32 protein-coding genes and 1 pseudogene (1 of these 33 running past the window's edge) are annotated in these 57,671 nt (G+C 35.8%); 25 read left to right on the top strand and 8 right to left on the bottom strand.

Annotation, left to right across the window (positions count from 1 at the left end; translation table 11 throughout):
- Together ACHRVL_RS17080 and ACHRVL_RS17075 are read right to left on the bottom strand one after the other, a co-directional pair.
- On the bottom strand, window positions 1–1,855 hold the 5' portion of the coding sequence (locus ACHRVL_RS17080) for an efflux RND transporter permease subunit (RefSeq protein WP_395414690.1). Its footprint begins 1,436 nt before the window's first position; 1,855 of the gene's 3,291 nt are visible here — the first part of the coding sequence; the start codon lies at window positions 1,853–1,855; its stop codon lies off the left edge, out of view.
- Between the two features lie 12 nt (window positions 1,856–1,867).
- The gene (locus ACHRVL_RS17075; protein ID WP_395414689.1) at window positions 1,868–3,253 is read right to left on the bottom strand and encodes a TolC family protein; all 1,386 of its coding nucleotides are present in this window, start codon (window positions 3,251–3,253) and stop codon (window positions 1,868–1,870) included.
- Window positions 3,254–3,415: 162 nt separating this feature from the next.
- Between ACHRVL_RS17075 and ACHRVL_RS17070 the strand changes: the two genes are divergently transcribed.
- The 3 genes from ACHRVL_RS17070 to ACHRVL_RS17060 all read left to right on the top strand — a co-directional run bounded on the left by ACHRVL_RS17070 (window position 3,416) and on the right by ACHRVL_RS17060 (window position 5,717).
- Complete coding sequence (locus ACHRVL_RS17070) at window positions 3,416–4,453, top strand: sensor histidine kinase (RefSeq protein WP_395414688.1); 1,038 nt, start codon at window positions 3,416–3,418, stop codon at window positions 4,451–4,453.
- Window positions 4,453–5,151, top strand: a complete 699-nt coding sequence (locus ACHRVL_RS17065) for a LytR/AlgR family response regulator transcription factor (protein ID WP_395414687.1) — start codon at window positions 4,453–4,455, stop codon at window positions 5,149–5,151. The genes ACHRVL_RS17070 and ACHRVL_RS17065 overlap by 1 nt, the downstream gene beginning before the upstream one ends.
- Window positions 5,152–5,243: 92 nt before the next feature.
- A complete protein-coding gene (locus tag ACHRVL_RS17060) occupies window positions 5,244–5,717 on the top strand; it encodes a hypothetical protein (protein WP_395414686.1) in 474 nt (157 codons plus the stop codon).
- 132 nt (window positions 5,718–5,849) lie between these two features.
- Here ACHRVL_RS17060 and ACHRVL_RS17055 read toward each other — a convergent pair whose 3' ends face one another.
- From ACHRVL_RS17055 to ACHRVL_RS17035, 5 genes are all read right to left on the bottom strand, one after another.
- Window positions 5,850–6,614: an SDR family NAD(P)-dependent oxidoreductase gene (locus tag ACHRVL_RS17055; protein WP_395414685.1), complete on the bottom strand. Its 765-nt coding sequence runs from the start codon at window positions 6,612–6,614 to the stop codon at window positions 5,850–5,852.
- Window positions 6,615–6,813: 199 nt separating this feature from the next.
- A complete protein-coding gene (locus ACHRVL_RS17050) occupies window positions 6,814–7,737 on the bottom strand; it encodes a helix-turn-helix domain-containing protein (RefSeq protein WP_395414684.1) in 924 nt (307 codons plus the stop codon).
- Window positions 7,738–7,843: 106 nt separating this feature from the next.
- Complete coding sequence (locus ACHRVL_RS17045) at window positions 7,844–8,404, bottom strand: 2'-5' RNA ligase family protein (RefSeq protein WP_395414683.1); 561 nt, start codon at window positions 8,402–8,404, stop codon at window positions 7,844–7,846.
- A gap of 24 nt (window positions 8,405–8,428) precedes the next feature.
- Window positions 8,429–8,743, bottom strand: coding sequence for a hypothetical protein (locus ACHRVL_RS17040; protein ID WP_395414682.1), 315 nt, complete (start codon window positions 8,741–8,743; stop codon window positions 8,429–8,431).
- Between the two features lie 433 nt (window positions 8,744–9,176).
- Window positions 9,177–10,073 (bottom strand): alpha/beta hydrolase, encoded by an 897-nt coding sequence (locus ACHRVL_RS17035; RefSeq protein ID WP_395414681.1) that lies wholly within the window; start codon window positions 10,071–10,073, stop codon window positions 9,177–9,179.
- Window positions 10,074–10,518: 445 nt separating this feature from the next.
- On the opposite strand from ACHRVL_RS17035, the gene ACHRVL_RS17030 reads away from it, so the two are divergent.
- From ACHRVL_RS17030 to ACHRVL_RS16995, 8 genes are all read left to right on the top strand, one after another.
- Complete coding sequence (locus tag ACHRVL_RS17030) at window positions 10,519–11,988, top strand: MFS transporter (RefSeq protein ID WP_089054069.1); 1,470 nt, start codon at window positions 10,519–10,521, stop codon at window positions 11,986–11,988.
- Window positions 11,989–12,087: 99 nt separating this feature from the next.
- Entirely contained in the window at window positions 12,088–12,927 is an 840-nt protein-coding gene (gene kduI, locus ACHRVL_RS17025) for a 5-dehydro-4-deoxy-D-glucuronate isomerase (protein WP_395414680.1), read from the top strand.
- Between the two features lie 4 nt (window positions 12,928–12,931).
- Window positions 12,932–13,723, top strand: coding sequence for a gluconate 5-dehydrogenase (locus ACHRVL_RS17020; RefSeq protein ID WP_395414679.1), 792 nt, complete (start codon window positions 12,932–12,934; stop codon window positions 13,721–13,723).
- A 24-nt stretch (window positions 13,724–13,747) separates the two neighbouring features.
- Window positions 13,748–15,151, top strand: a complete 1,404-nt coding sequence (uxaC, locus tag ACHRVL_RS17015) for a glucuronate isomerase (protein ID WP_395414678.1) — start codon at window positions 13,748–13,750, stop codon at window positions 15,149–15,151.
- 174 nt (window positions 15,152–15,325) lie between these two features.
- Window positions 15,326–16,348 (top strand): PfkB family carbohydrate kinase, encoded by a 1,023-nt coding sequence (locus ACHRVL_RS17010; RefSeq protein WP_395414677.1) that lies wholly within the window; start codon window positions 15,326–15,328, stop codon window positions 16,346–16,348.
- 11 nt (window positions 16,349–16,359) lie between these two features.
- Window positions 16,360–17,028 carry a bifunctional 4-hydroxy-2-oxoglutarate aldolase/2-dehydro-3-deoxy-phosphogluconate aldolase gene (locus ACHRVL_RS17005; protein WP_395414676.1) on the top strand — a complete coding sequence of 223 codons (669 nt, stop codon included), beginning with the start codon at window positions 16,360–16,362 and terminating at the stop codon, window positions 17,026–17,028.
- 215 nt (window positions 17,029–17,243) lie between these two features.
- Window positions 17,244–18,689, top strand: coding sequence for a tagaturonate reductase (locus ACHRVL_RS17000; RefSeq protein ID WP_395414675.1), 1,446 nt, complete (start codon window positions 17,244–17,246; stop codon window positions 18,687–18,689).
- Between the two features lie 35 nt (window positions 18,690–18,724).
- Entirely contained in the window at window positions 18,725–20,347 is a 1,623-nt protein-coding gene (locus ACHRVL_RS16995; RefSeq protein ID WP_395414674.1) for a UxaA family hydrolase, read from the top strand.
- Between the two features lie 182 nt (window positions 20,348–20,529).
- On the opposite strand, the gene ACHRVL_RS16990 is transcribed toward ACHRVL_RS16995, so the two are convergent.
- Window positions 20,530–21,558 carry a LacI family DNA-binding transcriptional regulator gene (locus tag ACHRVL_RS16990; protein ID WP_395414673.1) on the bottom strand — a complete coding sequence of 343 codons (1,029 nt, stop codon included), beginning with the start codon at window positions 21,556–21,558 and terminating at the stop codon, window positions 20,530–20,532.
- Window positions 21,559–21,847: 289 nt separating this feature from the next.
- On the opposite strand from ACHRVL_RS16990, the gene ACHRVL_RS16985 reads away from it, so the two are divergent.
- The 14 genes and pseudogenes from ACHRVL_RS16985 to ACHRVL_RS16920 form a co-directional block, all read left to right on the top strand.
- Window positions 21,848–23,278 (top strand): glycoside hydrolase family 28 protein, encoded by a 1,431-nt coding sequence (locus ACHRVL_RS16985; protein ID WP_395414672.1) that lies wholly within the window; start codon window positions 21,848–21,850, stop codon window positions 23,276–23,278.
- 44 nt (window positions 23,279–23,322) lie between these two features.
- The gene (locus ACHRVL_RS16980; RefSeq protein ID WP_395414671.1) at window positions 23,323–26,454 is read left to right on the top strand and encodes a SusC/RagA family TonB-linked outer membrane protein; all 3,132 of its coding nucleotides are present in this window, start codon (window positions 23,323–23,325) and stop codon (window positions 26,452–26,454) included.
- A gap of 12 nt (window positions 26,455–26,466) precedes the next feature.
- Window positions 26,467–28,140, top strand: coding sequence for a RagB/SusD family nutrient uptake outer membrane protein (locus tag ACHRVL_RS16975; protein ID WP_395414670.1), 1,674 nt, complete (start codon window positions 26,467–26,469; stop codon window positions 28,138–28,140).
- Between the two features lie 103 nt (window positions 28,141–28,243).
- Window positions 28,244–29,179, top strand: coding sequence for an alpha/beta hydrolase fold domain-containing protein (locus ACHRVL_RS16970; protein WP_395414669.1), 936 nt, complete (start codon window positions 28,244–28,246; stop codon window positions 29,177–29,179).
- 10 nt (window positions 29,180–29,189) lie between these two features.
- On the top strand, window positions 29,190–30,155 hold the full coding sequence (locus ACHRVL_RS16965) for a DUF4861 family protein (protein ID WP_089054083.1): 966 nt from the start codon (window positions 29,190–29,192) through the stop codon (window positions 30,153–30,155).
- Window positions 30,156–30,494: 339 nt separating this feature from the next.
- Window positions 30,495–31,694: a glycoside hydrolase family 105 protein gene (locus ACHRVL_RS16960; RefSeq protein ID WP_395414668.1), complete on the top strand. Its 1,200-nt coding sequence runs from the start codon at window positions 30,495–30,497 to the stop codon at window positions 31,692–31,694.
- Between the two features lie 9 nt (window positions 31,695–31,703).
- Window positions 31,704–32,909: a glycoside hydrolase family 105 protein gene (locus ACHRVL_RS16955; RefSeq protein WP_395414667.1), complete on the top strand. Its 1,206-nt coding sequence runs from the start codon at window positions 31,704–31,706 to the stop codon at window positions 32,907–32,909.
- A gap of 24 nt (window positions 32,910–32,933) precedes the next feature.
- Window positions 32,934–34,154 carry a glycoside hydrolase family 105 protein gene (locus ACHRVL_RS16950; RefSeq protein ID WP_395414666.1) on the top strand — a complete coding sequence of 407 codons (1,221 nt, stop codon included), beginning with the start codon at window positions 32,934–32,936 and terminating at the stop codon, window positions 34,152–34,154.
- A gap of 330 nt (window positions 34,155–34,484) precedes the next feature.
- A complete protein-coding gene (locus tag ACHRVL_RS16945; RefSeq protein ID WP_395414665.1) occupies window positions 34,485–36,083 on the top strand; it encodes a glycoside hydrolase 43 family protein in 1,599 nt (532 codons plus the stop codon).
- A gap of 8 nt (window positions 36,084–36,091) precedes the next feature.
- The gene (gene pelA, locus ACHRVL_RS16940; protein ID WP_395414664.1) at window positions 36,092–38,095 is read left to right on the top strand and encodes a pectate lyase; all 2,004 of its coding nucleotides are present in this window, start codon (window positions 36,092–36,094) and stop codon (window positions 38,093–38,095) included.
- A gap of 141 nt (window positions 38,096–38,236) precedes the next feature.
- The gene (locus ACHRVL_RS16935) at window positions 38,237–39,583 is read left to right on the top strand and encodes a glycoside hydrolase family 28 protein (protein WP_395414663.1); all 1,347 of its coding nucleotides are present in this window, start codon (window positions 38,237–38,239) and stop codon (window positions 39,581–39,583) included.
- A 655-nt stretch (window positions 39,584–40,238) separates the two neighbouring features.
- Complete coding sequence (locus ACHRVL_RS16930; RefSeq protein WP_395414662.1) at window positions 40,239–40,985, top strand: rhamnogalacturonan acetylesterase; 747 nt, start codon at window positions 40,239–40,241, stop codon at window positions 40,983–40,985.
- A 1,486-nt stretch (window positions 40,986–42,471) separates the two neighbouring features.
- Window positions 42,472–52,770 (top strand): gliding motility-associated C-terminal domain-containing protein, encoded by a 10,299-nt coding sequence (locus ACHRVL_RS16925; protein ID WP_395414661.1) that lies wholly within the window; start codon window positions 42,472–42,474, stop codon window positions 52,768–52,770.
- Between the two features lie 511 nt (window positions 52,771–53,281).
- A pseudogene (locus ACHRVL_RS16920) lies at window positions 53,282–57,671 on the top strand (hypothetical protein); the annotation flags it as partial.

Raw genomic sequence — 57,671 nt, 5'->3', positions numbered from 1 at the left:
AAACAATTACGGCTTGTTCTTCCGTTCTTTCCAAACGCGTTCCATCTGGAGCACGAAGTCTTAACTGAAACTGACTTGAATTTACTTTCGGGAAAACATCTTTTCCAATAAAAGTAAGTAACACAATAGCTAAAACTGTTGCAGAAACCAGATAAACAATACTCGTGGCTTTTTTATGAACAAACAATCGATCTAGAGTTCTCATAAAGCGAACTCTGAAACGCTCAAAAGCACTTATTTTTCCGTCTTGATTGGTATCTTCTCTTTCAACCATTACTTTTTTCTGGCTGATTAAGTCTTTTTCAGATTCTGGTGTTAAACCGCAGGCATTAAATTCGGCTTCATCGTCTGTAATTTCTGGTGCATGCTCATGTTTTGGATGTGCTTTCATTAACCAGTTTGCCATTACGGGCACAAATGTCTGCGAAAGCAAAAATGAAATTACCATCGAGAATCCAATTGCTAAAGCCAAAGGCAAAAATAATGCTCCCGGAATGCCAACCATTGTAAATGCCGGCGCAAACACGGCAAGAATACAAAGTAAGATCAATAATTTGGGTAATGCGATTTCTTGACAGGCATCCCAAATGGCAAGTGCTTTTGGTTTTCCCATATCGAGATGCTGGTGAATATTTTCGATTGTTACCGTACTTTCATCCACCAAAATTCCAATTGCCAGTGCCAATCCGCTTAAAGACATTAAGTTGATAGTCTGTCCGAATAATTTCAAGAATAAAACTCCCGAAATAATCGAAATAGGAATGGTTAGGATTACGATTAATGCGGCACGTTTATCTCCAAGGAATAATAAAACCATTAAACCCGTTAGAACAGCTCCAATAATCCCTTCGGTAATTAAACTTTTAACCGAATTGATTACATAGACAGATTGGTCAAATTCATAAGATAATTTTACATCTTCAGGTAATGTACTTTGAATTTTAGGCAGTTCGGCTTTTAGTTTCTGAACCACATCCCAAGTCGAAGCATCTCCCGCTTTTGCAATACTAATATAAACCGAACGTTTTCCGTTTACTAATGCATAACCTTGTGTAATATCTGCTCCGTCTTTTACGGTTGCAACATCGCCTAATTTTAAGTTTTGAACGCTTCCTTTAAATAACGGAATGTTTTCAAAATCTTTAACTTCTTTAATCGTATTATTAGTTGGTGTAATATAGTTTTTATCACCCATTCTCACGTTTCCAGAAGGAGCCGTTTGATTGTTTACACGAATTGCTTCTACAATTTGATCGGGTGTCATATTGTGCGAACGCAATAAATCTGGATCAACGTTTACCTCAATTGTTCTTGGGCTTCCGCCGAATGGTGCCGGCGATAATAAACCAGGAATAGAAGTAAACGAAGCACGAACATAAACGTTGGCTAAATCCTGTAATTCATTATTTGATCTGATTTTACTGCTCAATACCAATTGACCAATTGGCAGAGAAGAAGCATCAAAACGAATGATAAACGGAGGCTGTGTTCCGGGAGGAAATGCCGCCTGAATCCTGTTCGAAAGCGAACTTAATTCGGCTGCAGCCTGCGCCATATTTGTGTTTTCATAATAGGTTAATTTCATAATCATTAACCCTTGAATATTTTTGGTTTCTACTGATTTTACACCATTGGCAAAAGGCAGAATGTTGACATAAGTCTTAGCAAAATAAGCTTCCATTTGGTCTGGAGTATAACCTCCAAATGGATGCGCAATATAAATAACCGGCAAATTCATTTTGGGCAGAATATCTACCTTAATGTCTTTGATGGCACCAATTCCGAAGAAAAATAGACTCGCAACCAATACTAATATGGAGATGGGTTTGCGGAGTGCAAAACGTATTAAATTCATTAGGATCTATAATTAAAATTCATTTATAAATAAGTCAAAATTGCCCGTTGCAGCCACTTTTAATAAATACGACTGCCATACATTATTGTTGACAATATCGCGATCAATTTCGGCACGGTTTAAAGTGTAAATTGTTTGAGTCAAATCTGTTAAATCTGTTAAGCCGTTTTTGTATAAAGTCGATTTTTGAATGTAAGCTCTTTTTGCCGCATCAACCTGAATAGGAGCTTCGGCATAATTATCCATGGTAATTTTGATCTTATCTTCGGCAAAAGTCAATTGCGATTTCAATTCTCTGTCTGCCTGATTGTATTCTTCCTGTAACGCTTGCGAAACAAATTTTTGAGCGCTCACTTGTTTGCTTGATCTAAAAGGAGTTGTTAAATTCCATGTAATTCCAATTCCAATCAAATAATTGCTTCGATCCGGATTTACGCCATCCCAATAATTTCTGCTAAAAGCATGTTGATCTGTTGCATAACTATTCTCAAATCCTGAAGCTCTGGTTTGCAAAACACCAAAAGCACTCATAGTTGGATAGTAAAAGCGTTTGTACAATTTTACCTGTTGATTGCTGTAATCGATTTTGGTTTTATAAAATTGCAATAAAGGGTGAAGACTGTCTGTGGCAGTGTTTTCTTTTACAAGTTCTTTTGGTATTTGAGTTACAAAAAGTGTATCTGCAGCAAAATCCTGAGGAGCAACGCCCATTAAATCAACCAATTTATTGTTTTGTTCTTTCACGAAATTCTGTGCAAGATTCAAAGCAATTTTAGCTTTTGAAACTTCGGCAGTTGCCAATGTTGAATCTACGCCGGCTAATAATCCGTTTTTAACCCTTGCAACAGCTGTTTTTTTGAAAACCTCTGCACGGCTTAAATTCTTTTGCTGAGAGATCAACAATCTTTGGCTTGCCAATAGATTTAAATAAGCGGCCGAAATCTTGATTTCTTGTTGGAATTTTTCCTGCTCTAAATCTTTTTCTTTGGCCTGAACATCAATTTTAGATAAATTGATTTTTTCCTGCGTTTTTCCAAAAGTGAAAAAATCCCAGTTCATGTTTACCAAATAAAGTGCTCCAAATGCTGAATTCCAGTTTTGTTGCGGAAGCGGAAGTCCAGACGAAGCAACTCCAAGTCCGCCAAAACCATAAAGCGGTCCGTTTTGCCCGTTTACAGTTCCGTAATCTTGCTGTGCCGATAAATTTAAGTTAGGCAGATAATCACGACGAGATTGTTTTAAAGTCTCTTTTGAAGCATTCGTGTAATTGTTTTTTGCTCGAATCGAACCGTAGTTTTCAAGCCCTGTTTTTATCGCTTCTTTTAAAGACAAGGTTTGAGAGTAACCGATCGAGGCAAAAATCAAGAAAAATAATAAAGTAATTTTTTTGAAATACATAAACTCAAGTGTGAAATTATAGAACAAATTTATTTAGCTTAAACTGATAAAAGTCAGGTTAAGTGATGTACTGCAATTATAAATGACAAATTCAATTGGTCATTTTTACGAAATAATAATTAAAATTTTGTCCGTACTTTGTACCCTATTTAAGTTTTAAAAATGAACGAGAAGTTTGACAGCATAGTAGATAATAAATGGTGGCAGGAAATTGCGGTCGTCGCTTTTTCTTTTACTATTTATACGTTAAAAAACGATTGGATGTTGTTTAGTTCTATGGCATCCATTTTAATGGGTATTTTTTTCTACCTGATTCTTTATCTTCACGCTCAGTTTAATCGTTTTTTTCTTCTTCCAATATTATTTAAAACACGTCGTCCTGTTACTTATATATTATTAACGCTTTTTGGAGTTGTCGTTTTCTCAATCGTTTTGTACGAGATTACAACCTTAGATATGTTTAATAACTGCCGCTTGTATCAAAATTCGCATCAACGAAGTTATGTTTATCAGCTTGCGAGTGTTTTGGGAACATTAGTTTGTATTTTGAGTCCAATTATTGTTTTTAAATTTTACCGAATCCATAAAAGAAGAACAGACGAAGCGCTGCTTTTTAATCAAATGCAGTTGAACTCTTTAAAAGGACAATTGAATCCGCATTTTTTGTTTAATACCTTCAATACGCTTTACGGAATTAGTTTGAAGTTTCCAGACAGAACGCCGGATTTGATTATGAAGGTCTCGCAGTTAATGCGCTATCAGCTTGAAAGCAACAGCAAACAATGCGTATCTTTAGAAGATGAACTGGAATTTATAAACAGTTATGTGCAACTGGAAAAAGAACGAGTAGGTTATCGTTGTGATGTTACTTATGATTGCAAAATCGATAACGAGAATGCTTATAAAATCTCACCAATGCTTTTAATTGCTTTTATCGAAAATGCTTTTAAACATGGCACCTGTGCAATTGAAAAGTGTTTCGTAAGAATTTTTATTACGGTCGAAAAAGGAGATCTTCATCTGCATGTGGTAAATTCTATTCCAACGAAGAAAACTGATGTTGTTTCAACCAAAATTGGTTTAAAAAACACAATTGAAAGGCTGAATTTGATTTATGGTAAAAACTATAAACTCGATATTCAGGAAGAAAAGAATACGTATATAGTCGATTTGAAACTGCAGCTGAAAAAGTTTGTGTAATGAAAGATCCAAAAAAGTGTATAATTGTTGATGATGAGCCGGCAGCACATTATGTTTTGGCGAATTATATTAAGCAGAATCCGCAATTAGAATTGGTTTTTCAAGGTTATAACGGCATTGAAGCGATGGACTTTTTAAGAGAAAACAAAGTCGATTTGATGTTTTTAGATATCAATATGCCAGAGATTTCTGGAATGGAACTGCTCAAAATAATTCCGAATCATCCTAAAACTATTTTAACAACCGCTTATTCTGAATTTGCGCTGGAAAGTTATGATTATGGAGTAATTGATTATTTGCTGAAGCCTATTTACTTTCCGAGATTTTTAAAGGCTGTTGAGCGTTTTTTCTCCACAGAAAATATAAAAGGAAAAGAAGAAGAGATTGTTATTGATACTTTAAATGTAAAAGTTGACGGTTATTTTATTGACATAGAATTGGATCAGCTTTTGTTTGCGCAGAGTTTTGGAAATTACGTAAAACTGCATACGCTAAAGCGAACTTATTTAGCTTCAATCACCACAACTGAACTTGAAAAATGTCTGCCGGAAAAGAATTTTATACGCATACATAAATCTTACATTGTGGCTTTGGATAAAGTTGACAGTACCGAAAAGGATTTTGTTACGATTAAAAATGAAAGGCTTCCAATAGGCATTACTTATAAGAGAGAACTTTCAGATCGTTTAAAAAAGTAAAAATTGTTAATAATATTTTGTTTAAAGTTTAATAAAAAGTAGTAATTTTAATACGGTTAGATTATGGCTTTTTAATTTGAAACTGAGGAAGTATGAAGAATATTTTGCTTGTAATGCTCTTTTTGTACAGCGGTTTATTGATTGCTCAGAATGGATTGTCTGAAAACAAGATTATTACGCCGCCAGAAAAAGTGCTGTTTACTTTTCAAAAAGAATATCCGAATAAAGAAGCAGTTTGGTCACTCAATTATGTTGGAGATGACGATGATGAAATAAGGTATGAAGCTAAATTCAATGCAGACAAGAATGTTAAAGCTCTTGCAGTTTATGATAATTTAGGAATACTAAGAGCATTTGAACAGCAAATTCCATTAAGCCAATTGCCGTTGAAGGCACAAAACTATCTGAAGAAAAATTATCAGCCAAAAGCAATAAGAGAAATTGCGGTAGTTGTAGACTATAAAAGTATAACAACCTATGAAGTTGGAGTAGAGAAAAACGGGAAGTTTTATGATCTTGTTTTTGATAAAAATGGCGGCTTTGATGTCAGCATCGAGAAAAATTAGAATGCTTACTTACTAATTCAATTATATTTAGAACGACAAACCCGATAAGATTTTAAAGCTTATCGGGTTTTGTTTTTTAGGTTAATTAAAAGACTGAACAGTTTTATAATTAATCTAGAGTTGTGAGTTAAACTATAAATTCATACCGCCGGAAACCTCAATTCGCTGTGCGTTTACCCAGCGTGCCTCTTCGGTGCATAAAAAAGCAACTACTGCACCAATATCGTCTGGCAGCCCAACTCTTCCTAAAGCCGTTACGCTCGCTATATTTTTATTCAATTGCTCGTTATCACGAACCGCGCCGCCGCCAAAATCGGTTTCAATAGCACCAGGAGCGACCACATTTACTTTAATTTTTCTTTCGCCTAATTCTTTCGCCTGATACTTAGTTAAGGTTTCAACAGCCCCTTTCATAGATGCGTAAGCGGCATAACCTGGAAATGAAAATCGTGTTAAACCAGTTGAAATATTTACGATTCCGCCTCCGTCGTTCATTACATTCAACGCTTTTTGAGTTAAAAAAAATGGACCTTTAAATTGAATATTGGTCAATTGATCAAATTCGGCTTCTGTTGTGCCAATAAATGAATTGTGAATTCCGATTCCGGCATTATTTACCAAGAAATCAAATTTATCAGTTTTAAAAGTACTTTTTAAAGTGGTCTGCACTTCTTTAAAAAAAGTATCAAAACTTGCAGTATCTGCCACGTTTAGTTGAAGAGAAGCTGCTTTTTGACCTAAATTTTCGATTTCTTTTACAACCAAATCAGCTTCCTCTTTTTTGCTGTTGTAAGTTATAATTACGTCGATTCCTTTTTTTGCAATTGCAATTGCCATGTTTTTTCCTAAACCTCTGCTTCCGCCTGTAACCAGAGCTATTTTTGTTTGTATTGCCATTTTTATATTTGTTTTAAATTGATACTGCAAAGATAGGAGCGGGGCAGATTTGGAGAATTGTAAATATCAAATCGATGTTTGCAAAATTCAAATCAGTTGTTGAAATTTCAAAACTTTGTCAAAGTTTTAAACTTTGACAAAGTTCACTGAAACTTGATCGCGAAGCTTCGCGAGAAATCTGAAATCTAAAATAAAACCACTAACTCCTAAAAGCCAAAGGTGTTAAAGAAGTTTGTTTTTTAAAGAAATTAGAAAAATGAGCTAATTCTTCAAAACCAAGCGAATAGGCGATTTCAGAAACATTCCAGTCCGTTTGTTTTAAAAGGATTTTGGCTTCGTTTGTTAATCGCGTACTGATTAATTCGGTTGTAGTTTTTCCTGTATTTTCTTTTAAAACCTTATTTAAATGATTTACATGTACAGATAATCGCGCGGCAAAGTCTTTTGCGGTTCTTAATTCTAATCGCTGATGCGGAGATTCTATGGGGAATTGTCTTTCTAGTAATTCAGCAAATAATGACGACACTCGTGCAGCAGAATTGTGCTTAGAATAAAGAGCAGAAATGGGCTGTAATTTTTGACCAAAATGAATCAATTCTGCAACATAATTTCGGATTAAATCATATTTGTAGATATAATCAGAGTTGATTTCTTTTTGTATTTTATTGAAAATCAATTCTGCTTCTGAAACTTCTTCATCTGAAAGCTGAAAAATAGGGTAACCGTCTGAAGCAAAAATTGGAAGTGCATCAAGATCAATTCCGCTTTTGTTTTTAGATAGAAACTCACTGGTAAAAACACAAAATTGGCCTGATTGATTAGTGTCTTGCGGAACGTAATTGTATGGAATTTTGGGTGTTGCAAATAATAAACCCTGTTTTTCAATTTCAATTATTTTATCAGCATATTCAGCCCTGTTATTCCCTTTTATCAAACTTATTTTGTAATAAGCTCTTCTGTCATAAGGCATAACCGATTTTCCCTGCAAACGTTCTAAAAGTTCTTTAATATCAAAAATATTAAAATGTCCAATCTCTTTTTGAATATCATTTGGCAGTAATGAAGCAGGTTCAATGGCTGAACCTTCGGTAATATCTTGATAAAATGAATCTAGAGATTTCATATCGTGATGAATTGCGAAATTCAAATATACGAAAAATAAATGTCGTGAGCTTAACCGCAAAGAACGCTAAGATTTACGCAAAGCACGCTATTTTACTTCTTTATGGTTAAAAAAGACTTCCCTGTACAAACTCAGGTTCTGGATTGCTTCCAAAAGGAAAAGCATCAATTACAAAAAACTGCTTTACTTTGGGGGCAAATTCTCTAAGAACAATTTCAGTGCATTCAAATTGAAGATCAATTTCTGTAAACAGCTCAGAAGCAATTTTAAGATTTTCTGGAGTTAATCTTCTTCCAATTGATAAATGCGGATTATCGCTTTTCTTAAGATTTAAAGACTTTAGTGTTTCATGAATTTTTTTCATAATTGGCACAAGATTATTTTTTGAATCTTTGGTTACGCCAATAAAAAAAGCACCACTATTTGGGAAAGAATCAAAATGATCTAAAGATACTTTAAAAGGCGTAAAAGTATCAGAAATTTTAGAAAGCTTTTGTTTGATCGAATCCAATTGAGATTCGTCAATTTTGAATTCGCAAATCGTAATGTGAGCTTCAGAATTACAGCTGTTATACCATTCGATTTTGCTTCTTAAAAAGTCTTTTAGCTTTTTAACGGGTTCAACTACTGATTTAGAATAAAATACAACTGAATATGTTTTTTCCATTTTGAGGCTTTAAATTATACAAATTTATAGCTTTCCTTTTAAATGTAATCGATGGAGAATTTCAGATTTTAATAAACCGCTTCCTCCTCCAAAATGCTCAATTACTTCAACTTCGGGTTGTTTTTTTAAGCAAAAAGAAGTGAATTCTTTCTCGATATGGTTTTCGATTCCAGAACTTAAAAGAACAATGTCGATTTTGTGCTTTAAAAAGTATTCCTGAGCCTCTTTTTCATTATTGAAAGCAATAGCATTCCAATTTTCATCAGCATTTACAAGACGAAGCAAAATGGCTAGAATTTCTTCGTTTTTACCCAGAAGCAAGAATTCGAGAGTTTTCATAATCTTTTTATTTAGATAACAAATTTACGAGTATAAAGGTAATGGTAACTTAATCTAGGATAAGAAATCAGCTTGTTTATTAGTTTATTACGTGATTTTTATTTAGAATTTGTACTTATTTTTAAGTACAACATTTTGAGACACAATGTCCTAGGGTTTGTTAACATAAAAATAACGTAAAATAGTACAAAAATGAGGAAACCCGTAATGAAATCTGAAAAGACGGCTGTAGATTTGTCTTATAGAAATACCAAGATTATTTTTTATTTTTCTATGATTAAACTGTTTTTGGAGAAACTTTTTAAAGGAAAATTAAGCACATTCATTTGTGTGGACTGCATTGTATAAATTTGCAATAATACAATAAGGTATAATTTTCTTAAGGTTTTTAGATTTGGTTATTTAGTTAATCATATCTAAAAACCTTTTTTTATTAAAGCAGTCCGTTGCTTTTAAGCCATTCTGCACAGTCTTTCGTCCAATATTTACTTGTGTCTTGTACACCTAATCCAAAACCATGTCCGCCTTTTTCGTACAAATGTAACTCTGCTGCAACATTATTCTTTTTAAGGGCTAAATAATAATTAATGCTGTTTTCTGGTAATACTGATTTGTCATCTGTAGCATGAATTAAGAAAGCTGGAGGTGTTTGAGGTGTAATCTTTTTATCACTAGAGAAAGCGTCAATAAGTACTTGCGGTGGATTGTTTCCTAATAAATTGGTTTGTGAGCCTTTGTGAGTTGTTTGATTTTCCATTGAAATTACGGGATAAATAAGAAGCGAAAAATCAGGACGTGCACTTGTTTTAAAAGACGATTCATATACTTTGTCATCATAATGGGTTGATAAGGTTGAAGCCAAATGACCGCCTGCAGAAAAGCCCATTATTCCAATTTTTTTCGGATCAATATTCCATTTGGCAGCATTTTGTCGTACATAACGCATTGCTTCTTGTGCATCTTGAAGCGGACCTATATTTTTATTTTTCATTATCAAATCGCTCGGAAGGCGATATTTTAGTACAAAAGCTGTAATTCCTAAACTGTTGAGCCAAGCTGCAACTTTGGTTCCTTCTTTGTCAATCGCCAAATGCGAATAACCGCCGCCGGGAAGAATAATTACAGCGGTATGATCGGGATTGCTTGCAGCGGGGAAAAAAGCTGTAAGAGTAGGTGTCGAAACTAAACTCGTACTTTGAATAATTCCGTTTTTAAAATCTGGTTTTTCTTTATAATCAGAAGATTTTATTTCGTCAGGAATTTGCTCCCAAAGATTTATAGTTTGATTTTGAGCGGATGTGGAAGCTAAGTTTCCGAGTATTAAAATCATAAAAAATGCAGCTTTTTTGAAGTATTGTTTTTTTGTGCTTTTCACAGTAAATAAAGTTGTTTAGGATTAATTTTAAGAGAACAGACAGATTAAGAATGTTAAATTTCATCAAAACTTAAATAATTAAAGCCAAAATTGAAACATTCTGTTTTTTTGGGGACAATTTTGACGCCGAAAACAGATTATTTTTGTATGCTCGCAATTAACAAATATATTGTTTAATATTTAATTTAGAAGTCATTTTTTTAAGTGATGTGTTTATTTATGCGACAAATATAAATTTTTATATAATTTATTTGGAATATAAAGATTTAAAACTATATTTGTGCAATCGATTACATTATTTTTGTTTATTTGTTTTGGATTCTTGATTTTGATCTTTCGAATTTTACTTAATAGTGTGTTGATTTTCCAAAAAACTTTATAACTATAATAAGCTGTTACCATGAATCAAACCGATGCCGTTACCGTAAATCAAACCGTCAAATCCTCAGGAAAATATCGTTGGAGTATCTGTGCGCTGCTATTTTTTGCAACGACCATTAACTATTTAGATCGTCAAGTTCTATCGTTAACATGGAGCGATTTTATAGCTCCTGAATTTCATTGGACAAATAATGATTACGGAAATATTACAGCATTGTTTTCTATATTTTACGCTGTTTCTCTTTTGTTTGCAGGACGATTTGTAGATTGGCTTGATACAAAAAAAGGATTCCTTTGGGCAATTGGTATTTGGTCTGTAGGAGCTTGTTTACATGCATTTTGCGGTATAGCAACTTCAGGAATCATAACTGGTAATTGGTTCGTAGGATTTCATGGTTCAAAAGAAATAATCAGTACAATAAATGATACTGCGCTGGTAATCAATGTGAGTGTCGCTTTGTTTATTTTTGCCCGCTTTGTCTTGGCAGTTGGTGAGGCAGGAAATTTTCCTGCAGCGATTAAAACTACAGCAGAATACTTTCCTAAAAAAGACCGAGCATTTTCAACAAGTATTTTTAATGCAGGTGCAACTGTAGGTGCTTTAGCAGCTCCAATTACTATTCCGTTTATTGCAAAATCATTTGGCTGGGAAATGTCTTTTATCATTATAGGTGCTTTGGGATTTGTTTGGATGGGTTTTTGGGTTTTTATGTATGATAAGCCGGAAAGACATCCTAGAGTAAGTGCAGAGGAATTGGCTTATATTCAACAAGATGATATTGCAGACAGTAAGCTAGAAGGTTATGTGCCGGAAACAACTTCAAAAGTTTCTTTTGTAGACTGCTTTAAATACAAACAAACTTGGGCTTTTGCTTTTGGTAAATTTATGACAGATGGTGTTTGGTGGTTTTTCTTGTTCTGGACCCCTGCTTATTTGAGCTCTGTTTACGGAATGGATTCTACAGAAGCAGCATTGCCATTATTTGTATTGTACATGATTACTTTGTTGTCAATTATTGGCGGATGGCTTCCAACTTATTTTGTTGAAAAGAAAGGTATGAATCCTTATGAAGGAAGAATGAGAGCAATGTTGATTTTTGCTTTCTTTCCTCTATTAGCGTTGATTGCACAGCCATTAGGATATATCAGCTACTGGGTCCCAGTTGTAATTATCGGAATTGCAGGTGCGGCGCATCAATCTTGGTCGGCTAATATTTTTACTACAGTAGGAGATATGTTTCCTAAAAAAGCGATTGCAACTATTACAGGAATTGGAGGTTTAGCAGGTGGAGTTGGATCGACTTTGATTAATAAAGGTTCAGGAGTTTTATTTGATCACGCTAAAGAAACGAACATGGTTTTTATGGGCTTTAAAGGTATTGAAGCAGGATATTTTATAATCTTCTCCATTTGTGCAGTTTGCTATTTAACAGGCTGGATTGTAATGAAATCTCTTGTTCCAAAATACAGTCCAATTACAAACTTGTAAAAGATAATTTGTCTAAACAGCATAATTTTTCCATTTCAATTATGCTATTTCAATATAAAAAATTAATTTTGTGCAATCGATTACATTAAAATATAAATTATGACAAAATATAGTTCAAGATACGCGTCAAGCCCTGAAGCTGTTAAAAAATATGATACGCAACAGTTAAGAGAAGAATTCTTAATTGATGATTTAATGCAGGAGGATGAAGTTGTATTGGTTTACTCTCATTACGACAGATACATTGCAGGTTCTGCGGTTCCAGTAAAAGGTGATTTAGCTTTGGAAACAATCGATCCGCTTAAAGCACCGTATTTTTTAGAAAGAAGAGAGCTTGGAATTATTAATGTAGGCGGAAGAGGTTCTGTAGTTGTAGAAGGAACTTCTTATGAGTTAGGTTTCAAAGACGCTTTGTATATCGGCAGCGGGAATAAAGAAGTTGTTTTTAAAAGTAACGACAGCAAAAATCCAGCAAAATTTTACCTAAACTCTGCGCCGGCTCATACGACTTACCCAACGGTAAAAGTAAGTTTGGCAGAAGCAAATAAATTAGAATTGGGAACTATGGAAACGGCTAATCACCGTACAGTAAACCAAATGATTATTGGAAGCGTTGTAACAACCTGCCAGTTGCAAATGGGTATGACGGAGCTAAGACCAGGAAGTGTTTGGAACACCATGCCGGCACACGTACACGATCGCAGAATGGAAGTTTATTTTTATTTGGACATTCCAGAAAATCAAGCTGTTTGTCATTTTATGGGACAACCGCAGGAAACAAGACATATTTGGATGAATAATCATCAAGCAGTTATTTCTCCACCTTGGTCGATTCACTCAGGTTCAGGAACCAGTAACTATACATTTATCTGGGGAATGGCTGGTGAAAATTTAGATTATGGAGATATGGATGTTTGTAAAATTACAGACTTAAGATAAGATCATGACAAACCTATTTGATGTAACAGGAAAAGTTGCCCTAATTACAGGAAGTACTCACGGACTGGGAATGGCAATGGCAAAAGGATTAGGAAATGCCGGTGCAACAATTGTTGTTAATGGTAATTCGTCTCAACAAAAGATTGATGAAGCAGTAAAAGAGCTGAAAAATGAAGGTATAAATGCTTTTGGATACAGGTTTAATGTAACGGATGAAAAGGAAGTTATAGAAGCTGTAAAGAAAATTGAAAGCGAAGTTGGGCCAATTGCTATTTTGATTAACAATGCTGGAATCATCAAAAGAATTCCATTACTAGACATGGAAGTTTCTGATTTTAGAGAAGTAATTGATATTGATTTGGTAAGTCCATTTATAGTTTCTAAGCATGTTGCAAAAGGAATGATTGAAAGAAGGCAGGGAAAAATAATTAACATTTGCTCAATGATGAGCGAATTAGGCCGCAGTACAGTTTCGGCTTATGCAGCTGCAAAAGGCGGTTTGAAAATGTTGACCAAAAATATGGCAACAGAATGGGCAAAGTATAATGTACAGATTAACGGAATTGGACCTGGTTATTTTGCAACGGAACAAACAAAACCTATAAGAGTTGACGGACATCCTTTTAATGATTTTATTATTAGCAGAACGCCGGCGGCAAAATGGGGAGATCCAGGTGATTTGGCAGGAGCTGCAATATTTTTATCATCGAAAGCAAGCGATTTTGTAAACGGACATATTTTATATGTTGACGGCGGAATTCTTGCTACAATAGGAAAACCTTCAAACGAAGTTTAATTCTCAAATTATATTTAAAAAGACATGAGCAATCAGGCATTCATAAACGATAATTTTTTATTAGAAAATAAATTTGCTGAAGAGTTATATCATAACTATTCAAAAAATCAGCCTATAATTGATTACCATAATCACCTAAATCCGCAGTTTATTGCCGAAGATAAAATTTTTGACAATATTACACAGGTTTGGATCAACGGAGATCATTACAAATGGCGTGCAATGCGTACATTAGGAATCAATGAGCAGTTTGTAACTGGAAATGGTTCAGATAAAGATAAGTTCTTAAACTGGGCGAAAACAGTTCCGTATACGATGCGTAATCCTTTGTATCACTGGACGCATTTAGAATTAGCTCGTTATTTTGATATCTACGATTTATTGAATGAAAAATCGGCAGAGAAAATTTATATCGAAACGACTGAGAAAATTAATTCTCAGGCTTACAGCACACAAAATCTACTTAAAAAAGTAAACGCTGAATTAGTTTGTACTACAGAAGACCCGATTGATTCTTTAGAATTTCATCAGAAATTGGCAAAAAATCCAATCGGAACAAAGATGAGTACAGCTTTCAGACCAGATAAAGCTATCTTAATTTCTAATGATGGTTATAATGCATATCTAGACACATTAGGGGATGTGTCTGGAGTTGCAATTAATACTTATGCTGATTTACAAACAGCATTAAGAAACAGAATTGAGTTCTTTAATGCAAACGGATGTAAATTGAGTGATCACGGTTTAGATCAAATTTATTTTGAAGAATTTACAGAATCAGAAATCAGTTCAATTTTCAAAAAGAAAAGAGAAAACAGAATCATAACTCCAGAAGAAGCTTTAAAATTCCAAAGTGCTGTTTTAGTATTCTTATCTGAAACCTATCATGAATTCGGATGGGTACAGCAGTTTCACTTAGGGGCTTTGCGTAACAATAATGCTCGTATGCACAGGATTTTAGGCCCTGATACTGGTTGGGATTCAATTGGAGATTATCCGCAAGCACAAAAATTATCAAGCTTTTTAAATGCTTTAGACAGTAAAGATAAATTGACAAAAACAATTATCTACAACTTAAATCCTGCTGATAATGAAGTTATGGCAACAATGATTGGAAATTTCAACGATGGAAGCGTTCGCGGAAAAGTACAGTTTGGTTCTGGATGGTGGTTTTTAGATCAAAAAGACGGAATGACAAAGCAGTTAAATGCACTTTCAAATATGGGATTAATCAGCTGTTTTGTTGGAATGCTTACAGATTCAAGAAGTTTCTTATCATTCCCAAGACACGAATATTTCAGACGTATTTTATGTAATCTTTTGGGAGACGAAATTAAACGTGGAGAACTTCCAAATGATATGGAATGGATAGGGAAATTAGTTGCCGACATTTCATACAACAACGCAAAAGAATATTTCAAATTTTAGTTTTTTTAACCATTAAGGCATTAAGAAAATTAAGTTTTGGGTTAAAATAGTTACTTAATAATAAAAAGATAATTAAGCGAGTAGGCTTAATCAGCTTAACCTTTAATCGCAAAGAGAACATAAAGCAAAGCTTAATTTTCTTAATGCCTTAATGGTAAAATTAAAAATAAAAAAATGAGTAGAGTAGTTGCATTTGGAGAAATCATGCTGCGTTTATCAACAGAAAGACATTTACGTTTTTCACAATCTACAGCATTTGGTGCTACGTATGGTGGCGGAGAATTCAATGTATGTGTTTCCTTGGCGAATTATGGTGTAAATGCTGAATTTGTAACAAGACTGCCTGAAAATGAAATTGGTTTTTCTGCATTGAAAGAAATCAGAAAAATGAACGTAGAGTCTAAAAACATTCTTTATGGAGGAGAACGTTTAGGGATTTACTTTCTAGAAACAGGTGCAGGAACGAGAGGAAGCAATGTAGTTTACGATCGCGCTCACAGTGCAATGTCGACTATTGAAAAAGGGCAGATAGATTGGGAAAAAGTTCTTGAAGGTGCTGAATGGTTTCACTGGAGCGGTATTACGCCGGCAATTTCACAAAGCGCTGCAGAAGCTTGTTTAGAAGCGATTAAAACGGCTCACAAACTTGGAATTAAAATTTCATGCGATTTAAATTACAGGTCAAAACTTTGGCAGTACGGTAAAACACCAAGTGAGGTTATGCCAGAAATGCTTAGATATAGTAATGTTATTTTAGGCGATATCGATACAGCATATTTTATGTTAGGAATTCCGAAAGTGAATCCGAATTATCAGGATGAAAAAACACTTCCCGTTTTATATACAAAGTTGTTCGAGCTGATTCCAAATTTAAAAGTGGCGGCGACAACATTACGCTATTCTGTAAGTGCATCTCATCAAAGAATTGGCGGGATTTTGTTTGACGGAAAGGCAGTGTATCAAGCGGCTGTTAAAGAAGTAACGCCGGTTGTCGATAGAGTAGGAAGTGGTGATGCTTTTATGGGAGGATTGATTTACGGATTGTTAGAATATCAAAATAATAACCAAAGAGCATTAGATTTTGCAGTTGCAGCTTGTTGTTTAAAACATACAATTGCAGGAGATTATAATTTGGTTACTTTAAAAGAAGTTGAAAATATGATTGATGGTGATGGTTCTGCATTGGTATCAAGATAATTAAGAGAAATATGGCAAAGTTTTCAAGAATAGAGGTTGCACAGACAATGAAAGATAACGGAATGGTTCCATTGTTTTTTCATTCTGACATCGAATTAAGTAAAAAAGTTTTAAAAGCATGTTATGATGGTGGTTCTAGATTAATGGAATTTACCAGCAGAGGTGATTTTGCTCACGAAGTTTTTGGAGCTTTAAATAAATATGCTTTAGCTGAACTTCCGGGAATGATTTTAGGAGTTGGCTCTATTACAGATGCTGCATCGGCTTCATTGTACATGAGTTTAGGAGCAAATTTTATTGTTACACCGGTTTTTAGAGAAGATATAGCAATTGCCTGCAATCGCCGAAAAGTATTGTGGTCGCCAGGCTGTGGTACGCTGTCGGAAATTGCAAGAGCGGAAGAATTAGGCTGTGAAATTGTAAAATTATTTCCTGCAGATACTTACGGTCCAGAGTTTATTAAAGCAATAAAAGGACCATGTCCGTGGACAAATATTATGCCTACAGGCGGAGTTTATCCAACTGTTGAAAGCTTGAGTTCATGGCTTAATGCAGGAGCAATTTGCGTAGGATTAGGATCGCAGCTGATCTCAAAAGATATATTAGAAAATAAAGATTTTGACGGTTTAACTGCAAAGGTTAGTCAGGTTCTTGATATTATAAAAAATATAAAAAAATAAATAAGGAGTAATCATGCCAATCCTTATTTAGATGCGTTTTTTTTAGATTTTAGAGATTGTAATTGAACATTACGCTTGCAAAATAATTTCTGTCACTCCTCACAGCGGGTTTTATTTTACATTCAAGTGTAATGTTTCATTTACAATTTAAAAGGCAGAAATAAAGAAATAAGGTTTATAAATGGTTATTTATAACGCATTAAAGAAAATTTAAAATGAAAAAATTAAATAGAATAAATACAGGATTAGAAAAGTTACAGCCAATTAAGGTAGTTCAGTTTGGAGAAGGTAACTTTTTAAGAGCCTTTGTTGATTATGCTTTTTACAAACTAAATAAAGAAGTTGATTTTAATGCTGGTATTGCAATAGTTCAACCTTTGAAGGACGGTATGGTAAATATGATTAATGATCAGGACGGTCTTTATACCTTGTTTATGAACGGAATTAAAAAAGGTGAAAAGATACAAGACATTGAGTTAATTACTAATATCGTAAAAACTATAAACCCATATACTGAATTTACAAATTATTTGGCTTTAGCTAAAGAAGAAGAACTTCAGTTTATTGTTTCTAATACTACTGAAGCTGGAATTGAATTTATTGAAAGTGATACTCCAGATATGCAGCCACCGGTGTCATTTCCTGCAAAATTGACTGTTTTATTATATGAAAGATTTAAGCATTTTAATGGTGATGCTTCTAAAGGAGTTACAATAATTCCTTGTGAATTAATTGATTATAACTCTGAGACGCTTAAAAAATATATTTTACAATATATTGATTTATGGAAATTAGAAGATGCATTTAAAACTTGGGTATCAGATGCTTGTACCTATCATAGTACTTTGGTTGACAGAATTGTTCCTGGATATCCAAGAGCTGAAATTGAAGAATACAATAATAAATTAGATTATGAGGATAATTTAATTGTTGCGGCTGAACCTTTTTTCCTTTGGGCTATTGAAGGTGGAGAGGATCTAAAAGCAAAATTGCCTTTTCATAAAACAGATTTGAATGTAAAAATCGTTGATGATATACGTCCTTTTAAAATGATTAAAGTTCGTATTTTAAACGGTGCGCATACGGCAATGGTTCCTTTTTCACTTTTGCATGGTAATAAATTAGTAATGGAAACTGTTAACGGAGATTTTACTGGAAAATTTGTAAATAGCGTTATTAGTGAAATTAGTGAAACTCTTGATATGGACAAAAATGAAATTACGGCCTATTCTGAGGAAGTAATGGACCGATTTAAAAATCCATTTATCAAACATGCACTTGCTGATATTGCATTAAATTCTGTATCGAAATTCAAAGTAAGAGTTTTGCCTAGTTTATTAGGATATTATAAGGCTAACCAAAAATTGCCTGTTAATTTGACTTTTTCATTAGCGAGTTTAATTCGTTTCTATAAAGGAACTTGGAATGGTCAAAGTTTACCGGTTAAAGATGGTGAAGATATTACAGCTTTCTTCAACGGACTTTGGAAATCGGATGATTACGAAAAAATCGCTCGTTTAACATTACAAAACAAAAGTTTCTGGGATGAAGATTTAACTGAAGTTTCTGGACTAACAAAAGCAATTACAATTGCATTAGAGGAAATTGATGCAAATGGTATTGAAGCTGGTTTTGCTAAGTTTCAAGAAAGAATAAAATAAAAAAAAGATAAAAAAATAAAGAACAAGGGTTAATTATGGCAACGCAAAAAAAACTTATAAAAGTTCACCCAACCGACAATGTAGCGGTTGCTTTGGTGAATCTTACAGCGGGCGAAGTAATTGATTTCGAAGGAGAATCAATTACTATTGAGTCTGATGTAAAAATGAAACATAAGATTGCAATGGTTCCTTTTAATGTAGGAGACAGAATCATTATGTATGGTGTTTTGGTAGGAAAAGCAAGTGCAAGAATCGAAAAAGGAGGATTGCTTTCTACTGTAAACGTGAAGCACGAAAGCGATAAAGTTACTGGTAAAACAGAAACTATTGGCTGGACAGCTCCAAATGTTGATAAATGGAAGGACAGAACTTGGCAGGGCTATCATAGAGAAGATGGGCAGGTTGGAACTGAAAATGTTTGGCTGTTTTTTCCATTAGTATTTTGTGAAAACAGAAACATCGAAATCTTAAAAGATATTTTTGAGAAAGAATTGATGAAACCAAAGGAAAATGACTACCAGTTATTACTGCGTTCTTTGGTAAAATCAGAAACAGGCGGAGCAGGAAATGAAGCAGCTTCAAATGATGCTAACTTGTTTAATAATATTGAAGTTAAATTTATTACACATCAAGGCGGCTGCGGCGGAATTCGTCAGGATTCTCATAGTTTAGCTAAATTATTAGCAGGTTATGTAAATAATCCTAATGTTGCTGGTGCTACAGTTTTGAGTTTAGGATGTCAGAATCTGCAAATTCAAATTTTCAAAGACGCTCTAGATGCAATAAATCCAAATAGTAAAAAACCAGTTTTGATTTACGATCAGCAATCTATTGGAACTATCGAAACCATGTTGAGCAGTGTTGTAAAAGATACTTTTGAAGCGATTAAAAAAGCAAATGAGATAAAGAGAGAACCAGCTCCATTGTCTAAATTAAGAATTGGTTTAGAGTGCGGTGGATCTGATGGATTTTCTGGAATTTCAGCAAACCCAACATTGGGAGTGTTATCTGATCATTTAGTTGCTTTGGGAGGAACTACAATTCTTTCTGAATTTCCTGAATTATGTGGAGTAGAACAAGAATTAGTTAATCGTTGTGTAGATGATAAGGATGGAAAACGTTTCTTAGATTTAATGCAATGGTACGAAAAAACAGTTGTAGATGCAGGTTCAGGATTTGATATGAATCCTTCCCCAGGTAACATTAAAGACGGTTTGATTACAGATGCTATGAAATCGGCTGGTGCTGCTAAAAAAGGAGGAACATCGCCAATTACAGGTGTTTTTGATTATGGAGAATATATTAACGAACCAGGCTTTACATTGCTTTGCACGCCAGGAAATGATGTTGAATGTACGACTGCAATGGTTGGTTCTGGTGCAAATATGGTATTGTTTACAACAGGTTTAGGAACGCCTACAGGTAATCCGATTGCTCCAGTTGTAAAGATTTCATCAAACACACAATTAGCGGCTAAAATGTCTGATATTATCGATATTGATACTGGCGGCATTATCACTGGAGAAAAATCAATTGATGAAATGGCTGATGAAATGTTAGAATTTATTATTGATGTTGCAAGTGGTACAATTAAAACCAAAGCAGCGATTTTAAATCAAAACGATTTTATTCCTTGGAAAAGAGGAGTTTCTTTATAAAAGAGATTTAAATATATATGTAGAGACGCACAGTTGTGCGTCTTTTTTTTTAACCATATAAGTTATTTAAGTTTATTCTAGATTGTACTTACAATAAAAAAGCAGCTCTATAAGAGCTGCTTTTTTATTAGATTTTAAAGCAAACTTAAATTTACTTATATCACTTATATGGTTGAAAAATATTAAAAAGTGCTTCTTGATGAAGACTTACGAATGTGTAATTCTGGTGCAAGAACTACCTTTTTTTCGATTTTAATAGTATCTGTTTTGTCTACTTGTTCTAAGAAAACACGAGCAGACATTTTTCCCATTTCCAACGGAGATTGATCAACAGAAGTAATAGACAACTCCATGAATTTGGTAAAAGGTTCATTACTGAATCCTGCGACACAAAATTCTTTTGGAATGCTGATGTTTCTCTCTTTTAGCTCTTGAATTGCGCCTAAAGCAGCAAAATCACTCGACGAGAATATAGCATCAGGAGGTGTTTCTAATTGTAATAATTTGTCAACTGCTTCTTTTCCGGCATCAACACTACTTTTTACAGGGATTACATATTCTTCTCTAAATGTCATTCCGTTATCGAGTAGAGCTTGTTTATAGCCTAAAAATCTATTTTTAAATATATCTAAAGATTGATCACCAGATAAGTGAGCAATGCATCTGCAGCCTTCATTAATTAAGTGTTTTGTGGTTAAATAACCGCCTCTAAAGTCATTAATAGTTACAGAACTTACTCCGTCGATATGTTTGCTTCTGTCAAAAAAGATTAAAGGAACGTTTTTTTGCAGTACGTTATGAAAAGCATTGTCGTTTTCGGAGGTAACATCAGTAACAGACATGATTATGCCGTCGACCTGTGCATCTATTAAAGTATATAGATTTTCATTTTCTCTTTTTTTGCTTTCATGAGTTTGGCAGATAATTACCTGATAACCGTGCGGATGCAGTTCTTCTTCAATACCTCTAATAACAGAGGCAAAAAAATTACTGTCAATTCTCGGTACAATTACGCCAATATTATTGCTTCTGCCGCTTTTTAATGCTAATGCAAGCTTGTTTTGCTTGTAATTCATTGAAGCAGCTGTTTTAATAACCAATTCCCGAGTACTTTCTTTTATTTTAGGATTATTATTAAGTGCTCTGGAAACAGTAGCTGCAGTGATATTTAATTTTTCGGCAATATCATAAATGGTTACTTTTTCGCTCATTAAAAAGAGATTTTACAAATTAATTTATAGACAAAAATACATTTTTTTTATATAATGTAATATTTAATGTTATCGATTACCATAATTCATTACTCAAACGATTTCTGTTTTACAATGATAATAAATTATAATATTTTTTGCATTAAATGTAATAATAATTATTAATAAAAATTAAATGTATAAATTATTTCTAAATAAATTTGGTGGGTTGGAACATATTTTTTAATTTCGTGTAATCGATTACATAATCGTTGATGTTTTCGCCTGTTAAACTATAATTTCCATTTACATGATTGCAAATAAGAGTATAACGTATAAAGTGGTTGTTTTTTACAGCGTAATGGTCATGATGATTATATCATGTTCAAAGAAAATTACTGCTGTAACAGAGGCGGATCCTTGGAAAAGAATGGAATCGATAATAAAAAGTATTCCAGAAACTCATTTTTCAGACAAAACATATAATATAAACGATTTTGGAGCAGTAGCTGATGCAAAAACTTCAAATACTTTAGCTTTTGAAAAAGCAATTAAAGCTTGTGCATCTAATGGAGGGGGAAAAATTTTGGTTCCGAATGGGAAATACCTTACAGGTCCAATTCATTTAGAAAGTAATGTAAATCTGCATTTAGAAGATAATGCAGAAATTCTTTTTAGTCTGAATCCAAAAGAATATCCAATTGTTCATACTTCATGGGAAGGAACAGAAGTAATGAATTATTCACCGCTTATTTATGCTAAGGGCAAAACAAATGTTGCTGTAACTGGAAAAGGAATTCTAAACGGACAGGCAGACAGTACAAATTGGTGGGTTTGGTCGGGCGGAAAAAATTACGGATGGAAAAAAGGTATTCCGTCTCAAAATGATCCAAACAACCGTGAAGTTTTGGTTGATATGGCAGAAAAGGGCATTCCGGTAGCGGAAAGAATTTTTGGAGAAGGAAGATATTTGAGACCTAATTTTATTGAGTTTTTTGAATGTAACACAGTTTTAGTAAAGGATGTAACAATAATAAATGCACCTTTTTGGATTTTGCATCCTATCAAAACAAACAATATGATTATTGATGGTGTAACGGTAAACAGCCACGGACCAAATAATGATGGCTGCGATCCTGAGTATTCTCAAAACATAATAATTAGAAACTGTACTTTCAATACTGGTGATGACTGTATTGCTATTAAAGCAGGTCGTGATGCTGATGGAAGAAGAGTGGGATTACCAAGTAAAAATATCATTGTGCAAAACTGTAAAATGATCGACGGGCACGGAGGTGTTGTTATTGGAAGCGAAATATCGGCCGGAGTGAATAATGTTTTTGTAGAAAACTGCAATATGGACAGTCCAAATTTGGATCGTGCCATTCGAATCAAAACCAATTCAAAAAGAGGCGGTGTAATCGAAGATGTTTATGTTAGAAACCTTGAAGTAGGAACTGTGAAAGAATGTGTATTGAAGTTAAACATGTTTTATAATGTTTACGGATCACAAACTGGAAATTTTATACCAACGATCAGGAACATAAGTCTTGAGAATGTAAATGTAAAAAATGGTGGAAAATACAGCGTTTGGGCAGAAGGTTACAAGGAATCTCCAGTTGAAAACATAACCCTTAAAAACGTAAAAATTCAAAAAGTAGATTCGATCTATAAATTAAAAAATGTTAAGAATATAAAATTTATTAATACCTATATCAATGAACAAAAAGTAAATAATTAAAAACGAGTAACTATCAATTAACCAGAAAACCACTAAACAAAATTATGAACATTAAACAACCATTAAAGAAAAAAGTAAAATACAATCTTGTATTTTTATTTTTCCTAAATTTCCTGTTGAGCTTTTCAGCAAAAGCGCAGTCTACCACAATAGAAGGGAAAATTACAGATGCGTCGGGATTGTCACTGCCAGGGGTAAACATTAACGAGAAAGGAACCAAAAATGGAACTTCGACAGATTTTGAAGGAAGTTTCAAGATAAATGTAACAAGTAATAAAGCAGTTTTAATAATAAGCTATCTGGGGTTTCAAACTCAGGAAGTAAGTGTTGCTGGAAAAAGCAAAGTAAATGTTAGTCTTGTAGAGCAGTCAAATTCATTAAATGAAGTTGTAGTAGTAGGATACGGTTCTGTTAAGAAAACAGATCTTACCGGTTCAGTAAGTACAATTAATGCGGCTACAATTACAGAGAGAAACACGATCAGTCCGCTTGAAGCAATTCAGGGAAGTACTCCCGGAGTTCAAATTTCATCTAGTACAGGTCGTGCGGGTGATGGATTTAAAGTTGTAATTAGAGGAAATAACTCTCTAATTGCAGATTCTAGTAACCCAAGTATGGTTGGTTCTTCACCATTATATGTAGTTGACGGAGTTCCTATGGATGGAATTGATTTCTTAAATCCACAAGATATTGCTAGAATGGATGTTTTAAAAGATGCATCTTCTGCAGCGATTTATGGTTCTAGAGGATCAAATGGAGTTATTATAGTTACGACAAAAAGCGGTACAAGTGCAAAAGCAGGTATCAGCGTAACATTTGATACTTCTTACGGAAATAAAACAGCAGCTAGACTTCCAAAAATGATGACAGGAGAAGAGTGGTGGAAATTTCACCAAGTGGCTTATATGAGTGCTACTCCTGCAACGCAGACTCCGGCTCAATTAGCTGCATTAGCAGGAAATCAAAGTCCATTATTAGTTTCTCGTGCCAATAGCGGTTACAATTATGACTGGTATGATGCAGTACTTAAAAGTGGAATGACTGAGAATAATTATTTAAATATTTCTGGTCGATCAGATTCTGGTTTGAGTTATAACTTAGGATTTGGTATTCAAAGTGACAGAGGTCTTATCGATAATGATTCAACAGACAAATACTCTTTTAAATTAGGATTAAATCATAAAATAAATGATAAGTTTTCTACAGGAGTAAATGTTACAATTGCTAGATTAGACAATCAATTAGGAAGTGATTTAGCTATGCAGGATGCTTTTAGACTAAGTCCTTTAATGTCTCCTTGGGCTGTTGATGCAGCAGGAAATGAAAAAGTAGGAACTTTATTTTTCTTACCTGGTAAATTAACATATCCTGATGGTTCTTGGGCAATAAATAAAACGTCTACAGTAAACCCATTAATGGAGATTGCTAATTCTTCTCAAACAGAAAAAACATGGCAGACAGTTGGTAATGCTTATTTTCAATACCAGCCTTTAAAATGGCTTTCGTTTAAAACGACATTTGCTGCTGGTATTATGGATACACAAGGCTCAAAGGCTTATACTGCACAAACAAATGCAGGTGTAACATTAAATGGAAAGAATTCTGCAACTCTTGAAAACTCAAATAACTTCAATTATACTTGGGACAATCAAATTGATTTAAAACATACTTTTAACGATGTACATGATTTTAGTTTATTGTTATTACAAAGTTTGTACTCAAATGTTGATGAGTTTTCTTCTTTGTATTCTAATAATCAGCCTTTTGATGTAGGAACGGATAATATGGGATCTGGAGTACAAACCAGTTATGTAGTAAAATCATCTTATGCAAAGAATACCTTAAACTCTTATGCAGTTCGTTTAAACTATGCCTATAAAGACAAATATTTAATTACAGCTTCTACAAGATGGGATGGTTCTTCTGTTTTATCTGAAGGTAATAAATGGCAGAGTTTCCCTTCTGTAGCATTAGGATGGAAAATCAGCAAAGAATCTTTCTTAGAAAACAGTTCAGTAGTTTCTGATTTAAAATTACGTGCAAGTTTAGGTTATACAGGAAATGATAACGTTGCGCCATATACTTCTCAAGCATTACTAAATCAGCAGACATTCTATGCTGCAGGAGCAAATGTTGTTTCTGGATGGCAGTCAGAAAATTTAGCCAACCCAAATTTAACTTGGGAAAAAACAAGAGAATACAATTTAGGAGTTGATTTTGGATTCTTAAAAAACCGTATTAGCGGTAGTGTTGACGTTTATGACAGATTATCAGATGATTTAATTTACAAGCAGCAATTACCAGCAGAAACAGGTTGGAAAAATACATTTGCCAATGTTGGATCTGTAAGTAACAAAGGTATTGAGGTTTTATTGACAACAAAAAACATTAAATCTAAAAATGTAAATTGGGAAACCACTTTTACATTTACTAAAAACGTAAACAAATTAGAGTCAATTTACAATCAAGATAAAGTAAGTGATATTGGTAATAAACTGATACTTGGTGCACCTTTGAATCCTAATTACAATTATGTTTATGATGGAGTTTGGCAGGAAAGTGAAGCAGCTCAGGCGGCGACTTACGGAATGGCTCCTGGACAAGCAAGACCAAAAGACTTAAATAATGATGGTAAATTTAATCAGGACGATAGAACTGTAATTGGTAATCCAAACCCAGAATGGCAGGGAAGTTTTTATTCAAAGTTAACTGTTGGACAGTTTGATTTTAATTTCTCAGTTTTAACTAGTCAAGGACAAACTGTTTTGAGTACTTTTCACCAAAACTTTGCTGATGTAAGTGATAGAGGACGTCAGAAAATTGCTATGGATTATTTTATTCCAACTAATGGTACAGGAATTCCTGCTAACGCTAACACTCAAAATCCAAGACCAGGACCAGTTGCAACAGGAGCTGGAGCTTATTGGACTTCTTTATTTGGATATTATAGAGATGCATCTTACGTGAAAATTAAAAATATATCTTTAGGTTATACACTAGATTCTGAATTGTTGAAAAAACTAAAAATCAGTAATCTAAGAGTTTATGTAAATGTTTTAGACCCATTTGTATTTACAAAATTTGACGGGTACGATCCAGAGTGGGCAGGTTCGCCATTTGGAGTAAATCGTCCAGCAGCTGTTACTACACAATTGGGATTAAGTGTTAAATTTTAATAAAGATATCAAATGAAAAAAATAATAATAATGTTAGGAATAATCGCTGTATCTGTAAGCTCATGCAGTGATTATATTGAAGAAGAAAGCCGTTCTTATGTACCCGCAGATGCAACTTATAAAACCGCATCTGGATTTCAATTATTGGTAAACACAAATTATGCTTGGTTAAAAGGTATATATGGAGGAAATCCATGGCTTTTTGAGTCAGGAACAGATATGTATGCAGAAGGAAGAGGGCCAGAACCTGCAGGTTTAAGCCAATATACACTTTTAATACCTTCATCAGATAATGTGGCAGATTTATACAATCCTTGCTATCAGTTGATTCAGGCGGTAAATAAAACAATTCATTTTTCGACTATAACAGAGCAGACTTCAATCTTAAATGCTCAGGTAGGTGAGGCAAGATTTTTAAGAGCGCAAGCTTACTTTTTGCTGGTGCAGACTTATGGTGGTGTTCCTGTTGTAAACGATTATATTGCAACACCAATTTTATCTTTTACCAGAAATTCAGCCGAAGAAGTATATACACAGATTATCGGAGATTTAGATTTCGCATTGGCAAATGTTGGAACTGCAGCTTATAGCTCAGCAGGAAAAGTAAACAAAAGAGCCGTAAATGATTTATTGGCAAAAGTTTACTTAACTAGAGGATACGAAACATTTGGTAAAGCGGATGATTTTACTAAGGCTGCATCTTATGCTGATGCTGCGATTGCAGGACAAACTTTGGCAATTGCTTTTGATCAATTATTTAAACCTGGAAACGATTTAAATGCTGAAACCATTTTTTCTGTACAATATGATAAAGCATCAACAAGTACAGATCCAACAAAATTAGGAAATAATCAGTTTTACTATTTTAGTTCGTACTTAGGTGGAGCAGAAACTGGAGCGCCGTTAAGAAGCTACAATTTATGCCCGACAGATTATGCTTTAGGATTATACGAAAAAGGAGATAAAAGATGGGATGCTACTTTCATGACTGAAATTCTTGAAGGTCCAGAAACTACAAATGGAGTTACTAAAACTGTTTTGTACTATCCATACTATAGAAGTTCAAATCCAGCATCATTAAAAGTAAGACATTTTTACGAGCCAAAATGGTTTACGCCTGCTGACAGAACAGCTTGGGAAACTGCAAATGCTTCAAGAAAAGCGGCTACGTTTGTTTACCATCCTTGGGGAGAGTATTCTGCAGCTCATACTTTAATTAAAAATTTAGACTGTTACACTATTCCAGTGAAGAAGTTTGATGATCCAGATCCAACTACACCTTCAAGCACAGGACCAGTAAGTACAAGAGATATTATCGTATCTCGATTGGGAGAAACTTACTTAATTGCGGCAGAAGCGTATTTAAAAGCGGGACAACCAGGAACAGGCTTAGCTCGTTTAAATGAAGTAAGAAGAAGAGCGGGAGTAGCAAATGCAACAATCGGACAATTTACTATCGATTATATTCTTGATGAAAGAGGAAGAGAATTGTTAGGCGAATATAAAAGATGGTTTGATTTGAAGCGTACAGGAACATTAGTTGACAGAGCTTCAGCATACAATTATAAAATTAAAGCATCCAACTTTGTTGGAGTAGGCGGTAAACTTAAAATCTTAAGACCAATTCCACAATCGGTTTTAGATTTAAACCAAAATAAAGATTTTCCTCAGAATCCTGGTTATTAGTAATTGATTAATATTTTGAGACTATTGTTTTTTTGAAGCAGTTAAAAAGGAGTTTGGCCAAAGTGCCGAACTCCTTTCTTAACTAAAAAGTAAAAGGATTTTAATGCGAAAAATTGTATTGATTTTATTAGGGTTTATAAGCTTTGCAAATGCACAGCAGACTTATAGTGTCGACACTTCGTACACCGTAAAAAGCACTTATACAAAATTGATAAAAAAATACCCGTCGATTACGATTCCAGTTATCGCTGAGAATGAAAACATCGATAAAATTGGCGATGTGGCTTATTTTACATCAAAAGAAAGAACACTGCATTTAGATGCTTTTGTAAATAAAAAACAAAAACAAAATCCAGCTGTAATTATGATTCATGGCGGCGGATGGAGATCAGGAAACAAGAACCAAATGAATCCTTTGGCACAAGAAATTGCTTCAAAAGGTTATTCTTGTTTTACAATAGAATACAGATTATCGCTTGAAGCAAAATATCCGTACGGCGTGTATGATGTAAAAAATGCGATTAGATTTATAAAAGATAATGCAAAGAAATTCAATGTAGATTCAAACAAAATTGCGGTTTTAGGCTGCTCTTCGGGCGGGCAAATGGCAGCTTTGATTGGTACAACAAATGGAAATTCGGCTTTTGATGATCCTTCAAATAAAAGTAAATCATCTTCAAAAGTAAATGCAATCATCAATGTAGACGGCATTTTGGCATTTAGGCATCCAGAATCTTCAGAAGGAGAGATGGCATCGTTTTGGCTTGGAGGTTCTTATGAAGAAAAAACAGAGAACTGGAAAAATGCATCAGCTTTAAGCCATACCAATAAAAATACACCTCCAATATTGTTTATAAACAGCAGTATCGACAGGTTTCATGCAGGGAGAGATGACATGATAAAAATTCTAAATCAATATAAGATTTATAGTGAAGTTCATACAATCGAAAATTCACCTCATTCCTTCTGGTTTTTTCAGCCTTGGTTTAATCCAACCGCTGATTTTACAACTAATTTTTTAAAAAAGACATTCAAATAATTGCAATAAAATGAAAACAAAAATCACAGTCGCAGCCTTATTTTTAATTGGTTTGACATCCGTAAATGCTCAAAAGTATGATATCAAAACCGCTAAAACCTATGCCGAAATTTCTGCTAAAACAGATGGACATTGGGAGGGAAGAAAATACAAAGGCGGAACCGTTTTTAAAAATGTAGACAGACTAAAACTAGCCCCAGAGCACACAGATCATTCTTTTGATATTCGTTACGAAGGTCCGGGATGGGAAAGTAACCGAATTGGATACCGTTTGTATCTAGACTGGAGAAATGCGATTGATATTTTTGGAAAGAAAACTTCTAAAATGATTTTGCCAATTGTAGGTCAGGATAATTTTGATTCGTATCACGAAATGAGCGATTGGGGTGCGGATATTCTAAAAGCAGGAAAAGGAATTGGAATTGGATCAATTGATCGTTATTTAAACAACGAAAAACTGCATTTCCGCGAAGTAGATTCTACAATTGCCACCGTTGTAAATAAAAACAACGAATCGGGCGTAAAAGTGAATTATTACGGATGGAAAACAGCTTCTGATAAAATTGATTTTACTTCAACTTTAACGATAAAACCAGATCAGCTTTATACAAAACATACCATTCAGGCTTCAAAAGAAATTAAAGGAATTTGTACTGGAATTGTAAAACAGAAAAATACAGAACTTCTTAAAAAAGAAAGTAAAAACAAAAAATGGGCATATTTGGCAACTTACGGCGTGCAGTCTTTAGTTCCAGATAAATTGGGAATGGCTATTTTTTATGAAGTAAACACAATCGAAAATATTGCTGATACTGATTTAGATTATTTATTAGTTTTTAAACCAACAACAAAGGCGACTTCATTTTACCTTTTAGGCGCTTGGGAACAAGAGCAAAACGGAATAAAATCGAAAGAAGATTTCGTAAAATATTTAGACGCTCAATTAGAAATTCTGAACAAAAAAGGGAAGATGTAATTTTTTTGCCATTCCCGACAGCTATCGGGATAAATGAGTAAAAAGATTAAAAAAATCTGCTCAATCGGCTCAATCTGCCACCCGAGCGATACCGAACAGGCGAAGCAAATCTGTGTAAAAAATGTTTAACACATAGTAACATAGATTTTATTGTGTTTAAAAGAGTATAAAAAGAAGCTCACTTCTTACACATAGGATACTATGTTTGTTAATGCAAGTGAAATGCCTTTTATCAAGTATCAAAAGCGATGTTTCTATGTGTTTAAAATACAAGCAAAGAATAATCCAAATAATCCATTATCCCAATAGCTATCGGGAGTGGTAAAACAAAATATAAGAATGAATTATAAAAAAACAGTCTTTGCGTTTTTCTTGTTGTACAGCATTTTTACAATTGGTCAGAACAATGATAATCAGAATAAAATTGCAGTTTCAGCCAATTCAAAATGGTCAGAGAAAACAGCAGTTACAATTCTGAATAAATACCCGAAAGCTTGGCAGATCGACGGAACCGAGAAACCAAAATGGGATTATAAAATGAGCTTGACTTTGTCTGCTTTTGAGAAATTGTATTTGAAAACTAAAGACAAAAAATATCTCAATTACATCAAAGAGTATGCAGATGAATTGATTGACAGCAACGGAAATATAGCCAAATACGATATTAAAGAATACAATATCGATTATGTAAATCCGGGAAAACTGTTGTTTAATTTATATGAAGAAACAAAAGACAATCGCTATTTAACGGTTATCAAACAATTAAGAACACAGCTTGAAAGTCAGCCAAGAACACCAAGCGGAGGATTTTGGCACAAACAAATTTATCCAAATCAAATGTGGATCGATGGTTTGTACATGGCAGAACCTTTTTATACCCAATATACGGTTAAGTACGAAAAAGGTAAAAGCTTAGGTGATATTGTGAAACAATTTGAATTGGTTCACAATCATTTATTAGACAAAAAAACAGGATTGCCTTATCAGGCATGGGATGAAAGTAAAGAAATTGGCTGGGCAAATCCCGAAACAGGAACTTCGCCAACAATATGGAGCAGAGGAATTGGCTGGTATATGATGGCATTGGTAGAAACATTGGATTATTTTCCTAAAAGCAATCCAAAGCAAAAAGAACTGGTTATGTATTTAAATGAAATTGCCAAGAATGCGGTTAAAGCACAAAGCCCGTCAGGATTATGGTATCAAGTTGCTGATAAACCAGAATTGACAGGCAATTATTTAGAATCTTCAGGTTCTGCAATGATTATTTATGCTTTAGCAAAAGGTGCTGATAAAGGATATTTGAATGCAGCCTATAAAAAAACAGCACAAAAATTGTTTGATGTGTTTGTTAAAGAATTTGTCAAAACAAATGAAAATAATGAGATTACGATTTCAAATGTTTCATCCAATGTAGGATTGGGCGGAAAACCATTTCGTGATGGTTCAAATGAATATTATGCAAAAAGCAAAACAAAAGACAATAGTTCGCCTGCATTAGCCGCATTTTTACTGAGTGCAGTAGAATTAAATAAATAACGATTTATTATGATAAAGAAAAGCCCTTTTAGTTTTGCCCGAATTGTACTGATAAGTGCGATTGTATTTTCGTTTAATGCAATTTCGGCACAGTCTTCCAATGCTATTTCAAAAGATCTAAAATGGTCAGAGCGAATGGCGCTTTCTATTATCAAACGTGCTCCACAAGCTTGGCAGGTAGATAATAACGAAAAACCAAAATGGGATTATAAATTGGGTTTATTGATGACTTCTTTTGAAAAACTGCATCAAAAAACAAATAATCCGGTTTACGGCGATTACATCAAAGCTTACGGAGAAACAGTAATTAATCCTTCAGGAGAAATTATGAATTACAAACTCGAAGAGTATAATATCGATTATGTAAATCCGGGTAAGTTTTTGTTTGAACTTTATAAAAGAACAAATGATAATCGTTATCTAACAGCGATGCAGACTTTAAGAAAGCAATTAGAAACACATCCAAGAACAAACTCAGGAGGATTTTGGCACAAAAAAATATATCCGTACCAAATGTGGCTCGACGGTTTGTATATGGGAACACCATTTTATGCACGTTATACAGTTGAGTTTGACAACGGAAAAGATTTAAATGATGTTGCCAAACAATTTGAACAAATTCACCTGCATACGCTGGATAAAAAAACGGGATTGCTTTTTCATGCTTGGGATGAAAGTAAACAAATGCAATGGGCGAATAAAGAAACAGGAACTTCACCCAATTTCTGGTCGCGTTCTATTGGCTGGTATATGATGGCTTTGGTTGATGTTCTGGATTATATGCCAAAAGAACATCCAAAAAGAAAAGAACTAATTCAGTATTTAAACGATATTTCGAAAGCTGTTGCAAAATATCAAGACAAATCTGGATTATGGTATCAGGTTACCGATGCAGGAAATAAAGAAGGTAATTACCTTGAAACTTCTGGATCTGAAATGTTTGTTTATGCTTTTGCAAAAGGAGCTAACAAAGGATATTTACCAGCATCGTATAAAAAACTTGCTTTAAAAGGTTTCGACGCCATTACTAAAAAACTGGTTACTGTTGATGCTGATGGCGAAATTCATATTACACAAGTTTGCGCCAGTGCAGGATTAGGAGGAAATCCGTACCGCGATGGTTCTTTTGAATATTATATAAAAGAAAAAATAAAAATAGATAACTCACACGGTTTAGGGCCATTTATTTTGGCTGCATTAGAAGTAGAACAATAGTAGAATTTTTAAATATATTTTGAAATGAAAAATAGTAGGAAACACAGTTTTATGTCGGTTTTATTAGTTTGCGTAATGGCTTTAACAGGCTGTAAAGTAACTTCACAGGAAACTGCAAAAAAAGAAATCGTTATTTCGAAAGACATGAAATGGTCAGATAAAATGGCTTTAACCTTGATGAAACGTCATCCAGAAAGTTACATGATCGACGATTCTAAAAAACCAAAATGGGATTATGTTCATGCCTTAGTATTACATTCTATCGAAGAATTGTACAAAAAAAATCCAGATCCGCGATACAAAGCCTATATAAGAGGTTACGTAGATGAATTGGTACAGGAAGACGGTACGATTAAAACGTACGAACTAGACAAATACAATATTGATTTGGTGGTTCCGGGGCGTTTACTTTTTGCTATTTATGCCGAAACAAAACAGGATAAATATTTAAAAGCGATGCAATTGGTTCGTAAACAATTAACAGAACAGCCTCGTACAGCAAGCGGTGGATTCTGGCACAAACAAATCTATCCAAACCAAATGTGGTTAGACGGTTTGTATATGGGAGAACCATTTTACGCAGAATACACATTGACTTTTGAAAACGGAAAAAGTTTTGATGACATCGCAAAACAATTTGAGTTGATTCAATTGCACGCAACAGATCCTAAAACAGGATTATTGTACCACGGTTGGGATGAAAGTAAAGCAATGCCTTGGGCAAATAAAGTTACAGGAAACTCACCAAATTTCTGGTCAAGAGCTTTAGGCTGGTATGCAATGGCACTAGTTGACGTTTTAGATTATATGCCAAAAGAACATCCAAAGAGAGCAGAATTAATTAAGTACTTAAACAATGTATCTGCAGCTTTGGCTAAATATCAAGATAAATCTGGATTGTGGTATCAAGTTACAGATAAAGCAGGAGGAAAAGGAAACTATTTAGAAGCTTCAGGATCATCAATGTTTGCGTATGCTTTTGCAAAAGGAGCAAACAAAGGATATCTTCCTGCAAAATATAAAAAATTAGCCAACAAAGCTTTTGACGGATTAACGAAAGTTTTAATCAAAAAAGTTGACGAAGACGGAGGCATTACATTAACAAACTGCTGTCAAGTTGCAGGTTTAGGAGGAACTCCATACCGTGATGGTTCTTATGAATATTACGTAAACGAAAGAAAGAAAGACAACGATCCTAAAGCAACAGGACCATTTATTTTAGCCGCTTTAGAATTGAATAGATAGTTTATAATTGTTAATTGTGAGTTATGAATTATTAGTGAATAGTAAATAATGAAGACGCTCTGCTTTGTCTTGCTGAGCGAAGTCGAAGCATCGAACAGAAACTCCAATTACAAATTAAGATATAAACCCGACAGGTTTTAAAACTTGGCGGATTTAAAACACAAAACTTGTCATTTCGACCGAAGGGAGAAATCGCACTCGTAATTCGACAAAGATTGAAGACATTCTGTACAGAATTTCTAGTGCGATTTACTTCGTCTATTCGCTATCGCTCGGGTCTCCTCGGTCGAAATGACAAAAAAAGCGTTGAGTTAAAAAAACAAAACAAAAATGAAAAGTATAAAAATCGCTGTTCTTCTCCTTTCCGTATTTTCATTTCAGAAAAATACTGCTCAAGTATGGACACCAGATAATGGAGACGGAACGTATACAAATCCAATTATTCATGCCGATTATTCAGATCCTGACGCAGTAAGGGTTGGAGATGATTTTTATATGACGGCATCGTCTTTTAATTGTATTCCGGGATTACCAATCTTACATTCGAAAGATTTGGTAAACTGGAAAATTATAAGCTATGCGCTGCCAAAACAGCCGCCTTTTGAAACTTATGATAAAGTGCAGCACGGAAACGGTGTTTGGGCGCCAAGTATTACTTTTCATAACAACGAGTTTTATATTTATTATCCAGATCCTGATTTTGGGATTTATATGATAAAAGCTAAAAAAGCCGAAGGGCCTTGGTCAGAACCGCTTTTAGTAAAAGCTGGAAAAGGACTTATTGATCCGAGTCCGCTTTGGGATGATGATGGAAAAGTTTATTTAGTGCACGCATTTGCAGGAAGCCGAGCGCAGATTAAAAGTTTAATTGTGGTGTGCAGCATGAATGCAGAAGGAACAATTGCCAATAATGATGAAGTAATGGTAATTGACGGACATGACGGCGAAGGCACGATTGAAGGACCTAAATTCTATAAAAGAAATAATTACTATTACATTTTTGCACCAGCAGGAGGAGTACCAACAGGCTGGCAGACTATTTTAAGATCTAAAAATGTTTTTGGGCCTTATGAAAAGAAAAAAGTTTTAGAACAAGGATCAACTAAAATAAACGGCCCGCATCAAGGAGCGTGGGTGCAGACTCAAACAGGCGAAGACTGGTTTATTCATTTTCAGGATAAAGGTGCTTACGGAAGAATTGTGCATTTACAGCCTATGAAATGGGAAAAAGACTGGCCGGTTATGGGACAGGATTTTGATAAAAATGGAATAGGAGAACCGGTTACAACCCATAAAAAACCAAATGTTGGCAAAAAATATCCAATAGAAAATCCTGCAACGTCAGATGAATTTAACGAACCAAAATTAGGATTGCAATGGCAGTGGCACGCAAATTCTCAGATCAACTGGGGGCTGCCTACAAGTCTTGGTTATTTGAATTTGTTTTGCATGACGACAATTAAGGACAGCAAAAGAATTTTTGATGCACCTAATTTACTGCTTCAAAAATTTCCTGCTGAAGAGTTTTCGGCGACAGCCAAATTAACTTTTAATACAAGATTAAACGGAGAATCGACAGGACTGATTATTATGGGATTGGATTATAGTTATTTGTGCTTTAAAAACGATAACGGAAAATTATTTCTCAACCAAAAAACGGGAACTTTTAATAAAACCGTTTCAGAAACAGAAACAAAACCTATTTTAATTTCAAGCAATACAATTTATTTGAAAGTAAAAGTAAAAAAAGGCGGAATTTGCAGTTTCTTTTATAGCTTAGATGATAAAAACTATCAGCCGATAGGAAATGATTTTACTTCAATCGAAGGAAAATGGATTGGTGCAAAAATGGGACTTTTTGCTTTAAGCGAAAAAGTAACAAACGATTCAGGAAGTGTGGCAGTTGATTGGTTTAGAGTAACGAAATAAAATTTAGAATGGTTCAGTTAAAAAAAATCCTATTGCTTTTTAGTATTGTTTTGAGTTTTAGTATTCAAGCACAAAATACCTATAAAAACTGGCAGGATATAATTCGTAAAAACGATGCTTCATGGTTTGGTACTGAAGAAGCTAAAAAGATTGCCGAAAATGTACTGCTTTACCAAAGAGATATTGGAGGCTGGCCAAAGAATATTCAAATGCAGAATGAGCTGACTCTTTCGCAGAAAAAGTATTTACTCGACATTAAAAAGACCACAAAAGAAACCACAACAGACAATGGAGCAACCACTCAGGAAATGCTTTATATGTCTAAAATGTATGCTCAGGTAAAAGACGAGCGTTACAAAGAATCATTTTTAAAAGGGTTAAATTATTTACTGGAAGCGCAATATGCAAATGGCGGCTGGCCTCAATTTTATCCTTTAAAAAAGGGATATTACACACATATTACGTACAATGACGATTCGATGGTTCGCATTTTAGAGGTGATGAAAGAAGTAAGCGAAGAAACAGATTTCTACAGTATAAAACCGTCAAAAGAAATTATTGCAAAAACAAAAACAGCTTTTGATAAAGGAGTAGACTGCATCATCAAAACACAGTATAAACAAAACGGAGTTTTAACGGCTTGGTGTGCACAGCATGATGAAGTTACGCTGCTTCCTGCAAAAGCAAGAGCGTATGAACTGCCTTCGCTAAGCGGAAAAGAATCGGCTAAAATTGTACTGCTTTTAATGTCAATTAAAAAACCTTCACCAGAGGTTATGACCGCTGTAAAAAGTGCCTACGCGTGGTTTGAGAAAACAAAAATTACCAATCTTGAAGAAAAGCGTGTTTTAAACGATGCAGGAAAAGTTATTGATAAAAAGATGATTCCAACTCAAAATGCGGCGCCAATCTGGGCAAGATTTATGGAATTGGACAATAACGAACCTTTCTTTTGCGATCGTGACGGAATCAAAAAGAAATCACTAGATGAAATTGGTGCGGAACGCAGAAATGGTTACGCTTGGTATACAGATGAACCAAAAGAAGTATTGAAAAAATATACCGCCTGGGGAATTAAAAATGGTACAAAAGTTTCAGAAGCAGCATCAGAGAAAAAGAAAGTTGTTTTTTTTACCGTAGCGCAGGATGGTACTGGAGATTTTACCAAAATACAAGACGCCATATATGCAAGCCCTTCTTTTCCTTATGAAAAAGTAACCATACTCATTAAAAACGGAACATACAACGAAAAGCTTAGAGTGCCTGAATGGAACAATAATTTGATTTTATTTGGCGAAAGCAAGGAAAAAACGATCATTACTTTTGATGATAATTTTTCGAAAATCAACTTAGGACGAAACAGCACCTTTTATACCTCAACACTTTTAGTAGAAGCAGACGATTTTACAGCATTTAACCTAACCATTAAAAACGCTTCGGGCGATAAAGGTCAGGCAATTGCATTATCGGTTACGGGCAATCGTGCTAAAATTACCAGCTGTATTATTTCAGGAAATCAAGATACCTTGTATTTATCAGGAAAAAATGCCAAGCAATATTTTAGAAACTGTTATATCGAAGGTACAACTGATTTTATTTTTGGCGGAGCCACAGCTTTATTCGAAAACTGCGTCATTCACAGCATTAAAAGTTCGTACGTAACAGCTGCTTCAACTCCCGAAGGTGTTGCTTATGGTTTTGTTTTTAAAAATTGCAAACTAACCGCAGAACCTGCTGCAGAAGCTGTTTATTTGGGCAGACCATGGCGTATTTATGCCAAAACCGTTTTTATCGACTGCGAATTAGGCAAACACATAAAACCCGAAGGCTGGGAAAACTGGTCAAAACCCGATGCAGAGAAAAAGGCCTTTTATGCCGAATACAATAACAGCGGCGAAGGATTTCAACCAAAGAAAAGAGTATCATGGTCACATCAGCTTACAAAAACAGAAGCAGAGCAATATTCGATAGAAAATATTCTAAAAGATACAGTGCCTAATTGGTATTTTTAGTAAAGGTTCAGAGGTACAAAGGAACAAAGTTGCAAAGATCCGTAGGAACGAAAATACGAAGTATTCGAACCAACCTTTGAACCTCTAAGCCTTTGCTCCTTTGTACCTTAAAATTTAAGAACCTTAGAACCTAAAAAAAAAATGAAATATCTACTTCTCCTCTTAATATCCTGCGTTTCCTTTGCTCAGAAAAGTGATTTTCCAACAGCAAAAGTCGATTCGATCGTAAATAGAATCCAGCTTCCTGTATTTCCTGCTTACCAAGTTAATGTTGTAAAAATAGGAGCAAAAGGCGACTCTATTACAAACAATAAAGCAGCGTTTGATAAAGCAATGGCGCTTTGTAAAAAGAAAGGCGGAGGAACCATTATTGTTCCAAAAGGAATTTATAAAATAAACGGGCCTATTCATTTTGTGAGCAATGTAAATTTGAAAATAGAAAAAGGAGCCAAAATAAAATTCAGCGACAATCCTCAAGATTATCCTTTGGTTTTAACCAGCTGGGAAGGCACCATGCTTTACAATTACAGTCCGCTTATTTATGCTGCAGACTGTACTAATATTGCGCTGACTGGCGAAGGAACTATTGATGGAGAAGGCGGGAAAGTTTGGAGAAGCTTTAAAGCAAAAGAAGGTCCAGGTAAGGATTTAAGCCGTGACATGAACCATAATAATGTGCCGTTAAAAGATCGAAAATTTGGAGAAGGCTATTTTTTACGTCCGCAGATGATTCAGTTTTTAAATTGTAAAAATGTACTAGTTGAGAATGTCAGAATAGAGAATTCGCCGTTTTGGTGTCTGCATCTTTTAAAATCACAAAGTATTACCGTTCGAGGCATCAGCTATAAATCATTAAACCATAACAACGACGGAATCGATCCTGAATACGCAAAAGACGTTTTGATCGAAAATGTTACTTTTAATAACGGCGATGACAATGTTGCCATTAAAGCAGGCAGAGATCACGAAGGCAGAGCCAATACCGCGACGCCAAGCGAGAATATTGTAATTAGAAACTGTAATTTTAAAGGACTTCACGGAGTTGTAATAGGCAGCGAAATGTCCGCAGGAGTGCAGAATGTATTTGTGGAGAATTGTAAAACAATAGGCTATTTAAAAAGAGGAATTTATTTGAAAACCAATGCCGACCGCGGCGGTTATATTAAAAATGTTTTTGTTAGAAACATACAATTAGATGAAGTTGAGGATTGCATTTATATGACAGCCAATTATCATGGAGAAGGAAAAGGATATCAATCGGATATTTCAAACATTCATTTTTCTAATATTACCTGTAACAAAGCATCAGAATCTGGAATTGTAATTCAGGGTTTCCCAGACAAAAAAATCAGAAACATATCGCTGAACAATATCGAAATAAAAGATGCAAAGAACGCCCTGTCAAACGAAAATGCAGAGAATGTTTTGATGACAGATGTTTTTATAGGCAAAAGAGCAGGAGTGCCTACGGCAGTTTCGAAACCTTAAGGTTTTTTAGGTTCAAAGGGGCAGAGGAACAAAGTGGCAGAGGAACAAAGGAGCAAAGGAACAGAGGAGCAAAGGAACAAAAGAGCAAAGGAGTAAAGGGACAGAGGAGCAAAGGAGCAAAGGAGCAAAGGAACAAAGGAACAAAGGTTTTTTGTAGAGACATACTGCAATGTGTTTACGCATAGTATTGTCCTCCTGAGCGAAGTCGAAGGATTTTCGAGCTGTGAAGGTCTTTGACTCCGCTCAGACTGACAAGCGGAGAATACAACAAATTGCGATAAAAAGGAGTAAAAAAAAATCTGCTAAATCTGCTAAATCTGCGAGAGTAAATTTTTTGACGCTTCCGATGGCTCTTAGGAACAAAGGTTTTTTGTAGAGACATACTGCAATGTGTTTACGCATAGTATTGTCCTCCTGAGCGAAGTCGAAGGATTTCCGAACTGTGAAGGTCTTCGACTTCGCTCAGACTGACAAACGGAGAATACAACAAATTGCGGTAAAAAGGAGCAAAAAAAAATCTGTTAAATCTGCGAGAGTAAATTTTTTCACGCAGATTTAAAAAAGATTAAAGCAGATCAAACAGATTTTTAAAATTAGATCTGCGCAAATCAGCTAAAATCTGCAAAATCTGCGTGAAACAAAAAAACAAATAAAAATGAAAAAATACATCATCCTAACACTTCTCATCACCACAGTAAGTTTCGCACAAAAAACAACCTTATATACTATAGGCGATTCGACAATGGCAAATAAAAAAGACCCGGATAAAAATCCAGAACACGGATGGGCACAAGTATTGCAGCCTTTTTTTAAAGATGATATTGTAGTTGTAAACAAAGCCGTTAATGGCCGAAGCACCAAAAGTTTTATCAACGAAAAACGCTGGGATTCAATCTATAAAAAATTAAAGAAAGGCGATTACGTTTTTATCGAATTTGGGCATAACGACGAAAAAATCGAAGACTCAACACGTTACACCAATCCGCATACGACCTATCGATATAATCTGATTCGTTTTGTAAAAGAAAGCAGAGAAAAGGGAGCAATTCCAGTTTTATTGACTTCAATTGCCCGACGTAATTTTAATGAAAAAGGAGTTCTCGTACCTACGCATGGCGATTATCCCCTTGAAACCCGTTTGACGGCACAGGAATATAAGGTACCTTTTATCGATTTAGAATATTACACAGAACTTCTAGAACAATCTTACGGTCCTGAAAAGTCAAAACAGCTGCATTTGCATTTTAAAGCAGGCGAGAACCCTTATTATGATAAAGACAAAGCCGATGATACGCACCTTTCATTACTGGGAGCCACAAAAATAGCACAGATAGTGATCCATCAAATAAAACAATCAGAAGATCCACAGCTAAAAAAACTTAAGGATAATTGTAAAATGTAAAATGTTTGTAGTTTATGGCTGTTGGCTGTTGAAATTTGACATTTGTTAATCGTTTGATTTCTACATTTAGTATTAACAATTATCCATTAACAATTATTAATTATCCATTATCAATTATCCATTATCCATTATCAATTATCAATTATCCATTATCCATTATCCATTATCAATTATCAATTATCAATTATCAATTATCCATTATCCATTATCCATTATCAATTATCAATTATCCATTATCCATTATCCATTATCAATTATCCATTATCAATTATCCATTAACAATTATCCATTATCAATTATTTTTTTTTGTCTTAAAATGCTGCTTTAAAACCTTTTAATGGTAATAAAACAGTAATTGTGATGCTAATTTTACAACTGTAAATATCAGACTGGCTGTGAAATTCTCAGTAAGATTTTTTACCTTTTTTTACGTAATATTTTAAAAAGAGAAAACATATTCTTTTCTCTTTTTTTATGCCTAAAAACCATATTTTATGATTGTTAGTTTATAGTTGTTGGCCGAAAACCGGCATTCTAAAAGCCTAACCTAACCATAGCCCGTGGTTTCAACCACGGGTAACGTATAGAAATAATAGCAGCCTACGGTTTTAAGGTTATTAGATTACATCTTTATCATTTAAAATATCCATCAACAATTATGCTTTCGTAATTACCATTCACCATCAATCACCAACTTTTGTCTTAAAATGCTGTATAAAAAACTTATAGCGTCTATTTTGTAATAATTTAGCTGTTATATTTGTGAATAATAAATACTGTTGTTATGATTTAGTTGTTTTTGGAATTCATAGTAACACAGTTTTATAAGCCATAGTAATTTTTTTTGAAAATGAGAGGATACACATTCTCTCATTTTTTTGATCTTAATTTTATAAAAAAACTGGATTTAATTTTGGTTCGCTTTTGTTTTAAACTAGTTTTCCATGTTTTTATGTTATGTAAGTTGTTGAAAAACAGTATATTTGAGTTTGTTTTTGTTTTGAATTAAGCAAATGCCAAATATACTATTCTAAAAGCCTTTCAATAAATCGTATATCTTTTTGTCTTGAATTTTTATTTCTAGATTATTTTAAAATCTAGGAATGAATAAAGTGTACGCCCGTAAGTCAAACCTCAAATGGTTTAGTTTTTTTAGCAAATTATAATAGATCATTTTTTGTTTTCAGCTTGGTTTTAATAATGAATTCGGGGGGAACTAAGGTTTCAAGGTCAAAAATCTTCTTATTTACAGCGGTTCTAAATGGAGTCATACCAAAATCGAAATGTTAAAAAATGGCTTAAAATGATATATTAAAATCTTATACTGATAATATTAAAGAGAGAATAACTGGAATTTTGCGCAGAATATTTATTGATAACCAAGTTGTTGAAAAACAACAGTTAAAAGTAAATAGAAAACCAGCCCATGTAAGTTGTTAAATCAATAAACAGGGATTGTTAGATTTTTTTAATAAATAAACCGATTATGAAAACAAAATTTACATTCGTTTTGTTGTTATTAATGTTTGCAGTAGGAAGCAAATCTTTTGCACAAGTAGTGATTAATACTGCTCCTACATCTTATCAGCCCGCTACTCTGGCACAGGGAGGCGCTGCAGGTATGTATAAGTTAGACATTACAAACAATAATGCAGCCGTATTGAGCGGAGCAAAATTGATCGTTACACTGCCAGCGGGAATGGAGTATGTCGCGGGCTCTATTACGGGAGCAACGCAATCCAATGTCAGTAATCTACAGGTTCCAGTTTTTGCATTGGGCGATGTACCTTCGACCAATACGCTTACAGTAACATTCAATGCCCGCATTAATTGTGGTTTTACCAATGCAAACATCAATTATAATGTGCTTTCATCAGGAAATGTTTCATTGCAGACAGCTGTAAGCCCAATAGCATCGAGTACACCAGCACCAGCTTATGTATTTTCGGGCGTGCCAAGTCCTCAGGCACTTTCTACGCCTTTAAGAACTAATGCGACCCGTACAGTTAAGTTTAAGAACAGTGGTAATGTGTCTGTATCTACAGTATATTTTGAAACTAGTGTGGTAACAGGTGCACAATACCCATATTATAAATTGGTGAGTGCCAATTTTGGTACTGTAATTCCTATTACCAACGGATACCGAATTACCTTAACTGGTGCAGCGTTACAAAGCGCTATTACAACAACTTTAGGTACAGCAGACGCCAGTTTTGATAAAGATGAAGAAATTACATTGGTGCTTACAGAACAGATGACTAGTTGTGCTTTGGCGTCTTCAATTCAGTTGACTATGAAAGCTGGTTCGGGAGATTCTAATAATAGTTTTTGCTTTGCAGATACTTCAACAGCGTCTATTAATACCCCAGCAAGTAATGCGGCAATTTCTCTATCACGTATTGATGGGGCTGCTTATGGAAGCTTTTGCACTAATGGTACGGTATCTTATACAATAGCTAATACTGGTTCTGGAGCAGCATCGAGTATATACAACATTAAGCTGCCTTGGAGTGTAAGTTCAGCAAGCTCTGGAAATGCACCTGTGGCAAATCAAATAATTATTAGAAAAGTTTCTCTTAATGGAACAGATATTACCGCACAAGTTTTAACGCAAAATGGAACAGGGAGCAGTGCCTTAATAGTAGGTTTATCAAATTGTTATGTTATTAATTTGGCAGGATTAACTAGTGCATATGGTTCGGCACTCCAGAACTTAGACGGAGATGGAAAATATGATGATTTACCAGCTGGACAAAGTTTTCGATTAGATTTTGAATACGGTTTTCAAATTGACAAATTTGCAACCTGTAGATTAAATAATGAGGCTTATTTTAATTTAGGTACTTCTTATTATGGTCAATGCGGAAATATCACAAATAGAACTAACTATCCTGTTGGAACTGATTCTACTAATCCTGGATTTCCAGTTGGTTCACAAAGCGCTGAAACATTTGCTGCAAGTTTAAGTGTTGCTTCATTATATCCTGGAGATAAAGTGAAACTGACTACTACTTCATCAGTATCAATATCAGGAGCTTATGCGCAGGCAAATAAAATGCTTAAAGTATTTACAATTGTTTTACCAGATGGTTTGGATTATGATAGTACGGGAACAATAAGATATATGAATAATGCTACAGGTATAGTAATTCCAGGAACTGCTATAAATTATACTGTTGCTACTAAAACGTTAGTAATAAGTCCTGCCGCAACATTATCGGGCATTACAGCAGGCAATGATGTATTACAAATCCCTTTAGTAGTGGCAAGTTCAGGTACTGTTACCAATAAAACAGTTCAATACAATTCTACATTAGCTTTTGTAGGTTGTCCAACAATAGTTGTACCATATGCTTGTAAAAGCTCTACTCTTAATTATGCTATAATAGACGGAAGCTGTGCTACAGTTGGTACGACAGCTTTTGATATGGTTCGTAATACATTTGGTTATTTACCAGCTCCAAGCGGAACTAATGTGTGGTATATGCCGACAGGTTTCGTAAACGAAAGTACGCCAAATATTAACTTGCATGGAGCAGTTTCTAAAGATAAAGTAAAAACGACTTTTAAAGGAATTGTAAATTCTACCTCTTACAATGAGCTATGGGCAAGGGTAAAGTATACCTCTAATATTACTTCAAATCTTACTCTTTCTAACTTTGATAAGTTAAGTGCTAATAATAATGATATGGCCGGCACAATAACTATCATCAAAGCAGCAGACGGAAGTACTCTAGGTGGCAATATAACAGTGGGAGATTTAATATTTAGTTATGATTCAGGTGCTTCCAAACAGATCCAACAGGTAAATCTGAGTGCAAAAATAGGAGCAGGTAAAGATATAAACTATACTCTCCAAGTGGGTGATAAAATAGAAGTAAACTGGTTTACGAGTGTAACTCGTGATAATTTAAGTTTTACCTACAGCCAGCTGCAAAATTTAGAAGGCGATCTTTATACTAAAGATGCTGTAGGAGTAGAATCTGGATGTCAGGCCATTCCGGTTGGCTTCTCTATACAACGATTAAATGTAGATGCCAATAACAATCCAGGTACACAGTTTATTATTGGAAATAATGGTCTTAGAATAACGCCAAGTATTATAAATGGTAATGCTTCCTCAGATATTTCTGGGGATCATTTTCCTAATGAAGTAAGAGATTATAGTACCTTTAGAAGCGTACAGGCTACATTACCAGGTGTTTGGGTGGTCGATACATCACCTGGAAAAGTATGGGTATCAACGTCTAATGCTGCACCTAATTATGTGATTGACCCTTCTAAAGTTCTAGTTACTTACAGTGGTGGAAATACTATTGTTACTTTGACGAATAGTCCTTTAGGTTCTAACGGTTTACCTCTTGCAACGGCAACTATACCAGTTGTGGCTGATAATATTGGAGCTAATGGAAATAAAACTGTAGTCATTAGTATGTTGCCTGTGTGTGCGGTTGCTGGAAGTATTCCTGTTGCTATGGTGCAAAGTTTTGACAGGTATACTACATCTGCAGATAATAGTACTAGAGAGAGTGATTTTCAAAGTACTTTTAATGCTGCCGGATCTAGAACTTTGATTAATTATACTGCAAATACGACAGCTACATTACAAAATGTAGACGGTATTGGAAGTACAGTAAAATGGCAGGTTAGGGTAAGTAACACATCAGATACAGCTGCAATAGAAGCCGCTGGAGTAGATGACCCAAGTTTACCAAATAACTGGATGAGCTTTGTTTCGCCAAACAATAATATCACGATAACTAAACTGGAAGAGATAGATGTTTCCAATAATGTAATAGCAACATATCCTGCATTAAGCTATGGTGCTGGAAAATACTGGGTAAAATTAGGAAATATTGCAACGACCAATACTTATAATGTAGTAGCTACCTATACTACCTGTGTAGATGACAAAGTTAATTTTACTCATGGTTTTAGTGCCACGGGCTATCCTATGGATCCCGATTTGGGCTATGGGGCAGAATTGGCAACCTGTGTAGCCAACCAGACTTCTTTTGCGCTTAACCTGCTGCCAAAAGATATAAGTATAGACATACAGGTGACTTCACCGGACAATCCTGTTCAATTCTGTACGAACCCTATATCGGGATCAGAGCATATGATTGATTATGGTGTGGAAATAACCAATACAGGAACTGGAAATGCAGAGAATTTAATACTCGAGGCTACTTTTCCTGCTAATTATACAGCAAGAGCGGGTACGAGCAAAATAACGCATAACGGCACTACAACAACAATCGGCGATCCTGTGCTTAACACAGCAAAAGGAGTATGGCAGTGGTATATCTCGGCAGATGCCAACGGAATACCATTTTTACCTCCAGCATCGACGGGTAAAAATGTAATGACGGTAAGCTATCAGGGAGAAACAAGCTGCGGCTATGTTTCGGGTTCATCAGTATCCTATAATATGAATGCAACAAGCGGCTGCGGGCAGCTGACTCAGGTTTCGGCTTCAGGAGATGGCATGGATCTGAGCGTTGTGCCTCCGGCATTAAACAATTATGTACTGACACCAAGCGTTATAAATTTGAAAAATGACGGCAGCGGTGCTGTATACAGTATTGAAATTAAAAACCAGAGTTCAAACCCGATAAGCACAAATGAAAACATCTATATAACCCTGCCTTCTTCGATAGACTATGTAGCAGGTTCAGTAGAGAGAACCATTGGAGCAGGAAATATAATAGAACCAACAGCCAATACTGTTGTGGGCAAAACGCGCATTATTACTTTCCCGTTGCCGACAGGAGCAAGCGGCAATACTCTGGTGCAGAATGAAACGGCGAGCTTTAATATTAAGTTTAAAATTGTAGATCCTGCTGCTTTAAGCTGTGGTACGATTGCAGAAGTCATCAAACTGGAGTCTATCTATTCGGTACCAAATGTGACTTGTGGAGCATCGCAGTGTCCAGTGATTTTTGTTACTGGAATAAATAAATCAGATGCAGTTATAACTAAAACAGCATTGGGTATAACGCCAGGAACATCAATAGCGAAGTTTGTTTCGATAGTAAACAATGACGTGACGGTAAAATACACTATCACCAACACGGGAACCATTGCGAGTTATGCGCCAATTGTGGTGGACTTCTTTAACGATATAAACAAAGACGGCCTATATACCACAGGGGAACCTATTTTGTACACGCAGACTGTTACTGCCGGCGATGCCACAATTGCATCAGGAGGAACAAGCCCGGAGCAGACCACAGCAGTTTTCAGCATGCCGGAAAGCGGCATCTGTAATGTGACAGCGGCTATCCGTCTTGTGAACAACAATCAGGTCTGCGCAGATTCGGCAACGCTGATCCCGATCAATTTTGAAGCGGCTCAGACAGCCTTCACGGTATGCGGTAAAACCAATGTGACCATCGGAAATGCCTCAAACGGAGCAACAGTAAGCTGGTCGCCAAATGATGGGAATTTAAGTGCGCTTAACATATCAAACCCTGTATTTAACTATAAGGGAACTCCGGTTACAGCACCAACAGATTTTGTCTATACGGCTACAGTGGTGCACCCGGGCGGATGCACAAACACCTATGCCACTACGGTAACGGTAAATCCAGATCCGGTAATTACAATTACCAATCCAGCGCCGGTATGCGCCGGCACATCAGTAGATTTATCTGCTTCTGCGGTAACATCAGGAAGCGCAGCCAATCTAACGTATGCCTATTTTACCGATGCAGATGCAACGGTGGCACTGGTAAATTATACAGCAGTAACCACAGCAGGAACCTATTATATAAAAGGCACCAATGCAAACGGATGTTATTATGTAGTGCCGGTTGTGGTAACGGTTAATCCGCTTCCGACAGCCAGTATTGGAGCGACAGCAGCAGTTTGTAAAGATGATCCGACAGCACCAGTTGTAACTTTTACAGGAGCAAACGGAACAGCGCCGTATACCTTTACCTATACGATCAATAACGGCAGTAATCTGACCGTGTCAACAGTATCAGGAAACTCGGTAAATGTTTCCGCTTCAACAGCGGCAGCAGGAAGTTTTGCGTATACCTTGGTAAGCGTAAAAGACAGCAGTTCAACAGCCTGCACGCAGACACAGACAGGAACAGCAACCGTTACCATAAACCCATTGCCTACAGCGACAATTGAAGGAACTGCAGGAGTTTGTAAAGATGCAGCGTCTCCCAATGTTACCTTTACCGGAGCAGGCGGAACAGCGCCATATACTTTTACTTATAAAGTAAACAATGGAGCAGATGAAACGGTAACCACAACAAGCGGAAATGCTGTAACAGTTACGGCACCTACAGATACGACAGGAAGTTTTGTTTATACCTTGGTAAGTGTAAAGGATGCAAGCACAACAGCCTGCACACAGGCACAGACTGGTTCAGCCACTATTACTGTACACACACTGCCTACAGCCACAATTGCAGCAGATGCCCCAGTGTGCAGAGGAGCCGCATCTCCAAATGTTACCTTCACCGGAGCAGATGGAACAGCACCGTATACCTTTACTTATAAAATAGACTCAGGAGCCGAGCAAACCGTTACCACCACAAGCGGTAATTCCGTTACAGTTGCAGTACCTACAGGTACAGCAGGCGACTTTGTCTATACATTAGTCAAAGTAAAAGACGGTGTTACAACCAATTGCGAGCAGCTGCAAAGCGGCACCGCGACCATTACCATAAATCCACTGCCGACAGCTACGATTGCAGGAACCACAGCAGTTTGTAAAGATGCCGCAGCGCCAGATATTACTTTCACAGGATCAGGCGGAACCACACCATATACGTTCACTTATAAAGTAAACGGCGGAGCCGATCAAACCATCAGTACAACAGGAGGCAGTGTGGCCATGATCGAAGTACCAACAGATACAGCTGGAACCTTTACCTATACACTGGTAAGCGTGAAAGATGGCAGCACATCGGCTTGTACACAAGTACAAACCGGAACGGCAGCAGTTACTGTAAATCAATTACCGACTGCGGCAATTGCAGGCACAACAGCCGTTTGTAAAGACGCCGCTGTGCCAAACGTTACCTTGACAGGAGCAGGCGGAACAGCGCCTTACACCTTTACGTATAATTTAAACGGAGGAAATAATCTTACTGTAACAACGTCAACAGGAGATTCAGTAGACATTTCGGTAGCAACTGGAACAGCTGGAACTTTCACTTATAATTTAGTAAGCGTTAAAGACAGTAATGGATCAGGATGCGAGCAGGCACAGACAGGTTCTGCTGTGGTTACGGTAAATGCAGTGCCAACAGCAGTGATAGCAGGTACAGCAACAGTTTGCCAAAATGCAGCATCTCCAAATGTTACCTTCACAGGAGCAGGAGGAACAGCGCCATATACATTCACATATAAACTGAATGGCGGAGCAGATCTTACTGTAACAACAACAGCAGGAAATTCTATTGATGTCGCTGCAGCTACGGGTACAGCTGGAACTTTCACTTATTCATTAGTAAGCGTAAAAGACAGTAATGGATCTGGATGCGAGCAGACACAGACAGGTTCTGCAGCAATTACCGTGAATCCATTGCCAACTGCATCTATCAGCGCTCCAGCAGTTATATGCCGAAATGCCACAGCAAATGTGACCTTTACAGGAGCAGGCGGAACAGCACCTTATACATTTACTTATAAATTGAATGGCGGGGCAGATCTTACTGTAACAACAACTGCAGGAAATTCTGTAGATGTTCCGGTTACAACCAGCGCAACAGGAACTTTCACTTATTCATTAGTAAGCGTAAAAGACAGTAATGGATCTGGATGCGAGCAAGCACAAACAGGTTCTGCTGTAATAAGCATAAATGAGAATGCAGCAGCCACTATTTCTGGATCGGCAGAAGTATGCCAAAATGCATCTAAACCGAATGTGACTTTCACAGGATCAGGCGGAACAGCACCATATACATTTACATATAATGTTGATGGAGGGGCAAACCAGACTATTGTATCTACTGGTGATACTGCGACAGTTGCGGTAGAAACTAGTACAGTAGGAACGATCACTTATAATTTAGTAAGTGTGAGTGACAACAGTGTGACAGGATGCGGACAAACGCAAACAGGTTCAGCGGTTGTTAAGATAAATCCATTACCAACGGCAACAATTGCAGGTGCGGTAGCAATTTGTCAAAATGCAACTTCTCCAAATGTGACTTTTACAGGAGCAGGCGGAACAGCACCGTATACTTTTACTTATAAAGTAAACGGCGGAGCAGATCAAACGGTAACCACTACAAGCGGAGATGCAGTAACAGTTGCTCAGGCAACAGGAACAGCAGGAAGTTTTGTTTACACTTTAGTGAGTGTGAAAGATGCGAGTTCAACGGCTTGTACACAAGCACAAACAGGAACAGCAACTATTACAGTTAATCCGTTACCAACGGCAGCAATTGCAGGAACAACTGCAGTTTGTAAAGATGGTACAGCACCTACAGTTACCTTTACAGGAACAGGCGGAACAGCACCATATACATTCACTTATAAATTGAATAATGGAGTAGACCAAACTATAACCACAACAAGCGGAAACGCTGTAACAGTTACTCAAGCAACTGGAACAGCAGGAAGTTTTGTTTATACATTAATAAGTGTTAAAGATGCAAGTTCAACAGCTTGTACACAAACACAAACAGGAACAGCAACTATTACAGTTAATCCGTTACCAACGGCAGCAATTGCAGGAACAACTGCAGTTTGTAAAGATGCTGCAGCACCAACAGTTACATTTACAGGAGCAGGCGGAACAGCACCGTATACCTTTACTTATAAAGTAAATGGCGGAGCAGATCAAACGGTAACTACAACAAGCGGAGATGCAGTAACAGTTGCTCAGACAACTGCTACAGTTGGAGATTTTGTTTATACTTTAGTAAGCGTAAAAGATGCGAGTTCAACAGCTTGTGTTCAAACACAAACCGGAACAGCGACAGTAACAGTAAATGCTTTATTAGCATTAAACGGAACAGCATCTACAACCTGTGCAGCAGACGGTTCAGGTTATGTATTGAATTTTACAGTAACAGGTCAGGCACCTTATACCGTAACAGGTACAGGAGCTCCGGGAACATGGTCTGGAAACGATTGGACATCAAGCCCAATTACAGCAGGAACAAATTATAATGTAAGTGTTACAGATGCTTATGCTTGTAATACTGTAGTTGTAGCAGATACAGCACCAATTTGTTGTGTGTATGAAGTTACAGCACCAACATTCCCTGCAGCGACAATAACATGTTACGACCAAATGCCAACGGCAGTAAGCTTGACAAAAGCCGAGTTTGAAGCTTTAGGAAATGGTGACGGAAGCATTGGAAACATCCCATGCGGGGTAATCGAAATTACAGCTTCAAATGGTGCAGAACCATCATGTAATGGAAATGTAATCAGAACGTATACCGTAACTGAATATGCAGATCCAAATGGTAACAAAGTACGCGATCTAGGTGAAGATACTGTGTTGAATACTACAGTGATCACTCAAACGTTCACTTTACAAAGAGCCGATTTTGTAATGCCAGCAGATCAAGGAACAACTGTTGCTTGTATTTCAGCAGTTACAGCGCCGGTAGTGCCAGTAGTAAAAGACAACTGCGGTAACATCCTAACAGCTTCAGCACCGGTTATTTCGGCCGTGCCAGCTTGTAATGGAGTAGAGACTTATACGTATACTTTTACAGATTGTGCAGGACACACGCACGACTGGGTATATACTTATACAATTGACAATACTGTGGCACCAACAGGTACAGCACCTGCAGATGTAACGGTACAATGCATAGGCGATATTCCAGCAGCCAATGTAAATGGAATACTAAACGTGAGAGGAAATTGTAACAATACTGTTTCAGTAGCCGTTGCAGAAACTAATAACGGTGGATCAGGTTGTAAAGCAAGTCCATACATCGTAACCAGAACCTATACGTTAACAGACTGCGGAGGATTGCAAACGCAGTTAGTTCAAACATTAACAGCTGTAGATACAACGGCGCCTGTTTTTGCAGGAACACTTCCGGCAAACATTACAGTTGAATGTTCGGCAGTAATTCCTGCGCCTGTAACCCTTACAGCGACAGATAATTGTTCAGCAGCCACAGTAAGCTATGTTGAAGTAAAAGTGAACGGAAGCTGTTCAGGAAACTATCAGCTGCAAAGAACATGGACAGCATCAGATGCCTGCGGAAATGAAACCAAACATACTCAGGTGGTACAAGTTGTAGATACAACAGCTCCTGTGTTTGTAGAGGCCTTGCCTGCAGCAACCATAAATGCCAGCTGTGATACTATTCCAGAAGCAGAAACATTGACAGCAACAGATGCCTGCAGTAATGCATTTGTAACCTATACAGAAACCAAAACAGCAGGCGACTGCAGTGCGAGATATACCTTGACCAGAACATGGACAGCAAGTGATGAGTGCGGTAACGAAAACGTATTTACACAAACCATCAATGTTGCATGTCTGCCAAATATCTTTAACGGAATCTCACCAAACGGAGACGGTATAAACGATAAGTTTGTTATAGACGGTATTGATTGTTTCCCAAACAATACGGTGAGAATCTACAACCGATATGGCGTTCAGGTTTATGAGAAAAAAGGGTATGACAATGTAACTAATCCTTTTGAAGGTTTCTCAGACGGCCGCACCACGGTTGTAAGAGGTGATAAACTTCCAACGGGGACTTATTTCTACACTCTAGAATACGATGACAGTGGAAAACAAGTGCAACGATCAGGTTATCTGTATATCAGTAATCAATAATTAAGACCAGAATATAAACCAACATTTAAAAATGGAAACAGGACTGCGAGAGCGGTCCTGTTTTTTTATACAATAAGAAGTCGAAAAACAGTAGAGTATAAGTCATGGATGAAAAACCTGCAATCTAAAAAAAAACATTCTTAAATAGTTTAACTAATTGAAAAACAGTACATTTGCTATTTTGCTTTTGTCGTTTTTTTAGTAATAAAATTGAGTTTTGTAATTTGTCATTGTTATTACGAGCCTTTTCAAAAGATATTTTCTGCCTTTTTTAGAATTCCTTTTCTTAAAAAAATTACCGCATATCTAAAGTAAATTGATATATGCCAAGTTTTAAAATGTCCTAATTTGATATATTAAAAACTTTTAGTTCCCAATTTAAATTTTGATTTAATAGAATTTTGCACAGTATTTTTTTAAATGCATAAACCAAAAACAAATGGATATGGTAAAAAGTCGTGAGAAAAAACGATGCAAGGATATTATATACTATTTGTTTAATTAAAATATTATGAAAACAAAATTTACTTTATTTATTCTAGCACTTTTTTTAGTTGCTTTGAAGATTTCTGCTCAAACAATTACCGCTGTGGCAACTCCATCGACCTGTGCCGCAAATGGTAAAATTGAGCTGACTGCCACAGGTATACCTCAACCGATAATTTATGGTATAGCAAAATCACCCTATACAGCCGCAGATGTAATAAGCAGTACATCTGCGGTTTTTTCATTTTTAGAGCCTGGTAATTATTACTACGGTTATTACAATGGCGCCAATTTTATTCCTTCAGCCTCTACCATTTCAGTGGCAAATCAATACAATACCAGTTCACCCACTTTTTCCAGCTACTATTCTAATCCGTATGCCTACTGCACTGGAACAACTGATCCGCTCGGGAGAGTTAATGCTTCAGTAACAGGAGGAAATAAAACATATAAAGTAGAATTAATAAACTCCAGCGATGTAACGGTACAGCAAATACAGACTACAGCTTCATCATCAAACATTTTTTTTGATGGAGTTGCTGCAGGAACTTATACTTTAAAGGCGACGGATGCTTGCGGAACCGTTGTTTATGCACCTAATACCGTAATTGTGAAGCCCAATGTACCTTATACAGACTTTACTTTAGGCACAGTTAATCCACAGCCTACTACGGTTTATTTTAATGTTGTTTATAATACTCCTGGCGATGTTTGTTCAGGAATTGCAACGGCTTCGGTTACTAATGTTTCGTTCATACTTAATACGACTATTACAGATATTACTACACCAACAGGCGGGCCGACATTTTATGGAGGCAGAAACCCAGTCTATAAACTGGAAATACAAAATGCTTCAGGAGGTTTTGATGTCTATGATAATTTAACTGCTGCACAAGTTACTACTAATAATAATTATGTATTGCCTAATGACAGGAGTAAATGGGGATTAATGAAGCTTTCGGTTACCATTTGCGGCATTACAAAAACAAATCAGCTGGATTTAGCACAATATAATGAGTTTAAAATAAAACCATTTACTTACGTTGGCTTCTCCATTTATGATGATCCATCACCGGCTGCCTGCGTTCCAGCCAGTCAGGTCGAAGTCTGGACGAGTACCTATCAATCTGGAGGCTGTCAGCCTATAACATTGGATGTTACCGAAAACGGAACCTCAAATACACAGCATTATGAGCTTCCGCAAAATTTTAAGTTTAAACTTGATATTGGAAAAACCTATACAATTTTGGTTAAAGATGGTACAGGAGCTTTACTTCCTTCTTATTCTTTTAGAAATTATACTACATCAGTAACTGCAAAACCAACTCAAAGTGATCCAAACAATTTTTATATTGATCCAGCTTATTTTATGCCAAAGTCGATCAGGGATAAAATTACGTTTACGGATGGAATAAGCGGTAAAAATATTGGGAAATCAGCACTTGTTGTCAATAATCTGACTACTGCTCTTGGTTTGATCGCTCCTGTTCATATTGAATCGGTAAGCGGCCCTTCGAATATCAATGTAACAGTAACACCAACCGCAAACAGCTATAATCTTGGAGTAGGAAATAATATAACGCCAGGAACCTACAAAATACGAATCAGAGATTCGCAATGTTTCAGCGAAGAGTATGATATTGTGCTGGATAGTTATATTATAAGTGTAGCACTTCAAAATGTTACTTCGACACCTAGTACGACTACTTGTGACCGTTATATTAAAAAAGGAGAAATCAAAGTAACAGCCGTAGGAAAAACTTTTGATGTTTCAGGACCTTTGTACAGTGTTTATGGATATGATTATGCTTATCCGAGGATTTTAAGTGCACCGGCAGGAGCTTCCGTATTTACATCAACAGATAATTTTCTTCTTAAAGGGAATGCCGTAATTCCTTTTTCTTTTTCAGCAGATTTGGCTGGAAATTACCAATTAGCTTTAAGCCGAAAAAATGATAATCGATTGCTGCAGGCTTCCGAAATATTTGAAAACACAACTGCTGTACCGCTGACAGTGCAGCCCAATTTTCCTGCTTTTGATTTAACACAGTCAGGTGGTGTTATCTGTCCGGGCAATACAACTGGAAACTTAACCGTAAAAGTGAATAATGCTATAGGAACTATAACTTATTTTATTAAAAAAGCATCAGATCCTGATTTTCCCGCAACAGGCCAGACAAGTACTGTTTTTACAGGATTAACAGCAGATACTTATGTTGTTAAAGCGAAAACGCTTTGTTATGAAGTTATTCAATCTTTTAAGCTGGCTAATTTAGCCCAATTAACAGATGTTATTTTTGGAGATAATGCCTATTGTACCGGAGCTTCATTGCATTTTTCAACCGTTGCTGTCGGGCCGGTTTCAAGCATTGTCTGGACACTGCCTAATAATTCGACAGTGACTGGTAATACATTAGATATTGCAAATCTAACAGCAGCCAATAGCGGCTTATATAGAGTAACTATCAATTCTACAGCTGGGTGTGTTATAAACGGATCAACAATGGTTGTTGTAAACCCGCTTGCCGAAGTGGGAGTTCCTGTTTTTAATGCATCAAGCCCAAGTTTAATGTGTCAGTCTGTGGCCGCACAGCAATCCGATTATACCGCTTCAGCCGCTAATGCATCATCGATAAGTTATCATATTTCGCCTCCCGAAGCCGGAACAATGGGAGCAGGAGGTCAGCCTGGAAAAATCGAATGGAATGCTGCGTTTAACGGAACAGCGGTTATAACCGCCGTATCAAGCGGATGCGGAACAGATAAATCAACTGCTTTTACGGTAATTGTAAGTCCAAGGGCAGATGCTGCCAAAATTATTGCAGAAGGAAAAACGATTTATCCCAATGAAAACAATATAGTTTTAGAAGCTGCGGCTCCTTCAATATCCAATGCCGTTTTTACTTGGTATGACAATGATTCAGCGTCAGCCGCAATATTAGGAACCGGCGATCGCTTAACAGTCAGTCCAACAACCACAACAACTTATTATGCAGGTGTTCAGGGAGATGATATTTGTATAAATGAAGCAGGAACTCGTAAAGCGGTTACTATTACAGTTAATCCAGTGGCAAAAGTTTCTGATATCATTACAGCGGATCAAACAATATGTAATGGAGAAACAGCAACATTAACTGCGACAAGCCCGCTTGCAAATCCGCTTTTTGTTTGGTATACAGATCCCGATTTAGAAAACTCAATCAGTAATACAGAAACAGCCGTGGTAAGTCCCGAAGTCACCACTACATATTATGTAACAGTTTCTGCCGATGGTGTTTGTACTATTCCACCGCCAGCAAAAGCAGTTGTAGTAACTGTAAATCAATTACCAATTGCAGCAATTTCATATTCGGGAGCCTCTTACTGTAATCGAGGAAAAGCTTTAGTAACCCAGACCGGAACAGCGGGCGGTATTTATACAGGTGATACTGGTTTAGTAATTGATGCAGGAACAGGAGAAATTGATTTAGTTTTGTCAACAGTTGGCAGTCATACCGTAACTTATGATTTTACAGATGGAAGCTGCCCGAATACAACAACAGCCGCAGTTACAATAAATGAAACAGTACTGCCGACTGTTCCTGCCGCAATAACAGCAGAATGTGATGCTTCTCCAGCTGCACCAACTTTAACAGATCCTTGTTCGGGCGATATTACAGGAACTGCCAATATTCAATTTCCAATTACAACACAAGGAACCACAACCATAATTTGGACTTTTGATTATGGAGGAGGATATAGTAAAACGGTAAACCAGGATGTAATTCTTGATGACGTTACAGCGCCAATAGTTCCAACTTTAACCGCAGTAACAGCAGAATGTTCTGTTGATTCATTACCCGCGCCAACTACAACAGACAATTGCGCAGGAACAATAACAGGAACCACAACAACGCAGTTTCCAATTACAACGCAGGGCGAAACAGATGTTATATGGACATTTAATGACGGAAACGGAAACACAACAACCGCAGTTCAAAAAGTAATTTTAAAAGATGTTACAGCTCCTATGCTTCCAACTTTAACAGCAGTAACAGCAGAATGTTCAGTTGATTCATTACCCACGCCGACTACAACAGACAATTGCGCAGGAACGATAACAGGGACTACAACAACCCAATTTCCAATTACAACGCAGGGTGAAACCGATGTTATATGGACATTTGATGACGGAAACGGAAACACAACAACCGCAGTTCAAAAAGTAATTTTAAAAGATGTTACCGCTCCGATACTTCCAACTTTAACAGCAGTAACAGCAGAATGTTCAGTTGATTCATTACCCGCACCGACTACAACAGACAATTGCGCAGGAACGATAACAGGGACTACAACAACCCAATTTCCAATTACAACGCAGGGCGAAAGCGATGTTACATGGACATTTGATGACCGAAACGGCAACACAACAACCG

Origin of the sequence: Flavobacterium sp. FlaQc-28, from assembly GCF_044007415.1 — a bacterium.
GTDB lineage: Bacteria > Bacteroidota > Bacteroidia > Flavobacteriales > Flavobacteriaceae > Flavobacterium.
The sequence above is the reverse complement of the archived record's forward strand: the minus strand, read 5'-3'. Positions and strand labels throughout refer to the sequence as shown.

Bases quoted from the DNA above. Each gene is read 5' to 3' on its own strand.
- ACHRVL_RS16985 (WP_395414672.1), top strand. From the start codon at position 21,848: ATGATTGCAAATAAGAGTATAACGTATAAAGTGGTTGTTTTTTACAGC.
- kduI (WP_395414680.1), top strand. From the start codon at position 12,088: ATGACAAAATATAGTTCAAGATACGCGTCAAGCCCTGAAGCTGTTAAA.
- pelA (WP_395414664.1), top strand. From the start codon at position 36,092: ATGGTTCAGTTAAAAAAAATCCTATTGCTTTTTAGTATTGTTTTGAGT.
- ACHRVL_RS17030 (WP_089054069.1), top strand. From the start codon at position 10,519: ATGAATCAAACCGATGCCGTTACCGTAAATCAAACCGTCAAATCCTCA.
- ACHRVL_RS17070 (WP_395414688.1), top strand. From the start codon at position 3,416: ATGAACGAGAAGTTTGACAGCATAGTAGATAATAAATGGTGGCAGGAA.
- ACHRVL_RS16930 (WP_395414662.1), top strand. From the start codon at position 40,239: ATGAAAAAATACATCATCCTAACACTTCTCATCACCACAGTAAGTTTC.
- ACHRVL_RS17040 (WP_395414682.1), bottom strand. From the start codon at position 8,743: ATGAAAACTCTCGAATTCTTGCTTCTGGGTAAAAACGAAGAAATTCTA.
- ACHRVL_RS17035 (WP_395414681.1), bottom strand. From the start codon at position 10,073: ATGATTTTAATACTCGGAAACTTAGCTTCCACATCCGCTCAAAATCAA.
- ACHRVL_RS16935 (WP_395414663.1), top strand. From the start codon at position 38,237: ATGAAATATCTACTTCTCCTCTTAATATCCTGCGTTTCCTTTGCTCAG.
- ACHRVL_RS17000 (WP_395414675.1), top strand. From the start codon at position 17,244: ATGAAAAAATTAAATAGAATAAATACAGGATTAGAAAAGTTACAGCCA.
- ACHRVL_RS17020 (WP_395414679.1), top strand. From the start codon at position 12,932: ATGACAAACCTATTTGATGTAACAGGAAAAGTTGCCCTAATTACAGGA.
- ACHRVL_RS17005 (WP_395414676.1), top strand. From the start codon at position 16,360: ATGGCAAAGTTTTCAAGAATAGAGGTTGCACAGACAATGAAAGATAAC.
- ACHRVL_RS17075 (WP_395414689.1), bottom strand. From the start codon at position 3,253: ATGTATTTCAAAAAAATTACTTTATTATTTTTCTTGATTTTTGCCTCG.
- ACHRVL_RS16980 (WP_395414671.1), top strand. From the start codon at position 23,323: ATGAACATTAAACAACCATTAAAGAAAAAAGTAAAATACAATCTTGTA.
- ACHRVL_RS16990 (WP_395414673.1), bottom strand. From the start codon at position 21,558: ATGAGCGAAAAAGTAACCATTTATGATATTGCCGAAAAATTAAATATC.
- uxaC (WP_395414678.1), top strand. From the start codon at position 13,748: ATGAGCAATCAGGCATTCATAAACGATAATTTTTTATTAGAAAATAAA.
- ACHRVL_RS16925 (WP_395414661.1), top strand. From the start codon at position 42,472: ATGAAAACAAAATTTACATTCGTTTTGTTGTTATTAATGTTTGCAGTA.
- ACHRVL_RS17050 (WP_395414684.1), bottom strand. From the start codon at position 7,737: ATGAAATCTCTAGATTCATTTTATCAAGATATTACCGAAGGTTCAGCC.
- ACHRVL_RS17060 (WP_395414686.1), top strand. From the start codon at position 5,244: ATGAAGAATATTTTGCTTGTAATGCTCTTTTTGTACAGCGGTTTATTG.
- ACHRVL_RS16950 (WP_395414666.1), top strand. From the start codon at position 32,934: ATGAAAAATAGTAGGAAACACAGTTTTATGTCGGTTTTATTAGTTTGC.
- ACHRVL_RS16970 (WP_395414669.1), top strand. From the start codon at position 28,244: ATGCGAAAAATTGTATTGATTTTATTAGGGTTTATAAGCTTTGCAAAT.
- ACHRVL_RS17055 (WP_395414685.1), bottom strand. From the start codon at position 6,614: ATGGCAATACAAACAAAAATAGCTCTGGTTACAGGCGGAAGCAGAGGT.
- ACHRVL_RS16995 (WP_395414674.1), top strand. From the start codon at position 18,725: ATGGCAACGCAAAAAAAACTTATAAAAGTTCACCCAACCGACAATGTA.
- ACHRVL_RS17065 (WP_395414687.1), top strand. From the start codon at position 4,453: ATGAAAGATCCAAAAAAGTGTATAATTGTTGATGATGAGCCGGCAGCA.
- ACHRVL_RS16975 (WP_395414670.1), top strand. From the start codon at position 26,467: ATGAAAAAAATAATAATAATGTTAGGAATAATCGCTGTATCTGTAAGC.
- ACHRVL_RS16945 (WP_395414665.1), top strand. From the start codon at position 34,485: ATGAAAAGTATAAAAATCGCTGTTCTTCTCCTTTCCGTATTTTCATTT.
- ACHRVL_RS16955 (WP_395414667.1), top strand. From the start codon at position 31,704: ATGATAAAGAAAAGCCCTTTTAGTTTTGCCCGAATTGTACTGATAAGT.
- ACHRVL_RS17045 (WP_395414683.1), bottom strand. From the start codon at position 8,404: ATGGAAAAAACATATTCAGTTGTATTTTATTCTAAATCAGTAGTTGAA.
- ACHRVL_RS16960 (WP_395414668.1), top strand. From the start codon at position 30,495: ATGAATTATAAAAAAACAGTCTTTGCGTTTTTCTTGTTGTACAGCATT.
- ACHRVL_RS16965 (WP_089054083.1), top strand. From the start codon at position 29,190: ATGAAAACAAAAATCACAGTCGCAGCCTTATTTTTAATTGGTTTGACA.
- ACHRVL_RS17010 (WP_395414677.1), top strand. From the start codon at position 15,326: ATGAGTAGAGTAGTTGCATTTGGAGAAATCATGCTGCGTTTATCAACA.